The sequence below is a fragment of the Flectobacillus rivi genome (assembly GCF_030056655.1).
GTDB classification, from domain to species: Bacteria; Bacteroidota; Bacteroidia; order Cytophagales; family Spirosomataceae; genus Flectobacillus; species Flectobacillus rivi.
In genome coordinates, this window is sequence record NZ_JASHIE010000009.1 from 346,028 (window position 1) to 399,469 (window position 53,442).

Below are 53,442 nucleotides of genomic sequence, written 5' to 3' on the forward strand. Positions count from 1 at the left end.
CTTCTTTTGTAAGGTAATGAGAAAATAAAAGTTGTGCCTTTTCCTTCTACACTTGTTGCATGAATATCGCCTCCTTGAAGCTCGATAAGCTCTTTGGTAATGGCCAAGCCCAAGCCTGTTCCTTTATGCTTATGTCCTTGCTGATTGATTTGTTTGAATTTTTGGAAAATCAGTTCTAGCTTTTCTGGAGAAATCCCAATACCTGTATCTGCAATTTGGAATTCCAATAATACTTCATCTTTGGCAACTTCTTTTATTTGACGAACTGTGATATTGATTTCGCCTTTTTCGGTAAATTTCTCTGCGTTGCCTATGATGTTCAATAAAATCTGATTGAGTAATAAATCATCGCCGATATAAGCACCATGAATTTTTGAGTCAATCATGACATTTACTTCAAGCGGACGATTTCCAATTTTGATTTCAAATACCTTCTGAACCGTCTTTAATAAACCTACGAGATCAAACTCCTTATGGTTTACTTCAATTTTACCTGCTTCGATTTTTGCCATATCCAACAAGTCAGAAATGAGACTATGCAAGAAGTCTGCTGAACTTCTCAAAATCTCAAGGTATTCTACTTGTTGATTGGTAGGATGGGTATCAAACAACAGGTGAGCCATACCAATGATTGCATTCAAAGGCGTACGAATTTCGTGGCTCATGTTGGCTAAGAATTGCTTTTCAGCTTGACGAGCATCTTCGGCAATTTGTTTTGCCAAACTCAATTCTTGTTCTAGCGTTTTGCGCTCAGTTAGGTCATAGTGAATCCCGATAGAACCTACAGTGACTCCATGTTCGTCAATAATCGGGGCACCACTAATGAGTGTCCATAGGATTTCTCCATCTTTTTTAAGGATAGGCAATTCATAAGAACTACTTCCTCCAATTTTTCGAAGATTTTGCTGTTCTTCAATAACTGTGATAAATTCTTTAGGAAGAAATAGCTCCATCGCATTTTTTCCCAAGAGTTCGGCTTCTGTATATCCTACCATTTTACAAAACTTATCATAAGCTCGTATAATGGTTTGATCGTTATCTACTTCTAGCAATCCCAATTCCATATTATTCATAATGCCGCGATACTTTTCCTCGCTTTTACGAATCGTTTCTTGGGTATTGAAATTTTCGGTAACATCATTATATCTCCAAAGATGCCCTGTATAGTGTTCATCAATGAATATTGGAATATAGTCACGCTCCAATATTCGTCCGTCGGCTGTTCGAACCTTTTCGTTGACTACCAGCTTTTGTTCTTCGACTAAGGTATTGACACGACTAGCAAACTCTTCAGGCTCACTAAAATAATTTTTGAGGTCCTGTAGTGCACTTTCGCAGTCAATGCCAATTAGTGATTCTGGAGAAGTATTGAAGCCGAGAGTATCACAGAGAAACTGGTTTACTAAAATGATATGTCTACTTTCGTCTTCAACTAAGATACCTGACTGCATATTTGAAATCAGGGTTGAAAGACGAATTTGGGTACTTTTAAGAATCTCTTCTGTTGATTTACGGTCGGTAATATCACGAGCAACAGCTACCAGTTCGTTGATTTCACCATTTTCTAAAATTGATCTTACCGTCTGACCAATCCAGATGATATGTCCATCTTTATGAAATACTGGAAACTCATTATAGGTACTTTCTTTTTTCGTTGCTACCATCTCGTAATAAAAATTGACGAGTGATTCTCGATATTCAGGAAGTACCAATTCTGTAAAATGTCGCCCTACGATTTCGTTATCTAGATACCCCAGTCTCTGTTCAATGATAGGGTTGACAAAGGTGAAATATCCGTCAGGTGAAATTTTATATATAATGTCTTGAACAGATTCAATAAGTTGTTTGTAGCGGATTTCACTTTTACTGAGTTCAGAAACTTTTTCGTTGATTTGAGCTTCTAAGCGCTGATTAAGTCGAATCAGATTTTGATTAGACTCAAATAACTCCATAGCCTTTTCGTCCAAGATTGTTTCAGCTTGAATACGAGCGGCTCTTTCACGCTCAAGTTTCGTTTTTAGTAGCTCTATTTCGTTAGTATTCATTTATTTAGCTATAATTTCAAAACGCACTATGCAGCCTTCTTTCGTTAAATTGTGAGATTTGAATATCTGCTTTGGGGTTGTGATGATCTAAGCAATTTAGGAACAGTCCAAGTGCAAAGTCTCCCATTCTGCGGTTTGAATGATAAATTAGCACGAAATGCTCATCAGTAATCTTTTGAGTATCAAAACGAGGTAATTAAGTATCAGGGGTTAGTGTCCTGAACAAAGCGATGATTTTAGCCAGAACGAGCTTCAGCTTTTTCGAGAAAATTTGTAAAAACTATACCTTTCATAAGTGGATGAAATATAATGAGGTTACAATATGGTTAAGTAATCTGTTAGATTCGGGTTCAATATCAAGCAAGAATTGAATGACGATGGTCTTATTCTAAATTAGAGTCTACTTCTTCTTGACGGTTTATTTTCTGCTGGGTTTATCAGAAAGATAAACCTATGATATCTTTAGCAATTTATATTAAGCAACACCAATCTCTTTTCCTGAACTTTGTCTAAGCAAAATTTAGTTATATTTTCTCAAGATTATATCAGTGTGATGAGGTATTTGTGTATGGATGACTGTTTTTTATGGGTTTCAAATTAAGGATTTTGGCGTCAGCCTTACATTACCTTACTCTCAGAGATTATTGACTAATGAAGATTTCCCCTTTACTTTCTCGTATGAAGAGTGCATAGAGAAGATGGTTCTGGTTGAAAAATCAGAAAATATATGTTGATTCAAGGGTTTCAATAATTTGGCAATAGTCTTTGAGAAAATCATTAGCAAAAATCGTGCATCTTCTTGTAATCTTTAATTATTTCTATGTTTTTACTCACAATTTTATTGAATTTTGACAATGAAAGTATTCAAATTAAATGTATATACAAATATTATGACAAAATACTTTTTGTACCAGAAAAGAGAGGTACAGACAAAAATAGTAAAGATGTGAAAACATCAAGCGTTAATATTCCTAGAAGTGTTGCGATTTTACATAACATCTATAAAATAATATTTTCAAAAAAATCAAATAAATAGATGTTTCTTACAGCAGAAATGTTCAATGGTTTTATGGATGGGTATGAGTGCTAAATTACAAGATTTTAAAATAATTTTTACGCTTTTTGATAATTTTCTTAAACCATGTACAAAATTTTTCGTATATCCTGAAAAAATGAAAAAGAATGCAAAATATATTATTGCCTATGCATTGCTATTAGTCACCCTCGCAGTGAATGTTTCGATGCCATTATTTAGGGTTTATGCCCAAAATGAAGGCTTAAATAATGGACAAACGGCCTTGGTGTTGGCTTCTTATATTGTGGGAATGCTGCCTTGTTACATTTTTTTGGGAGGTATTTCAGATAGGATAGGTCGCAAAAAAATCATGCTATTGAGTGTGTTATTTTCTCTGGCTTCTACAACAGTGATAACGTTTCATCCAGCGGTATATACTTTGATAATAGCTCGTTTTTGTCAGGGAATCGCACTTGGCTTGAGCATGGGTACAGGAACAGCCTATTTAACAGAAATACTGACGCTTAATCAAGAAGAACATCCAGCCACGCAAGCGGCCAATATAGCGTCTTTTTCTACGGCGATCGGTTTTAGTGGAGGAGCACTTACCACCACCTTGCTTATTATCCATGAGTTTACGTTGGTGCCGCTGAGTTATCCCGTTTTGATTGGGTTAACTATTATAGGTGTATTATTGATGTTGTTTTTACCAGATTTGCCGCCCCAAGGAGGAAAGGTGATGCGTTTGCCTTATTTTCCAGAAAATGCACTTCCTGTCAATATTGGGATAGGTGTTTGCTGGGCGGTGACAGGTATTGTCATTGCTATTATTCCTGGACAGTTGGCGTTGATTGGCTTGACTACATACGCTGGTTTTTGTTTGGTTTTAATTAATTGGACTGGTGCATTTTTGCAACCATTTATCCGAAACTTTAATCCCAAAAAAGCTGTACAAATTGGCTATCTATTGATTCCTTTGGGTTTTGGATTAGTGATTTTAGGGTGTTATCTATCTGTCTTACTGATTATTTTGATAGGGGCTTCTATTATTGGAATGGCAGCCTATGGGTTTTCCTATTTGGGAGGATTAGCTATTATTGCTAATATTGGTGGCGAACAACGAGCACGAGCCGTTTCGGGATTTATGTTTGTTGGATACATCGGATTTGGCATTCCTGCTATTTTCCTTGGCTATTTATCTGATGCCTTGGGTATTGTTCGTGCTCTTGTGATTTTTGAAGTAATCATCATTTTAATTGGGCTATATTTTGTCAGAAAAGTAAAGTACAATCAATTGTAGATTTGGGATTTCTGATTTCGGAAATATTGAAGAATTTTGTAAAATGTTCTACCTCCGCAATCCAATATCCGCCATAGCAGATTTTTGCCAACCTTTGTAAACTATCAATTCATTACGTGCTAGAGGCTATTTCAATACAAAGTGCTGTTTGGCTTGAGTTTTTCTGAAAAGTACGATTCCAAACTGAAATAAGTCGATGCTTATACCAACACTGGGATGTTGTTTGATTTGTTCCCACGCTTCGGTCATTTCTTTAGACCAATAAATATCATCGAAAATCATAATCGAATTTTCATGAACTTTTGGCAAACAAATTTCAAAATAGGAAAGGGTAGGAGCTTTGCGATGGTTGGCATCGACAAAGATAAAATCAAGTGAGGAGAGTTTACTGACAACTTCTTGAAGCGTATGGTCGATGTTCCCTTTGATGATTGAAACATTATTAACGCCCAATTTTGCCAGATTTTCTTGAGCAATTGCAGCTGTTTGAGGACATCCCTCAAAGCTGTACACTTTGGCATTTTGACCACTCAATGCCATGTAGGCAGTGGTTAGTCCTAGCGAAGTCCCCAAATCTAAAATGGTAGATGACTGAAAATAGGTAACTAATCGAGCCAAAAGCTGTGCATATTTAGGAGGTTTTTGAGCAGTATTATTTAAGTCTGATATTTTTCGTTGATTGCCAGAATGAATTTTTGAGCCTGCACCCAATTCTGTAATTTCTATAGTTCTGGAATCTGACTTTAGGGCTTCACGAAGTGATTCAATCGATAGGATATGTTCGGGATTGTTTTGAATGCGCTTTGGTGCGTTGGCATCGGGAGGCTCAACACGGACTAATTGCAAATAACGACCATCGCGTGATTTGATGGCACGGTAATATAAGTCAAATACAAATGGCGAATGAACCGAATGTTCATCACCTGCTTTTAGAAGGTATTTTAGATAAGATAGAATCAAAATAATCAAGAATTAATTCAAACGATAAGGCACAGTCATCGTAAAGTCAGGAACGGCAACATTAAACTTTTTCCCATCAAATACACGCTCCATGGTATAACTACCTTTCATTTTGCCAATAGAGGTATTGAAATTACAACCACTCGAATACTCATGCGAATGCCCTGGTTCGATGATAGGTTGTTGACCCACTACGCCCTCGCCCGACACTTGTCGCTCTAGCCCATTGGCATCGACAATAATCCAATGGCGATGAAGTAGCTTGACAGTATATTCGCTTTCGTTTTCGATTTTTATACGATAAGAAAAAACAAAATGGGCATGAGATGGATTAGAGTATTGTGGTTGATACTCTGTTTCTACAGTTACTTTAATGCCATGTGTAATTGCCGAGACCATGTTTTTTACAATTTGGGTATGATGAATTTACAAGTGGTGCAAAATTCTTTATGTTTTAACAGCGTAAAAATAAATATAATTCCGATTTTGCTACTGTATTAACAAATACAAAGTTAGGTTTGAAAATGTGAAAATGTGTAGTTTTGTTAAAAAAGCATAGATCAATTTTTAGAATAATTAAATACTTTCTGTAAAACACCAAGAACGTATGGATGTAAAAATAGAGTCTTCATGGAAGACCAGACTAGCGGGCGAGTTCGAAAAGCCGTATTTTACTCAATTAGTATCATTTGTAAAAGAAGAATACCAATCTCAAAAGATATATCCTCCTGGAAAACTCATTTTCAACGCTTTTGATAAATGTCCTTTCGACCAAACAAAGGTAGTTATTTTGGGGCAGGATCCTTATCATGGCCTTAATCAAGCGATGGGATTATCTTTCTCAGTCAACGATGGAATTGCTTTTCCTCCTTCTTTAATCAATATTTTCAAAGAAATTAAAGACGATTTAGGTACAGATATGCCTGCCTCTGGAAATTTGGAGCGCTGGGCAACTCAAGGTGTATTATTATTGAATGCCACTTTGACTGTAAGAGCTAATAGCGCTGGCTCACATCAAAAAAAAGGTTGGGAACAGTTTACCGATGCCGTAATCAAATGTTTGTCCGATGAAAAAGAAGGTGTGGTATTTTTGCTTTGGGGAAAATATGCCCAAGATAAAGGTGCTGTGATAGATACTAAAAAGCATTTGGTGTTGAAATGCAAGCACCCTTCACCAATGTCGGCTAATCAAGGCGGATGGTTTGGTAACAAACATTTTTCACAGACCAATGCTTATTTGCTCAACAGAGGACAACAACCCATTGTGTGGTAACAAATGTTCATGCAGAATTGTGAGTGTATTCGCAATTCATAACTCTCGCTTATACAGTTTATTATGAAAAAAATCTTGCGTGTTTTAATTCTTTTATGTTGTTCGTTTGGTACTCTGGCTCAGCAGTCTGTAGTATCTCTCGAACTCACCAATACAGGAAAAGATACCTTATACCTTTCGTATGATCCACTGTTTCTTGGAGCAAAAGTGCGGAAAGACTTTTTTGTGGCAGCCTCTGGTATATCTGATGCCATTCAATTTGGGATAGCAGACGAAGGAATTGTAGATTTGAATTTTAGAGGAAAAGTGTTTCATCTGTATTTGGAAAGGGGAAATCAAGTAAAGATTAAAATTGATGGTAAAGATTGGCCAAAATCGCTTCAGATAGAGGGCTCATTAAATGCTGAAAATACTTTTTTACAGCAATTCAATGAAAAATTTGCTGATAATTTCAATGCTACAAAAGTATTTGCTCAAATGGCTGAAATCCCGATAGATTCATGGGAAATGACATTATTTGATGCTAAAAAAGCGCAATCCGATTTTTATAAAAAAGCCACAGGATTGGAGAAGTTTTCACCAAAATTTAAGCAATATATTGAAAACCAAATCCGCTGGAATTATTGGAACTACTTGTTGGCATATCCTATTGTCAAAGGCAATACAAATACTGCTCTTACCAAAGTAATGGCCTTGCCAAATACTTTGGTGGCCGATTTGGATACCAAAAAACTGCAAGACGAAGCCTTACTTTCGGACTCATATCGAAGCTTTTTGAGCTATTATGTGACCTATTTTAACTCAAAAGCACACGATTTTGAAAAGTACAAAGATCAAAGTAAGTCAATGACCGATAAGCATAGTTTTGCTAGAGAACATTTGCCATTGCTAAGTTATCAGTATTATTTGGCGTATTTGCTTTATAATAATTGTGACAAAGTGTTGCCTTCTGTAGCTCGTAATACCTTTGCTGCTTTGTCTGTCTCCTCTACTGCCGATGCTTGGTCAAAAGTAATTAAAGATAAGTGTGGGGTTATTTTAGGAGCAAAAGACGCCGAAATAGCGAAAGTACTAGAAGCAAAGGATGGTTCATTCAGGGCTGTAAATCTAAAAGGAGATAGTGTTGCGTTGTCGAGTCTGAAAGGTAAAATTTTGTATATTGATTTTTGGGCAACGTGGTGTAAACCATGTATTGAGGAGTTTCCTTATTCCAAAAAACTCATGCAATCTATACCGAGCAAATTCAAAAAAGATATTGAGTTTTTGTATATCTCGGTAGATGATACAGAAGAATTGTGGAAAAAGGGTGTTGAAAAACATGCTTTAATGGAAGGACTTAATTTGTTTTCAAAAGGAGGATGGTACTCTGAAGCCGCCAAACGCTTTAAATTGCAAGCGATTCCTAGGTATTTGATTATCAATAAAAAGGGGGAAATTGTTTACGAAAACGCCAAACGTCCTAGCGACCCACGAACTTTGGGAGAGTTGATACAATTACTAGAAGAGAAATAAATTCCAGAATTGAGTGATTGGTGAGTGCGTGAAAGAGTTATTCTAAATACGCCAATAGAGCCGCAATCCCTTGCATCTAGAGATGTGTCAAACCGAATGTTAAAATTAAGATGATTCTATAAATTTCATTAAAAAAGCGCTCGAAAACTGTTTTTCGAGCGCTTTTTTAATACCACTATGCTATGTTTGACTCCGCTTAAGACGCAAAGCATTGCGTCTCTACAAGTGAAACTAATCACTCATTCGCTAAATTACTCAATCACTAAATATGGAATTAAGCATCCATTTCTTGGAGCAAACTAGCAAAGAATACATATTTACCTTTGTAGCGAGCATCTACTTTAGCGATAAATTCGTCAAAATGGATTGCTTCATAAATATCATAATGTTGCTTAGTTTCGAAAGCATACTGAAATGAATAAGTAGCGCCACCATTGTGTACTTCAGTCAATAATTTTAAGATTTTGAAATTGGTTGGTAAGCCTGTCGCCATGATTTCGGGAATATGTTGAGATTTCATCCATGACAAAAACTCTACCTCGGCTTGTGTATCGATATTGAAAGTTACATTTTGCAAATACATGATTCTTCTGACCTTTTACAAAGATTGACTATTGATAAAAACAAAATCCATTATCGTGGAGGATAATGGATTTTGCAAAATTACAGTAAAAAATCTTATTGGTTTGCCATTTTACGGATTTCATCAAATTTCGTACAATTGGTAACACAATCACCGCTACTATTGAGGATAAACTTACCTCCCGATGTATCTATAAGCTCGAACTGCTTGGTAGCTGGCAAAATATTAATTTCATTAAAGGAACATGGAGCAATTTTAGCATTGAATTTATTGATAATTCCAAGCTTTCCATTGCCTTTTGACACGACAGCCAAACCATTATTGAAAGGCCGTATTTCGTCATAGTCGAAGGCTATTTGGACTTTTCCCTTTTTGTCGATAAAACCATATTTACCATTATCAAATTTTACACCGTATAAACCTTCTGTCGAATACAACATTTCTTTGTAGGCTGGTTTTGCAACTACACGACCCGAAGTATCAATAAGCCCCCATTTGCCTTCTTTCAATACTGGGAATAACTGGTTGGCATCAAATTTACGAATAGACTTGTATCCTTGTGCAGTGATACGACGAGCGTTGGCACGTTCTACCAAGTTAAACTCCATTTCTTCATCACCATCTTTGTTGGGTGTAAAAGTTTTTACTACCACATAGTTTCCATTGAAAATAGTATCTGTTGTGGCATATCTGATGCCAATAGGAGCTACTTCGTTTGTTTTTCCAATTACTACTGTTCCATTTTTATCATAAACCATATCTACTTTACAGTTACCAGATGGAATGCTACAGTTTTTGGCATTTTCACGTACAACTACCAACCCAAATTTATTGAAATTGGCAACTTCGTCATAAGCCAATGGAATTACTTCTGTTCCATCATGTTTGATATAACCACAACGAACAGCATTGCTTACATCTTTACAAGCTGAAATCAAACCGTATTGGTTGAAACTTCCCAAACTACGATAAACAGGGTCAATCACTACTTTGAGGTCAGTATTGATAAAACCAAAATACTTCCCGTCCTTGATAGGAGCTAGTCCAAAGCGGTTAAATTCTCCTATTGAAAGATACGATTTACTAGTGCGAAGGTCTTTGAAATCTACTAATTTAAAGCCTGTTTCATCTTTGGCTAAACCCAAATTTACAGTAGCAATACTTGGGTCAACGGGCATAGGAATGATACTTTCAAAAATAGGTTTTAGACGAATATTACCTTCGGTATCCATCAAACCCATTTTCTTATTTTGTTCAATAATCATCCATTTGCCTTGCTCGGTAGTTGCGCTAAGGTTATCGTAAATAGGGTCAATTTTGACTGTACCATCGTATTTGATAAGTCCAAAGAACTTACCAATCCTAACTCTTAGTAGTTCACGATTGAAGGCTAAAATTTCATCGTAGTATTCAGATAATACTTTTTTAGATTGGTCGTAAGAGTTGTCGATAAGGGCAAATTTGCCATTTTTGAATTTCGCAACACTAATACCATATTTGAGAGCTTTTGCTTCTACAACATTTTCGAGGGCTTCACTTTCATTGCCATATACATCTATGAAATACCATTCAAATTTTTTAACGAGTGCTTTTCCGTCGTTAAAATTCTCTGCTTTTTCAAATTGACATGGAATCACTTCGTCGCCACAGTAATTCAAGTATCCAAACACTTGGTCTTTCTTGATACGAGCAAAACCTTGATGGTAGTTTTCTACCAATCCGTAGCGAGAGTTTCCTTTGAACGATTCGAGCGGGAATCCTACAATTTCTTCTCCGTCGAGGTCATTCATTTTTACAAAATTCCCATCATTTTTTGCAGAAAAGCACTGTGCCGAAACCACCGCAGAATGGCGACTTTTGATTTCGCTTTTTTGTTCAATCTGAAAAATATCTCTGATGTTGTCTGTTTCGATGCTACGAATATCCGCTTTATATTTTTTGTCTAACTTGGCAATAAGACTGGCGAATGTTTCGGTTGGCGTGGATTTGTCTGCGGAGCTAGACACGGAAGAGAGTTCTACAACTAAAGGATTTCGGTTATTTTTTTCCAATACTTCTAATTTTGAACGAAGTATATTCACCGTTTGCTTACGAGCCGTACCGACTGACTCTAGTCGTTCGGTTACGCGCATATCACCAATAAAGGTATTGGTTGAGTCTTTTTTGGCTGCCGAAATGGCTTGTTGAGCAAAATTGTAGTGGCAATAACTGAGTAATAGCGTTAGGAGTAATTTTTTTTTCATCTTAATTAGGGCTTCTATACTTAAGGGTCGGGTTTTCGATAGTGATGTTGTGTTTAAGGGGCAATTAAAATAATGGGTAAAGCACTTTTGTATTAAGTATTGCGCAAAAAAACTTGATTTTGAGCGTTATCCTCTTACAAATGTAAGTAAATGACGTTTATGGGACAAGTCTTATACGTTTCTAAAAAACACCTTTAAAGATAATACAAATGCTTGAGAAACCATTTGTATTACCCAAAGATGTTTTAGTAATAACATGTCAATATTCTTTTGTGACCAAGCCTATCTTAGGATTCATTCAAAGCATTCCATAAAATTTCGACAGGGTGTAATGCGGTTCTGCCTGTACCATCCTTGATTTGATGACGACAACTAGTACCAGGCGCCGCAATGATTACATCTTCTGGTTGTTGACGCACTGTTGGGAAAAGTACTAACTCGCCAATTTTCATGGAAGTTTCATAATGTTCTTCCTCATAACCAAACGAACCTGCCATTCCGCAACAACCCGAAGGAATGAGTTGCACTTCGAAGTTTTTAGGTAACGAAAGAAGTTTTTTGGTAGGAATTAGCGAAGATAAAGCCTTTTGATGGCAGTGACCATGCAATTTTATTAAGCGTTTTTCTTTCGTAAACCAATCTGGCGAAATATGTTTTTTATCTATTTCTTGTGCCAAAAACTCATCAATTAAGTACGTGTTGTCTGCCACAAGCTCCGCCTCTGCACGATATTCAGCAGGTACCAAATCGAGATATTCATCACGTAATGTTAGAATCGCTGATGGCTCTATTCCAATGATAGGACTTTGGTCTTCGAGGGCTTTTGCCAACAGTTTTACATTTTGAATCGCGATTTTTTGTGCCTCCCTAACCATACCTTTTGACAAATAGGTACGTCCACTTTCGATATGTTCTGGAATATGAACTTCGTAGCCCAGTGCTGTCAACAATTTGATAGTCACTTTGCCTAATTCGACATCATTATAATTGGTGAACTCGTCACAGAATAGATATACTTTTCCTTGTTTTCGAACCTTACTTGGTTTTCCGTTAAAAGGCTTGATGCTATTTTTCTGGCGTTTGGCTTGTGTTTTCAAGCGATTCAATTGCCAGTTACGCAGGGTTATATTGCCGAGCGTAGGCAAACTTCTTTCTTGGGCAAACCCTAAGGTTTTTTTGATGAATTTACTTGTTACAGCGTTCTGAGCAAAGAAATTATATACTCTTGGAAATGCCATCCCCAATGCCTGTGATTTGGTAAAACTACCAATCATTTTGGTTCTGAAAGAAATACCATTGACATCATAATAGTGCTGAAGAAATTCAGCTTTCATCTTGGCAATATCTACTTGTGATGGGCACTCTGCTTTACAGCCTTTACAAGACAAACACAAATCCATTACTTCCTTGATTTCTGGATGATTAAATGGATTTTCTTGGGTAGAATTAGTTAAAAATTGACGTAGAATATTGGCTCTTGCACGCGTGGTATCTTTTTCTTGTCGAGTTGCCATATAACTTGGGCACATGGTACCACCAGTAACTTCGGTTTTACGGCAATCGCCTGAGCCTGAACATTTTTCAGCTAATCGTAAAATGCTTTCCTGTTTACTGAAATCGAAAATAGTATTTACCTTGTTAGGAACTTTTCCTACGTCATATCGCAAGAATTCGTTCATTGGAGGAGTATCTACAATTTTATTGGCGTTAAAAATCTTTTTCTCATCAAAAATTCCTTTAATCTCCCTGAACAAATCATAGACTTCTTTGCCCATCATAAAAGGAATAAACTCACCACGTAAACGACCGTCGCCGTGCTCGCCACTCAAAGAACCATCGTATTTTTTGACCAAAGCTGCGGTTTCGGCCAATACGGTTCTAAATAATTGCTTTCCTTCCTCAGTTTTGAGGTTAATCATTGGCTCTACGTGCAATTCGCCTGCGCCTGCGTGAGCGTAATAGGAAGCATTCAATCCATGTTTTTCTAACAAGGTATGAAGTTCTTCAATATAAGCAGGCAAGTGTTCTGGAGCTACGGCACAGTCCTCGATAAGATTGACTGGTTGGGTATCTCCCGGTAGATTTCGAATCAATCCAAGTCCAGCTTTGCGGACGTCCCAAGCGGGTTTGGTATCAGCGCCTCTGATGATTGGATGAGCATATCCCAAATTAGCCTCTTTCAAATCTTTAATCATGGCATCACACAGTTTGGAAAGCTGTTCCTGCGTATCTGCCATAAATTCAACCATCAAGATAGCTTGAGGGTCGCCTTCAATAAAAAATCTATTTTTATGGTATTCGTGGTGTCCTTTGGTAAAATCTAGAATGTATTTATCTACCAATTCTGAAGCCATTGGTCGGTGTTTCAGTGCAATCAAGTTGGCATGAAGCGATTCGCCAATCGAGTTACAATGAATACATACTAATGCCGATTCGGTAGGAGGTAGGGGAAGAAGATTGATTTTAGCCTCCGTCACAAATGCCAGTGTCCCTTCAGAGCCAGAGAGTAATTGACAAAAGTTAAATGGTTTTGTGGATTGAGGTTGAAAAATCTCGTTGTCACTCAGCATATCCAAAGCATATCCTGTATTGCGTCGTGTTAGATTTTTGTTGGGGAAAGCTTTTTCAATAGACTCCTGAATAAAAGGATTATTGAGGGCACGATGGACTTCACGATAAATATGCCCTTCTAAGGTTTTGAGCCTTGCTTTTTCGTAAAAACTTGGTCTATCCAGAGCTTTAAATTCGGCTTCTGTACCATCGCTCAATAACACTTTTGCCTCGAGCAAATGCGTACGGGTATCGCCCCACACAATTGAATGAAGCCCACAAGAGTTATTACCTATCATACCTCCAATCATAGCACGACTAGACGTGGAGGTTTCTGGACCAAAAAGTAAACCGTAGGGCTTGAGATAGGCGTTAAGGTCGTCCCGGATTACGCCAGGTTGCACACGCACCCAACGTTCCTCCACATTGACTTCCAAAACTTGATTGAGATATTTCGAAATATCCACGATAATACCTTTCCCAACTACCTGTCCAGCCAGCGATGTTCCAGCCGACCGAGGAATCAGCGTCACGTGATATTCGTTGGCAAAACGAATCAAAGTTTGAATATCGCTTGCATTTTTGGGCACCGCCACTGCGATAGGTTTTTCTTGATAAACAGAGGCATCGGTCGAATAGATCAACTTCTGAGCTTGGTGCTCTGCCGAATTATCATAGTACAACTCGCCTGCAAAATTGACTTGCAAGTCTTGGAAATTAGAAATCGTAAGCTTTTTTGACATGCCTTTGAGCCATTAGGATTAGAATAACTAATCTTTCATGTCATTTGAACAATTATGAAAGAATCGGTTAGTGAGTAGGTAAAACCGTCCGTAAATTTAGGATTTGATGTTACAATAATGAACAAAGTTTTCAACTTTATTTCCAGTCTTAAACTTATATTGCCACTCATGCTGTCAGAAAGTGCTATTGGTCATTTCTTGATTTGATTTCGAAGTACACTCTCGTAATTTTAAATTACCATTTATGAGAAAACTCTAAAGGGTGTCTTCGTACGTTTATTCATCTTGTAGCATATATGAAGTTTCTTCGACAAATTTTTGAAAGCTTTCGCTTCGCATGGCAAGCTTTACGCACAAATCTTCTACGTACAACCCTGTCATTGTTGGGTGTAACTGTGGGTATATTTTCTATTGTAGCCGTATTTACTGTGGTAGATTCAATGAATATGAACATCAGGAGCCAAATTGATTCATTTGGAAAAGGTGTAGTTTACGTAGGAAAATGGCCTTGGATTATGAGTAATAGCTATCCTTGGTGGAAGTATATCAATCGTCCTAATATGAAGTATGCCGAATACCAGTATTTGAAGGATAACTTAGAAAATGCGCAAGCAATTTCTATTATGGATGGGCGTATGACAACCCTAAAACGCAAAAGCAATAGTATGGAAGTGCGATTGGCAGGTGTGAGTTATGACTATAATGCTATTTCGGATGTGCCAGTGGGCGAAGGGCGATATTTCATGCCAAGTGAAACAGATAACTCTGCTTTCTCTATTATTTTGGGTGCAAAGGTAAAAGCGGCTTTATTCCCGAACCAAAGCGATGTGATTGGAGAGGAAATCAAAGTGAATGGGATCAAGTTTAGAGTAATCGGAACGATGAATCTCAAAGGAGAAGACTTGATTAGCTTGGGCGGTTCGCCCGACGATAGAGCGTATATTCCATATACTACCTATGCCAATGTTTTCCAAAAAGATCAGCCTGAGCCAGATATTGCTATCAAAGCTTTTGATTGGGATGCTGGGCAAGAAACACTCGAAGGTGAGGTTACTGGTTTGATGCGTGGACGAAGAGGATTAAAACCTGCACAAGAGGAAAATTTTTCTATTAATAGGCTCGATGGTGCAGTGAAATTCTTCGATTCAATTTTTGCTCAACTCAACGTTGGCGGCTTTTTTATTGCCTTATTCTCCTTGCTAGTGGGAGGTTTCGGAATTGCCAATATTATGTTTGTGTCGGTAAAAGAGCGTACTAATATCATCGGTATTCAAAAATCGCTAGGAGCTAAAAACTATTTTATTTTGTTTCAATTCCTTTTTGAGTCGGTCTTGTTGAGTTTGATTGGGGGCTTTGTAGGCATTGGTATAGTATGGCTAATCTCCCTTTTACCGTTAGGCTCATTGACCTTGATTTTGAGCTTTAAAAATATTTTCTGGGGATTGTTTACCTCAACAGTCATTGGTGTTTTATCAGGAATTATTCCTGCATGGTCGGCTGCCAGAATGGACCCTGTTACCGCGATTCGTTCAAAATAGTGTCCTTTTGAATTTATCTCGTCTGATGTATTGTAAAGCTTCTTAAAGTTTCGCAAATTTGAAAAGACTATAATAATAGTCTTTTCACAGAATAAGAAATCAATAAGAAGTACAGTTGATGCTTTTAAAATGATAGTGTCAGCTTCATAAACAGCAAGATAATTTTCACCCAAAACGTCCAAACAAGTATGGCATTCAACGAACAATTCGACGCCGCAAAAAAAGCCACTAGTGCATTTTTTAGAAAATTAATTATCAGTATCATCAGTATCGCACTTTTAGCGGTTGTTGGGTCTTTTTTACTTACAAAAATCTCATATTCTGAAGGAGAGCGAGCAGGGGTAGTGTCAAAATTCTCTAAAAAAGGGGTGATGTTCAAAACTTTTGAAGGAGAACTCAATGTAGGTGCGCAAGGACAAGTGGGGAATATGGTGAATAATATGTGGGCTTTTACGGTAGATAATAACGACGAAAAAATTGTTCAACAGTTAGAAGATGCCATGCTTACAGGCAAGCGTGTTCGTTTGCATTATGAACAACGATATATGAAGTTTTCTTGGATGGGAGATACGGAATATTTTGTCACACGTTTAGATTTCGCTCCAGACGGAAGATAGTTTTTTACGATTTGATCTTTTTTCAATAGAAATTAAAAGGCGACCTCAAATTTGAGGTCGCCTTTTATTATGTTCTACTAGCCGATAATTAAGTAAGAGAAATGAGTTTTGTAATAATCACCCATTTCTCATATTACACAACTACAAACTAAGTGTTGAAAGTACGTTGTTCATATTACGAACTGCATCCGCTGATTTGCTAAATAATGCTTGCTCTTCTTCATTGAGGTTGTAATCAATGATTTTTTCCCAACCTGTTTTACCAAGAACAACCGGTACACCCAAACAAATATCAGATTGACCATATTCGCCTTCAAGGAATACCGAGCAAGGAATTACACGTTTTTCATCACGGATGATTGATTCTACTACCGCTGCCGATGCTGCACCAGGCGCATACCAAGCCGAAGTACCTAATAAACCCGTAAGTGTTGCTCCACCTACCATGGTATCTGCCGCTACTTTATCAAGTGTTGCCCCATCCAAGTAGTTGGCTACTGGCGTACCGTTCCAAGTAGCAAGGCGCTTCAATGGAATCATGGTAGTATCACCGTGACCACCAATTACTGTAGCATGAAGGTCGTTTGGAGAAACATTCATGGCCAATGACAAATAGCACTTGAAGCGAGCCGAGTCCAAAGCACCACCCATACCAATGATACGGTTTTTAGGAAGCCCCGACGCTTTCAATGCCAAATAGGTCATTGTATCCATAGGATTTGAAACGATTACAAAAATGGCATCTGGTGAGTATTGCAAGATATTGTCCACTACCGATTTAACAATGCCAGCGTTCACTCCAATGAGTTCTTCGCGAGTCATACCTGGTTTACGTGGAAGCCCCGACGTAATAACTACTACGTCTGAATTAGCAGTTTTTGAGTAATCATTCGTAACACCAGTTAAAGTTGTGTCCCAGCCCAATAGCGCAGCTGTTTGGAACATATCTAAGGCTTTTCCTTCTGCAAACCCTTGCTTAATATCCAGCAACACGACTTCGTCTGCTAATTCTTTACGAGCAATGTTATCGGCAGTAGTAGCACCCACGGCCCCTGCACCCACGACAGTTATTTTAGACATGATGATTTTTGATTAATTGTTTTGTTAAATAGAATGATTCAATCAATGCTTTCATAATGGAGAACAACGCCTTGAATTTTGCTCAAACATGTACGTTTTTGCATTGTTAGTCTTTGTAGCAAGACCCTACAAATGTAAAGCATTTAGGCATTCTGAAAACATGGATTTCTAAAATTATGTAAATTTTTTATAGGAAAGTTGCTAAACGGTATATTTGCCTTCTCAATAACTTTATTTGTATGTTTGAATAGAAAAAGATAAACAATCTTTTGATTATCAATTGATTTATCTCATCATTTATGAATAATTTAAACGGTTTATATATCAAAAACGCCGCTTGTAGCGTTTTATGTTTTACCGCAATATTAAATTTACTAACTTTCGGTAAATTTTGAGGGTAACAATTTTTGAAAATTAGCTATACTATGTTAAGCGAAATATAGATAAAATAGTGCCCATGTTCTGTTAAATTATTAAAAAATATGGCACAAGACGATTTAGCTTCGAGAGTATTAAATTCAATATTTTTTAAGAGTGCAACCAAAAAAGCTAGCAAATATGCCATGGGAAGTTTGGCCCTTTTAGAGTTATTAAGAGAGGTGCTTTCTAAAGCAAAAGATGTTGCTGATAAAGAAAATAAAGGGGTTGGTCAGGTCTTAACGGACAAGCTAACAACTTTGTCGAGAATGGTAAAAGCATACGTATCGGGACAATACCGTATAGTACCGTGGCCAACAATTCTCAAAATTGTAGCAGTTTTGATTTACTTTGTGTCGCCAATAGATGTAATTCCAGATATTTTGCCCATAATTGGCTTGACGGATGACCTTGCTATTGTGTTATGGCTTTTTAGAGCCTTGCACGAAGACATCGAGAACTTTGAAGCTTGGGAAAGAAATCAACTTTTTCAAGACTTTAGTATCGAATAAGTAAACCAAAATTCTTCGGACGCTAATTGCCAAAATATCGGTAATGAAAAGTCCATAATCCAAAATCATTAAGTATATTTACAAAAATTTTTAACTCAATACAGAAATGGAACTGACTTCAATCTTATTATTCTTGAACGGTTTAGGTGGCGGCGAATTATTGTTGATTGGCTTAGCTATGTTGTTATTCTTTGGTGGAAAAAAATTGCCTGAATTAATGAAGGGATTGGGTAAAGGTATCAAAGAATTCAAAGACGCACAAAAAGACGTTCAGGAGCAGATTACAAAAGGTTTGGACGATACAAAATAGTATTGGCTCGTATTTGATTTGTATAACTGAGTGATAAAACTTAGTGCCAATCGTAACATAATCAAATTGCCGAAAATAGTGTGTAACACATTGTTTTCCTGTACTTATTACCTTACATAATTGCATAGTTAGGTTTGCATTGCAATCCTGACTATGCTCTTGTTTTTTTATAGTCATTACCATTTTATTTACTTTCTGTTACCTTGAAAAATTATACATCACTACAGAGTATTCAAGCTGATTTATATGCAGGAGATATTACCTGCCGCCAACTTGTAGAATTTTATCTTCAAAATATTACTGAAAAAAATACCCAATTAAATGCCTTCCTGAAAGTGTTTGATCAAGAAGCATTGGCAAAAGCTGATGAAATTGATCAAAAAATCAAAGCTGGAACTGCTGGTAAATTGGCAGGTATGGTGATTGGTATTAAAGACCTGTTGTGCTATAAAGATCACCCTTCAGCAGCAGGAAGTAGAATTCTTGAAGGTTTTGAATCTCAATTTAATGCTACTGCCGTTCAAAGGGTAATCGATGCTGATGCCATCATTATTGGTTCACAAAACTGTGATGAGTTTGGAATGGGCTCGACCAACGAAAACTCAGCCTATGGTGCTTGTCTCAACGCAGTTGGCGAAAGCCGTGTAGCGGGTGGATCTTCGGGTGGTTCGGCTGTGGCAGTACAAGCAGATATGTGCTTAGCTTCTTTGGGTACAGATACAGGTGGTTCTGTACGTATGCCAGCAGGTTTTTGTGGTTTGGTGGGTTTAAAACCAACCTATACAAGGGTGTCAAGATGGGGTCTCATTGCATATGCTTCATCATTTGACTGTATTGGTCCTATTACTAAATCGGTGGAAGACGCAGCAATATTATTAGAGATAATTGCAGGAAAAGACGAACAAGATAGTACTGTTTCAACCTTAGATGTTCCTCAATATTCTGCTTTTGATACGACCCATAAAACTTTGAAAATTGGGTATTTGAAAGAAGCTGTTGAAAGTACAGGTCTTCAACCAGAAGTACGCGAGGCTACTTGGGCAAAACTTGAAGCGTTGAAAGCTGCTGGTCATGTGGTAGAGGCGGTAGAGTTTCCATTAATCAAGTATTTTCTTCCAACTTACTATATTTTAACAACGGCTGAAGCTAGCTCAAACCTATCTCGTTTTGATGGAGTAAAGTATGGTCACCGTTCCAATCAAGCAACAGATTTGATGTCGATGTACAAAAAATCAAGAGCTGAAGGATTTGGTAAGGAAGTAAAGCGCCGTATTATGTTAGGAACTTTTGTATTGAGTGCATCTTATTATGATGCCTATTATACCAAAGCACAAAAAGTGAGAAGATTGATTAAGGATTATACAGACCAATTATTGTCTGAATATGACTTTTTGGTTTGTCCTACAACACCGACTACTGCCTACAAAATAGGAGAAAAGACATCAGATCCTATCCAAATGTATCTGGGTGACTTGTTTACGGTTCAAGCCAATGTAGTAGGTTTGCCAGCTATTTCTATTCCTAATGGTGTCGATAATGATGGTATGCCGATTGGGTTTCAAATTATGGCAGGGGCATTTCAAGAGGAGGCTTTGTTGAATTTTGCGAAGAGCTTATATTAGTCTTTAGGTATCAGTATTTCACTGATTGAAAATACATAAGTAAGAATAAACTTTTGAGGTCTAACATGAGTCTAAACCTAGATTGATGTTAGACTTTTTGTTTGGTAGAATACTTTAGTCTACACAATTTTTTTATACCCTATAGATACGCACAGAGGATGAGTTTCGAAAATCCCTTAAAATAGAAGTATTCTTAATGTTTCTTGTAATAATTCAATACTTTGTTTTTGTCGTACAATAAAATTGTGGTTTACTTAGTTAAAAATCAGTAACTTTGTTTAAAGTCCAAATATTGACATTACCATAAAGAACGGATAAACACACTGCCCATAAGAATTTAGAAAAGATAAAGTGTTTCAAAAGCTTCTCATTTTGCCTACGGGATTGAGCACGCATAACACGCCAGAGATATTATATTCCTTAAATCCTTATTAGAGAATTAAATGACATTGACTACATTTCGCTCGATTTTGGCAGGTTCACTGTTAATGGTTGCCTTGAGCAGTCAAGCACAGGTATCAGCAGCCTCATCGACTACCGAAAATCAAGGAACAGTGGACACGCTTTCGGTTAAGCCAGTGTATCCGCAAACCGCAACACCTCCAGCCGTTGCAGAACCTACATGGTTAATTGACCCTAATATTGTTAAGCCTCGTTTAGAAGCGCTTCAAAGAGAAATCCCATTGACTTACAATAGTACTACTCATCAGTTTGTGGAGTATTTTGCTTTTCGTAAACCCTCGTTTACGAAAACAATGCTCGAACGAAAAGATATGTATTTCCCTTTGTATGAAAAATACCTCAAAAAATACGGCTTGCCTGACGAATTAAAGTATCTTTCTTTGATTGAATCTGGGCTGAATCCAAGAGCCATGTCTCGTGTAGGTGCGGGTGGGCTTTGGCAATTTATGCCTAAAACAGCTAGAATAGATTTTGGATTAAAAATTGATGATTACGTAGACGAGCGATTTGACCCAGAAAAGGCTACAGAAGCAGCATGCCGCTATATGCGTCAGTTGTACAATATTTTTGGAGATTGGCATTTAGTTTTGGCAGCTTATAACACAGGCCCTGGCAATGTTCGTCGTGCGATTCGTCGTTGTAATGGAGGACAAACTTTTTGGGATATTTATAACTGTTTGCCTAAAGAAACAAGAGGATATGTGCCACAATACATAGGTATTTTGTACATGATGAATCATGCAGACTCTCATGATATTGTGCCTGAAAATTATGAGTTAGCGATCGAACACGATACGATTCAGATTAACTCTTATTTGGATTTAGATAAATTGGCTACAATGGCTAATATCAATTTGGAAAGCATCCAAAAGCTTAATCCTCATATCCTGACTCATATTTTACCAAATAATACTCGTAATTTCTCACTAAAACTCCCTAAAAGTGAATTGGCATATTTCAGGTCAAATCGTTTAATGATTATGGATTCTGCTTCAAAAATGCCAACTAATATGCTTGTTCCTGCTGGGGTAGAATTAGCAGGTCAACAACAATCGCGTGAAGATTCAGTACCTATTGTGGTAGTAAACAAACCTACTGAACAACTGGTAGAGGACGATGTAGAGGAGGTAATCAAACGTAAACCTAAAAAAATCACATACAAGGTTCATAAGGGCGATAATCTTTTTGCTATTGCTGATAAATTCAATGTTGAAGTGTATGACTTAAAGGTTTGGAATAAACTGCGTAAGTCTGGTATTCAAACAGGACAAACATTGGTGATTTTCAAGGAATCAGCAGTTACAAGCTCAGAGAAATATGCTCGCTCGAATGTAAGAGAAAAAGAAGATATTCGTAAAGGAAAAATAAAATTCCATACTGTTGAACAAGGAGATACCCTTTGGAATATTTCACAACGCTATGGAGGTATTTCTGTAGAAAAATTGAAAAAAATGAATGGAATTAAAGGTAACGTTGTTAAAGCTGGTATGAAGCTTCGTGTATCTTAAGTTACTTACACTGATATTAAATCATTTAAAAGTCCGCATAAAGGCAATTTGGCTTATGCGGACTTTTTCTGTATTTTTGAAAGATACAATTCTCAAGGAAAGTTATCATCCAAGTTGTTTTTTGCCACAAAAAATGCTAGCCATAATACAATAAACTGGTATGATTTTGTATAGTAATATTACAAGTTTGGTGTGAGCACAAGCAAAACTTGAGTTGTATATTTTCTAAAACCTGCATTAAATACCTCTTTCTGATTTGCTAGGAGTATTTCTTCGGCCATATATCAAACTTTATTATTCAAACAAAAAGAATTATGATTGCCTATATAGATGGTAAACTTGCGCATAAAGATCCAGCCTTTGTTATTATCGACGTCCAAGGAGTAGGATACGAAATCAAAATATCACTACAAACTTACAGCGCTCTCCAAGACGGAACAGAACGTTGTAAGCTCTATACATATCTCAATATCCGTGAGGATGCCCATGTGCTTTATGGGTTTAAGGAGTTTGACGAAAAAACCTTGTTTTTAGATCTCATCAGCGTTTCGGGTATTGGACCCAATACAGCCTTAATTATGCTTTCGTCATTGTCATCTGGCGAAATCCGTCAGGCTTTGGTAAATGAGGACGTCAAAACGATTCAGAGCATTAAAGGTATTGGTGCAAAAACTGCCCAACGTGCTATTATCGAACTGAAAGATAAGTTGAAGAAAGAAATACTAATAGGAGGTACCCCAACATCATTATTGGCTCCTTCTGGCAATAAAGTGCGTGGTGAGGCACTCGCAGCACTAGTAACATTGGGTATTCCTAAAAATGTGGCAGAAAAGAGTTTGGATGCCATTATCAAGAAAGAAGGCGACAGCCTATCGGTCGAGCAACTTATCAAGCTTGCCTTACGATAATTTAATAGACAATTCAGCCTCAATTATAGCATGGGCTTCCAAAAAAAGCCCATGTTCCAAAATATAAGAGCTTGTTGGACGTTTTGGCTTTGTTGTGCCATTTTGAATTCACCAAGATTTTGACTTTTAAGCAATCAACTGTGCAAAGGAAAAAGTTTTACATACTTTCTGGAAGTTTAGTTTTATCGGTATTTGCTTCACTCGCGTGGGAGTTCCCTCTGCGTAGTCCTGAGTCTCTTTGGACAAGCAAGCCGTTTTTAGGCGTTTCTGTACCCGCCGATACGGTACAAAAATCTGGGCGTCGTCCCAAATATAAAATCAAAGATCGTTATACCAACCGTTTCTCTGATCGTTCGCCTTCTTCTCCATTTATCATAAAGGATACCAAATCTACCTCAACGGAATTCAAATTGGATTCGGCTGGGCGTATAACGGTTTATGAAAAACTGACAGGCTCAGATGCCAATTACAGGCCATCACAGCAAATGACTTTTGAGGAGTATCAGAAGGTACAACAAAATCGTTTTGTGCGAGACTATTGGAAAAAATACGCTGCCTCTCAAGATGGAAAAGATGAAACCCGAGGGCGGGGTATTTTACCAAAAATAGAGCTCCCTCCAGCCATTGACCGTATTTTTGGTGGGTCTGAAATTGACTTTAAACCTAACGGAAATATCTTACTCGACATTGGCTACATCGGACAGTTTATCGATAACCCAGCCATCCCAGTTCAACAACGATATATCGGAAACCTGAACTTTAACGAGCAAGCGCAAATTAACTTTCAAGGAAAAATTGGTAATAAGTTTAATCTCAATACCAACTTTGATACCAAGGCAAGTTTCAATTTTCAAAATCAACTCAAACTCAACTGGCGTTCAAATGAAGAAGATATACTCCAAAACATCGAAGTAGGAAATACCTCTTGGACTCTTAATAGCCAACTCATTCCTGGGGTTCAAAACCTATTTGGTTTGAAAACCTTAATGCGTTTTGGTAAAGTGGATGTCACTTTAGTCGCGGCACAACAGCGCTCTAAACAAGATTGTATTACCTTAAAAGGTGGTTCTCAGGGTAAAACTTTCGAAATCCGTGCTGATAACTATGATGAAAATAGACACTTTTTCTTATCTACGTTTTTCCGTAACAAATACGAAAGTTCGCTAAAAAATGTTTCGGTGATGTCTTCGGGCGTTTCAACGAACTCTCTCAATAATACTACATCGTCCACTGATTTATCACAAAGTTCACGTAGTACTACGAGTACCGAAACTGCCTATATTTCTTCTGGTATTACGATTACTCGTTTGGAAGTATATGTCACAAACCGTTCTCAAAATACTGAAACTCTACGCAATATCGTAGGTTTCTCGGACCTAGGCGAAGGTGCACCAACTAACCCATATAATCCCAACAATGGGGTTGCAGCTGCTTCAGGTGCTAATGGAGGTACGCCTGTGAATAACAAAAACAATACGCTTTACAACAAGTACTTAGACCCTAATTCGTCAAATGCTGAAATTCGTAAGGCTGATCAGACTACAAGCTTGCTTGTAGCTGACGGTTTGGATAAAGGTACCGACTTTGATGTATTGCGTGGAGCCAAAAAGCTTACAGAAAGAGAATATCGTTTTAGTCCTGAATTGGGTTATATCTCCTTGGTCACGCCACTTCGTAATGATGAAGTGCTTGCGGTGTCCTATGAATATACCATGAATGGACAAAAATACAAGGTAGGGGAGTTAACGGAAGATTACCAAAACCGCCAAGACAATGAAGTGTTGGTGTTAAAACTTTTGAAATCATCCACTATCCGTAACGTATTGAATCACCCAATGTGGAATTTGATGATGAAGAACGTTTATTCATTAAATGGTTCTCAGATTTCCAAAACAGGTTTTCAATTACGTGTTATTTACAAAGACGATAATACAGGTATCGACAATCCAAGTTTGTTGGAAGGTCGAAACGTGAAAGATATTCCATTGGTTCAAGTTTTAGGACTTGATAAAATGAACCAAAACGGTGACCGTCAGACTGACGGTAATTTCGACTTTATTGAAGGCGTTACAGTAGATAGCAGAAATGGTAAAATCATTTTTCCTGTCCTTGAACCTTTTGGAGGTACACTTAGAAAGAAGTTCGAAGCGGATGAGTCTCAATTGGTAGATAAGTATGTATTCGATAAACTTTATACTTCGACGCTTGCCGATGCGCAACAAATTGCAAGTAAGAATAAGTTTTTCTTGAAAGGTAGTTATCAGTCGTCGCTTGGTGGTGATGTAAATTTACCTTTAGGGGTAGATGGTAACTCCGTACAAGTGACTGCAGGGGGTGTTGCCCTTACACCTGGTGTAGACTACATTGTTGAACCACAAGTAGGTCGTGTAAAAATCCTAAATTCTGGCATTTCCAATTCAGGACGTGAAATTAGGATTTGTTATGAAAAGCCAGATCTATTCAATAATCAAATACGTACACTTTTAGGAACACACATCGATTATACTTTAGGGAAGGATATTCACTTAGGGGGTACTTTACAGCATCTATCAGAAACCCCTCCAAGCTTTTTGACAAGGGTACAAATTGGTAATGAACCCATCAATAATACCATGTTTGGCTTGGATGCAGCCATTCAGAAAAAGTCTTTGCTTTTGACTCGTCTGGTGGATGCTCTACCATTAATTTCGACCAAAGAAACCTCTGCTATTGATTTTCAAGGTGAATTTGCTCGTCTTATTCCGGGTGTGAATAGTGCTGTAAATAGCAATGCGTTTATTGACGATTTTGAATCTGCGAGAAATATATTTAGCCTTAATACTCAAGCGAATTCTTGGAGACCGGGGTCGGTTCCTAAAACGATTGTACCAATTACGTCTCCTAACACAGTAGAAAGTAATTTTAACAGAGCTAAGATTTCGGCTTATACAGTCGATTATAGTTTGTACGGAACAAGTAGTTTAGAAACAGGAAGTGTTGGCATCAACTCGCAAGACGTGGCAAACTATGCTTATGAACGTGTAGTTTCGTCTCAAGCCTTATTCCCTAACCGTTCGGTGGCGAATAACATCAACGTTCCTGTGGGAATTTTGGACGTTTCGTATTTCCCTGGAGAGAGAGGGATGTATAATTACAACCCTAAGTTAGATCAGTTTATAGCTAATCCAAAGAAAAACTTTGGGGCAATTACACGCGCAATTAGTTCAGATACAGACTTTGACAATGCCAATATCGAAACATTAGAGTTTTGGATGATGGATCCATTTGCGGAGGTTGATGCAGGTGCAACAGCCAATTCTGGTAATAGAACAGGTATTGTACGTGCCACTGGAGATTTCGATAAAGATAAAGAGGCCAGTTTGATTCGTAACCGTACAGGTGGAAAGTTAGTATTCAACCTTGGTGATATTTCTGAAGACTTTATACCAGATGGACGTTACAATTTTGAAAATGGTATTCCTACAGGGCAAAAAATTACCCAAGGTTCCCTAGCCAACGTAGACTCAACTGTTTGGGGGCTTGCGCCAACTCGACAATTTGTAACCAATGCGTTTGACTTACAAAATGGTCGTGAACAACAAGATGTTGGTTTGGACGGTTTGCCAAACAACCCAACAAGTTTTGATAATGTTTGGAATGAAAAAGCAAAATTCGCTGATTATGTTCGCACGATTCAAGGGTTGAATATTGATGCAAATATGAAATCTGAAATCGAGGAAGATCCTTCTGGCGATGATTTTATTCACTATCTAAACGAACGATATAGCAGTACTTCCAGCCTTGTAAAGCGTTATAAGAGTTATATGGGTTTGGAAAATAACTCACCACCCTCTTCAACAAGTACCGCATCAGGTTATACAGAAGCAAGTAATCAACAACCAGATAGAGAGGATTTGAACAATGATAATACTATTACTGACACAGATGCCTATTACGAGTATGAGCTCGATATGAAAAAGGAGAAAATGGCAGTAGGACAAAATTATATTGTTGACCAAATCACTGAAGGAGGCGTAAGTTGGTATTTGTTTAGAATTCCTATCAAGAACTATTCGAATAAAGTAGGTAATATCAACGGATTCAAGTCTATGCGCTTTATCCGAATGTTTACTACTGATTGGGAAGCTCCCGTAGTATTTCGTTTTGCTTCTTTTCAACTATCAGGTTATCAGTATCGTACTTATACTGGAGATTTGACACCAAGAGGTTTACAGGAAGTTCCAGAGCCTTATGATGCTAATTTTAAGGTTTCAACTGTAAATATTGACGAAAATGGACCTGCCAACAAAGCTGGCAAAACGGTGCCATACTCAGTTCCTCCAGGGTTTCAGCGTGACCGTGATGTAACAACGGTGAATAACGTTGCTTTGAACGAACAGTCTATGTCGCTTTGTGTAGATGGATTGCGTGATGGAGATTCGCGTGCGGTATTTAAGAATACAGTTTTTGATTTCTTGAATTACAAAAATCTAAAAATGTTTATTCATGCTGAAACAGATGATGCAAACACAAGAACAGGAGATGTTTCAGCATTTGTAAGAATTGGTACAGATCAAACAGATAACTATTATGAGGTTGAAACGCGTGGTTTGACGATTACTCCTAAAGGAAAAAGCTCTTACCTAGATACAGAAGTTTGGCCTGCGGAAAATGAAATAGATATTCCATTTGATGCTTTACGGGCAGCAAAACTCAAACGTGATAAGGCACAAGTAGCCTTGACTACGCCATATCTTATGGATAGTGTTGTGGGAAATAATGGACAATTGTATCGAGTACGTGTGGTGGGTCGCCCAGACTTGAGTGCAGTGGTGTCTCTGATGATTGGGGTGAGAAATCCAAAGTCTTCGGATGAACTACCTAAATCATTTTGTATTTGGGTCGACGAATTACGTTCTAATGGATTTGATCAAACTTCTGGTAACGCGGCAGTAGGTAAACTAGGGCTAAAGTTGGCAGATTTTGCCAATGTTACCTTGAATGCCTCATACAAAGGATATGGTTTTGGAGGTGTACAATCTAAAATTTCTGAACGCTCACGAGAGACTTCCTATGCCTATGGAATCGCAGCTACGATTAATTTGGATAAATTATTTCCAGATAAATGGGGTTTAAGAATTCCTTTGTATATCAGTTATGACAAAAGTAATTCGACACCACATTTTAATCCACTTGATCCTGATATTCCTTTGGAGCAATCGCTTAATAATATCACAGATCCAGCGAAGAGAGCTATGCTTCAGAAAATCGTAGAAGATAATTCTGAGCGTCGAGCAATTAACCTTACCAATGTTCGTAAGATAAAAGTAGGAGGAGGGAAAGCACATTTATGGGATATTGAAAATATTGCCATTTCATACTCGTTTGCAGAACTGACTAGAAGTAATACCCTCATAGATGCATATAAACAAGTTTCTCACAGAGGTGGTATCATGTATGCTTATGCGGGAACAAGTAAACCGATAGAGCCATTTAAAGGCATAAAGTCTGATTATCCTTTGTTGAGATGGATTAAAGAAATCAACTTTTCTCCGTTGCCTAACTCTATTACGGTGAGGGCAGATATGGATCGTAATTTTGTGAAAACTCAATTGCGAAATGCCGATTTAACTACCGATGGTGTAGCACCAATGTTTGAGAAATATTGGATGTTTACAAGACAATATAATCTAGGTTGGAATTTGACCAAATCCGTTATTGTAAACTACGCTGCCAATGCACGTGCTATTATCGACGAACCTCAAGGTGACATAGATACGCAAGCCAAAAAGGATTCTGTTTGGAGAAGCATCAAAAGCTTGGGACGTACCAAAAACTTTGACCAAAACTTTAGTGCTGTCTGGAGATTACCTCTCAATAAGTCACCACTGACCGATTGGATGTCGGCTGAGTATAGTCATAAATTTGGCTATCAGTATTTAGCGAGTTCGTACGATAGCCGTGACTCGTTGGATGTTCCTTTAGGAAATTTAATTAAAAATACTCGTGAAAGAGGTATCAATGGCAAGATTGACTTTGTAGCATTATACAATCGTGTGCGCGCATTACGTCTGGCGAACCAACCAAGGGTAGAACGTAAAAACGTGGCAAGAAGCCCAGGTGATGATGAAGATATTATCAAACCTCAGCCAACTTTCGTACGAAGTGTTACCCGTTTGATGATGGCTATTCGAGGTATCAATGTAAGATATACCATTAATGAATCTACGACGTTGCCAGGGTTTATGCCAGGCTCTGGAATTTTGGGGATGAGTGCTGCTGATGGTTCGGCACCAGGTTTTGGCTTTGTAACAGGTAGCCAAGACTATGATGTTTTAACAAGAGCAGCCGCCAATGGTTGGTTATCGAAAAGTATTGTTCAAAACGTGCCTTTTGTCCAAACCAAAACACAAAATTTCACTTATGGTAGTTCGATAGAACCATTTAGAGACTTTAGAATACAGCTGGAAGGAAAATGGAGTAGGACAGATAATTACCAAGAGTTTTACCGTCCAACAGAAATGGGAGGCGCTTACAAACATCAAAGTCCAGTACGTTCGGGTAATTATCAGATGACCTTCCTGTCATTTTTGACGGCATTTGATAGCAATGCACCAAATGAGTCTTCAGGTATTTTTAACAGATTCAAGTCATATAGAAATATCATTAAACAGAGATTAGAAGCCTCGAGAGTTATTACTGGAAATGAAGCCTACGATATAAACTCGCAGGATGTATTGATTCCCGCTTTCTTTGCAGCGTATAGCGGTATTTCTCCAAACAAAGTGAGCTTCTCTCCATTTGTGAATATTCCATTGCCAAACTGGCAATTAGACTACAACGGTTTGAGTAATGTTGGTTGGTTCAAAGAGCGTTTCTCGAATATCTCGATTACGCACCGATATAGTTCGACCTACTCGGTAGGTAACTTTGTTTCGTCTTTGGAATATGATAATCCATTTGAGCTGAAAATAGATAATATGCTATATCCGCTTTCTAGTAAAGTAAACGAGCAAGGTTATTTGATTCCTGTTTATGTAATGAGTACGATTAAATTTGAAGAGAAATTTGGACCATTCGTAGGATTTAACGCTACTACTAAAAACAAAATCTCACTTCGTTTGGAATATGCTCAGGATAGAAGTGTAGGCTTAAATTTATCCAACTCGCAAGTAGCCGAGCTAAGTAACAAAGATTTTACCTTTGGTATGGGCTTTACAAAGGCGAATATGCTAGTGCCATTTAAGGTTAACGGACGAAAAGTACGATTGCCGAATGATATGAAGTTCCAGATGAACTTGACGGTTAGAGATACAAGAACCATTCAAAGAAAGCTAGATGCTGAAACTGTGGTGACGAATGGATATGTTAATTTTCAATTTAGACCACAAGTAAGTTATAATGTCAACAAGCGATTGAATGTAAATATGTATGTCGACAAGATGTTTAATAATCCGTGGGTATCTACCTTGTATTATCGCTCAACGATAGCAGCTGGTTTCCAAGTAAGATTTAGTTTATCTGACTAAGCAGTATCTACATCATCTGTTGCAGATATTGAATTAAGGATATGTTACCTATTTTTTGAACTGTATTTTGTGAAAAATGAAGGTCTGTTTTTACATTTCCGAAATCAGAAATTCTAAATCTGTAATAGTTTGAAAATCTTTCTATAGTCCTATTAAGGAGTTGCTAATCAGAAAGATATTCTAGATAAGTTCACTTTTGATTTATAGCATTAGTTTGAGTGAAACTAAATCATTGTTTGAAAGATTGTCATTTTGATGTTTTTCCAGTAAATTGCATCACAATTCTTCAACAAAATTATCAAATTACAAACTGTAAACGCATAAGAGATGAATTTCCCAGCAGAACTTCGCTATACGAAAGAGCATGAATGGATTAAGGTAGATGGAGACGTTGCCATCGTTGGTATTACTGATTTCGCGCAAGGCGAATTGGGCGATATCGTTTATGTTGAAATCGAGACGGTAGGTCAAACTTTAGCTGAAAATGATATTTTCGGAACAGTTGAGGCCGTAAAAACTGTATCTGATTTGTTCTTGCCAATCGCTGGAGAAATCCTTGAAGTAAACCAAACTGTAATCGACTCACCAGAGACAATCAACTCTGACGCTTACGGTGAAGGTTGGTTAGTAAAAATCAAACCATCAAATTTGGCTGACGTAGAAGCTTTGATGGATGTTGATACTTACAAACAACACATTGGACTTTAATTTAGATTACTATTTTGTATAAAGCCCTGTTTTTCAGGGCTTTTTTTTGACCATATCTCGAAGTACGATTCGAGTAAATAGCACAATGAAAATTCTGATTCGTTCCGCAAAAATTATCCAAAAAGGGGCTGACCTCAATGGACAGGTCAGAGATATTTTTATCGAAAACGGTGTGATTCGCCAAATAGGCGAGCAGTTGTCTGCCGAAGCTGATGAAATTATTGAAGGTGAAAATCTATGTGTTTCTTTGGGCTGGTTCGATATGCGTGTACACGCAAAAGACCCAGGCTATGAGCACAAAGAAAGCTTGTATTCACTAGAAAAAGCAGCCCTTGCGGGTGGTTTCTCTGAAATCGCATTGTTGCCTAATACCAAGCCAACGGTTCAGACTCGTGAGAGTGTTCACTATCTTCGTAAATCTGGCGATATTATCAAGTTTCATCCATTAGCAGCGGTTACGCTTAAATGTGAAGGTAAGGATTTTACCGAAATGATTGACTTGCATCACGCTGGAGCAGTAGCATTTACTGATGGAGAACACCCTATTCAAAATCCAGATATTTTCCTTAAAACACTTCAATATCTTTCGCCAATCGGAAGCCTTTTAATTAATCGTCCAGAAGATACTGATTTGACACACTTTGGGCAAATGCATGAAGGTTCTGTAAGTACGCTTATTGGAATGAAAGGAATGCCAAGAATGGCAGAGGAAATCATGGTAATGCGCGATTTAAAACTATTGGAATATGTAGTTGATACGCCATTTGCTGAAGTAAATACAACTTTGCCATTACTACATTTTGCTTGTATTTCTAGTGCAGAATCTGTAGAATTGATTCGTCAAGCTAAAGCGAAAGGATTACCGATTTCTGCGGATGTTGCCGTACATCAACTTTGTTTTACAGAAGATGATTTGATGGGTTTTGATACTAATTTTAAAGTAAATCCACCATTAAGAACTCAAAAAGATGTAGCAGCTTTATGGGCTGGATTGGCGGATGGTACCATCGATGCCATCGTCTCAGACCATAATCCTCAAGATGATGAGTCAAAGAATCTTGAATTTGATATGGCTGATTTTGGAATTATTGGTTTAGAAACGCTTTTTGGTGTTGCCAATACCTACAATGTTGGGCTATCGCTAGAAGACTTGATTGATAAGATAACGATTCAACCTCGTAAGATTTTACGCTTAACCGTGCCTCAAATTGCAGAAGGTACGAAGGCTAACCTGACCGTATTTGAACCAGAGAAAGAGTGGACCTATTCTACTATCCTCTCAAATTCTAAAAATACGCCATTCTTAGGTAAAACATTCAAAGGCAAAGCTTTGGTAGTGATTGCATAAAATCTAAAAGTTTATGTTTAATAATACATTTTGGAAAAAAAGCCTCAAGTTTGGTGCCTTAGCAGGTATTGCCTGTTTGGGGTATAGTGTTATTCTTGATTTAATAGGAATCACCCCGATTTCGGGTAAGTTATTCCCAAGTAATATATTTATTTTGATAGCTTCGGTTTTGGCTGTAAAAAGCTATCGAAGAAATAACCCAGATGAGACGCTTCATTTTTGGGAGGGTTTGTCTTTATGTTTTGTGGTAGCTTTATCAGCTTCAATTATTGTTGGAGGAGGTTTGTATTTGTTTTACTCAACACAGCATGGACAAGCGTTATTAGCGAAGTTTGTGGTAGAAGCCGTGAAAGAATACACCACTGCCAGACAGCAGATTATTAAGGAAACGAATCTAGAATATTTCAATAATTTGATTGCTGGTATCAAAGCTATTGACCCAGTGTCTATTGCATTTACGGAGCTAAAACAGCGCCCTCTTATCGCTATTTTACCATCCATCATGATTTCTTTGTATTATCGTAGACAGTATGTTAAATAGCATCAGCAAAACGCTAGTTTGCTATTAAACCAAAGTCTAAACTTTAACAAATCAATCATGGAAAATCAAACAACTACCACAAAAGTTGCGCTTAAATGGGGTATTATCATCGGTATTTTCAGTGTAGTTTTTAGTACACTAATAATGGTACTGGGGCTAGTGGCCAATCAAGGCGTAGGTTTCGTTGCTTATATAATTATCGGCATTGGAGTATTTATGGCTATGAATGCCTACAAGAAAGAAAATAATGGCTTTATGAGTTACGGGCAGGGACTTGGTATTGGAACCTTAATGTCAGCAGTAAGTGGACTCCTTTCAAGTGCTTATAGCTTTGTGTATATGAAGTTCATCGATCCTTCTGTAATGGATCAAATCTTTAAGAAAGCTGAGGCTGACATGGAAAAGAAAGGCTTATCGGCTGAGCAGATTGACCAAGCGATGGAAATGTCCAAAGTATTTATGAGTCCAGGTGCCATGTTTGTGTGGGGAGTAGTGGGAAGTATATTGTTGGGATTTGTCTTTTCTTTGATTATTGCTGCATTTGTAAAGAAAGATAAACCAATATTTGATTAAATTGTATCTAGAACATAGGCAAAGACAATTTGCTTATAGAGATAAAAACGAATTTGCTAGTGGAGAAATACTTCTTCACTAGCAAATTCGTTTATTAGGAGTGTTCAGTTGAAACAGACTGCAAAAACATTAAATCAACTATGTTTCAAATTTTTCAAAAAGAAGTTAATTCCTTTCTTAATTCGCTCATTGGTTATATCGTAATTGGCGTATTCTTGACAGCAACAGGTCTATTTGTTTGGTTTTTTAAGGACAATGTACTTGATTATGGTTTTGCTGATTTAACCTCCTTTTTTCAGGTTGCACCATTTATTTTCTTGTTTTTGATACCTGCCATAACCATGCGAGCTTTTGCAGAGGAATTTAAAACAGGAACTATTGAGTTACTTTTTACCAAACCACTTGGCGCTTGGGAAATTGTTCTTGGAAAATATTTAGCAAGTTGCTTTTTGATTTTGTTAGCCTTGCTTCCAACGCTCTTGTATTATTATTCTATTTATCAATTAGGGAATCCGCAAGGAAATATTGATTCGGCTGCTGTAATTACCTCTTACATTGGCTTGTACTTTTTAGGGTGTGTATTTGCAGCTTTAGGCGTATTTTCCTCTTCCTTGACAGATAATCAAGTCGTAGCGTTTGTGATTGGATTTGTGATGTGCTTGATTTTATATTATGGTGTAGGAAAATTGGCAGAATTATCATTCATGGGATCGTTTGGTTACATTCTTGAGCAGATTGGCTTGGATTATCAATTCGAAGCCTTGAGTAGAGGTTTAATTGATTCTCGCAATATTCTTTATTTTATATCCGTTATTGCCATTGCCTTGTGGGGAACTACGTTGAAGGTTACGCAGAAATAAGCAGTTTGATATAAATGCCTAATTAAGTGGATTTTGATTGAGTCAACGGGAGATTATTCAGGCACAATACTTTTTCCAAATAGGGTGCGCCTTAAGTCGAACCCTATTCGGAAAAAGTACTCATATGTTAGTCATGTATTGGCTATCTATCAAAAAAGGCGGCCGAAAAACTTATTTCGACCGCCTTTTTTGATACTATATTTTGGAATGGTACCTATTGAGGAAATGTAGATTTTAATAAATCACTCATCCACTCAATCACAATTCACTCAATAAAGAAGTTCACATCTATTTTACAATTACGCCATTGGCTACGAAGGTAATAGCCTTTTCAGGTTCAGTGATTTTCTCAATATCTTCTTGGCTTTTACCAGCATCTTGAGCGTAGTGCTTCAATTGACCAACAGAAGTGGTTTTTACTTGAGCTAAACCTTCAAATACCACAGTTTTTCCATCAATATCCTTTGGTACAAAGAAACCATAATCTTTGAAAGTTACACGCATACTAGAACCATCTTCTAGCTTAACTTTCATCCAGCAACCTTTTACTTTACATACCGACTCTACTACACCTGTTACTTTCGCTTTGACTTGTTCTTTTCCATCCATTTTTTTAGCTAAATCTGTGGTAGAGATAGCGCCTTTTTCAGAAATTTTTTCACCAAAGTTACTTTGGGCCTTTGCTCCAATCTGGATTCCTAATACGATAGCGAAAACGATAGCTATTTTTTTCATAATCAAAAAAAGTTGATTTGTTGAGAATATTTAATGATTACAAAAATAAGAATTGCTTAGGTAATCCTTTGATTTTGAAGGAATTTTTGAATAAAACTCTATAGAATCTTATCAAAAGGTTATTTATAATCTTGAATATTGAAAATGTTGGAACAAAATTCATATTCATTAGGCTGGTTTGAGCAAATGAAGAGCATTCGATCTTGAGAATACTTTTGAACGTTTTCAAGATACCAATTGGTAGCCTTTGCATCTAGATTAGAAGAAGGTTCGTCGAGCATCAATATAGGTGTGTCTGACCAAAACGTCAAGCCTAGTTTTACCCTTTGCTTCATGCCAGAAGAGAAATGCTTTATCGCTTTTTGGCGTGCTTTGGGTAATTCAATAAATTCGATAAAATCTTTGATGGAATACTGCTGAATTAGCGGCTTGAATTGAATATGAAATTGAAGAAGCTCCTCTAGTGTAAACTCTTCAATGAGTTCAAGATAAGGAGCTGCGATGCTGATTTCCTTATAAATTTGCTCAATTTCGAGGGGTTGTTGGTTTTTAAATGCTAGAATTTTTCCTTCTGAAGCGGGAATAAAACCTGAAAGAATCTGCAAAAAAGTTGATTTTCCACTACCATTTGAACCTGTAAAAGTATAGGATTGTCCTTGTTGAAAACGAAGATTTACAGACTTAAAAATCCATTCATTTCTGAATTTTTTCCCTAGATTTTCGGTGATGATTTCCATAAAAAAAGAAGTAAGACAGCTCATGCTGTCTTACCTATTTGAATTGAATCTAAAATCGCAAAATTAGCTGATTAAAGTGGCCCTTTGATGATACCACGCTCGGCTGTACGGATAAACTCTACTATTTCGTCACGCTCAGGTGTTGCTGCAATATCTTGTTCAATATTGGCTAATGCTTCCGAAGTATTGAATCCTTTAAGGAAAATATAGCGATAAACATCTTGAATCAAATTGACTTGCTCATCATTAAAGCCATTGCGACGTAATCCAATAGAATTAACACCTACATAAGATAAAGGCTCACGTGCCGATTTGGTAAATGGTGGCACATCTTTGCGAATGAGCGAGCCTCCAGAAATCATAACATGCTTACCAATTTTTACAAACTGGTGAATAGCACAAGCACCTCCGATACGGGCTGATTCGCCGATATGTACGTGCCCAGCTACTTGTACACTATTGGCTATCACGCAGTTATCTTCTACCAAACAATCATGAGCAATGTGTACATAAGCCATTAAGAGGCAATTTTTGCCAACTTCGGTTTTGAATTTATCTTTCGTACCACGGTTGATAGTAACACATTCACGAATAGTCGTGTTGTCTCCAATAATGGTTAGTGTTTCTTCTCCGTCAAACTTAAGGTCTTGTGGAATAGCAGAAATAACCGCCCCTGGAAAGATTCGACAGTTTTTGCCAATTCTTGCCCCAGGAAAGATAGTAACGTTGGGTCCAATCCAAGTTCCTTCACCAATTTCTACATCTTGATAAATTGTTGAAAAAGGCTCAACAACTACATTTTCTGCGATTTTGGCGTTTGGATGAATATATGCTAACGGTTGTGTCATGGTATTGTTTTCAGAATAATTACTTCGCTTTTGATATATGTGTTTATTAATAATTTTGACACTGCCACTATGTGGCTAAATCGATAGGCTCAGTAATTACGGTAATCTTTGCATTGAGACTTGAAAAGAATTAGTCAAAAGTAATAAATCTTTTCTGTATAAAATTGTACTATGACGGTTTATCATAGTCAAATCCTGATAATTAGCGTAGAAAAAGTACATAAAAATATACTATGGGCTAAAAACTCAAATCAAGACTTTCTACAGATAAATTCTCAATTGCTAATTGCTATAGTTTTTATTAGCTCTTACGAACCAAGCTAGCAGTCATATCTGCCTCACAAACAACTTGTCCTGCGACGTAAGCTGTACCGTGCATTTTGGCAATACCTCTACGAATTGGTGAAGAAAGAGTACATTTGAAAATTACCGTGTCACCAGGAGTTACATTTTTACGGAAACGACAGTTTTCGATTGCTACTAAATATGGCCAGTAATTTTCAGGGTCTGGAACTGAGCTAAGTACAAGAATACCACCTGTTTGAGCCATAGCTTCTACCTGCATTACACCTGGCATAACTGGGTTGTTAGGGAAGTGTCCCATGAAATAATTTTCATTCATGGTTACTTGCTTGATACCTACTACGCTTTCGTCATCCAAATACATGATTTTATCAACCATCTGGAATGGGTAACGATGTGGCAATAGCTGATAAATACGCTCGTGAGTAAGAATTGGTGTTTGCTTAGGATCGTATTTCGGTACTTGATTTTTGTCAGCTTCCAACATCAATTTCTTGATTTTTTTAGCCAAAGCAACGTTTGCTGCATGACCCGGACGAGCTGCCAAAATTTGTGCCTTGATTGGACGACCTACAAGTGCCAAGTCACCAACCATATCCAATAACTTATGGCGTGCCATTTCGTTTTTGTAGTGAAGACTTACGTTGTTAAGCACACCAATTTCTTTTGAAACACTTACTTTTGGTTTACCTAAAACCATCGCTAAATGCTCTAATTCTTCCTCAGAGTAATCACGGTCAGCAATGACAACAGCATTTGACAAATCACCACCTTTGATAAGACCTGCATTGTAAAGCGCTTCGAGCTCATGTACAAAACAGAAGGTACGGCATTTTGCAAAATCCTCATTGAACTGCGTAATATGCGTCAAATTCGCATGTTGGCTACTCAAAAATTTTGAGTTATAGTCAACCATTACCGTTAAGCGGTAATCGCTATGAGGTAATGCTGCTAACTCAACACCTCTTTCAAGGTCTTTATATCTAACTTCTTCCGTTAATTCAAAGAATTTACGATTTGCATCTTGTTCTTCAAGACCAGCATCGAGGATTGCTTCTACAAACTTGATAGAACTTCCGTCCATAATAGGAGGTTCTGGTCCATCTAACTGAATCAACACATTGTCTACCTGACAGCCCACCATAGCAGCTAATACGTGCTCAACTGTGTTGATACGTGCGCCATTATGTTCGATAGTTGTACCTCTAGAAATATCAACAACATGGTCTACATCTGCATCTGCAATAGGTTGACCCGGTAAATCAACTCTTTGAAACTTGTAACCATGGTTTGGTGGAGCTGGTAAAAAAGTCATTGTTGACACAACGCCAGTGTGCAAACCAACGCCTGACAGCGTAACAGACTTTTTGATAGTGTGTTGTTTATTGTTCATTTCTCTATATGTGTGAGCAAAGTGCTCATTTGGGAGTTTTGGGATAAACTCTAAATTTTATTTCAATTTGTTTTCAACTTCTCTAAGACGTTGTTCGATAGCTGGCAACTTACGATACAAAACATGAGAACGGAGGTTTTCTGCATTTTCTACGGCAGGAGAGCCACTCAATACAGTTCCTTCTTTTTTGATATTTTTAGAAATACCACTTTGTGCCGTAATAATCGTGCGATTAGCAACCTGTAGGTGACCAGCTAAACCAACCTGCCCGCCAATCATACAGTTTTCGCCAACTTTACTTGAGCCAGAGATACCTGTTTGAGCTGCTATTACGGTGTTTTTACCAACTTCTACATTGTGAGCAATTTGGACCAAATTATCAATTTTAGCACCTACTCTAATCACTGTGCTACCCATAGTGGCACGGTCGATACAAGTATTGGCACCGATACTTACATGGTCTTCTAAGACTACATTACCAAGTTGAGGAATTGTTTGGTAAGTCCCATCACTTTGGGGAGCAAACCCAAAGCCATCTGCACCGATTACTGCGTTGGCATGTACAGTACAGTGATTACCAATAATACAGCCTTCATAAATTTTAACTCCAGCATAAATGGTAGAGTTATCTCCAACTTTCACATTGTCACCAATATAAGCATGAGGATAAATTTTTACATTTTCACCAATCGTTACATTGTTACCGATATACGCAAAAGCACCCACATAATGATTACCTCCAAGTGTTGAACCCTCAGAGATAAAGCTTGGTTGTTCGATACCCTTTTTGCTTCCAGCTATCAGTTTTTGATACTCTTGAAGGAGTGTTGTAAACGCTGTATAAGCATTCTCTACTAGGATTAGGGTAGGGGAGTATGCTTTTTTAGGTTCAAATGATTTATCTACAATTACAGCAGAAGCCTTGGTAGTATAAAGATACTGTTCATATTTGAGGTTCGCTAGAAAAGAGATGGTTCCTTCAGTTCCTTCTTCTATTTTTGCTAATTGGCTTACTTTTAGTGACTTGTCACCTTTTATTTCGCCATTTAGCATAAAAGCAATTTGTTCAACGGTAAATTCCATGTAATCAATTATGAGTGGTAAGTCGTTTACCTATGCTTGTGGTTTTAGACAAAAATTTATGAAACCTATTTACTGCATTAATGGTTTTGGACTATTTAGTTTGCAAATATACATTCTTTGCCCAACATATATAATATTTTTTGACGATGTTGCTCAAGGCTTTGATTGTGGGTAAGTCAGAGGCTTCAGCTATATCCTTGACTTTTTTATCTTTGGTCAAAATATTAATACTTTGTTTTTCAGAAAGGTAAGCCGCATTGGTAATATGACCTTGTACCATTAGATAAGGGATGTCCTCTGGATATACATTTTCTTGACTTAATAAATCGATTTGAATTTTTTCAAGAAAAGAATCTGAAATAGGTTCATCTAGCAAAATGATTTTATAGAGTTTTCGGTCTAAAAGCATTTGACTAATACTCGACAGGAGTTTGTCAGGATGCTTTGCCCAGACTTTTATACAACCCCAAACATCAGTATCGTCCATTTCGGTAAATGCTTGAATATAGGTTGGATTAGATTTGAAATCTTCAAGTGATACCGCTTCTTGTAGGAATAGACCAAAAGATGGAGTGACAAATACATTTTCTCCTTGCTTGATCAGTTCTTTGGCTCTTTTGATAATTTGAATTAGCATGGTTTCGGCACAAATGCAAGTTTTGTGTAGATACACCTGCCAGTACATTAATCGCCTTGCCGTTAGGAAATTCTCTATAGAGTAAATGCCTTTTTGTTCAACCACCAGTTCATTGTCCACAATATCTAGCATCTTCAAAATACGGTCAGCTCCAATAAAGCCCTCTCGTACCCCTGTAAAAAAACTATCACGATTGAGATAATCCATACGGTCGACATCTAGCTGACTCGAAATTAGTTGATGAAAAAACCTACGAGAATAGGTGTCATTAAACATTTGAATAGCCATGTCGAGTGCACCTCCGAATTGTCTGTTGAGCTCATGCATCAGTAAGAGCGAAATCTCTTCGTGCGGGACATGATTTAATATTGTATGTTCCAAAACATGAGAAAAAGGTCCATGCCCAATATCATGTAATAAAATTGCCATTTGAGCTGATTCAAACTCTTCTTCAGAAATATCGTGCCCTTTGTATTTGAGAGCATTGAGCGCTTCTTGCATGAGGTGCATTGCGCCAAGTGCATGATGAAATCGCGTGTGTAAAGCACCAGGGTACACATAATCGGCAGTACCAAGTTGCTTTATACGTCGTAGGCGTTGATAATAAGGATGTTCGATGAGATCGAAAATAAGTGGAGAGGTAATATTGATAAAACCATAAACGGGGTCATTTACAATTTTGCGTTTGTTCATAATATTGTGAAGCTTATTGAGGATTAAAATCAAAAAATATTCTTAAGTTCTTACTCGCTGAGTATGAATTTATTATCAATTATTGAATACAAAAGTAGGAGATAATTTGCTGAATTCTTCTTGCTACCGCTTGCAATATTATGAGTATTTCATTAATTTTGCAGTATTACAAAAGAGCAGTAACATGCGTATTTGTAGGGACTTGTAGCTCAGCTGGTTAGAGCACCTGACTCATAATCAGGGGGTCCATGGTTCGAGCCCATGCTGGTCCACATTGATTAATAGGCACTTATAATTTCTTATAAGTGCTTTTTTATTTTATGGCAAGAAAATAAAAAAACCTGTCTTTCACGAAAAAGACAGGTTTTTTTATTGGAATATAATCTTCTAAATGAACTGAATGAGCTCGTTAATATTTTTTTTATAGGAAAAGCCTATGGGAAGTACTACATCATTTATAAAGATACTTTTATGATCATAGCCAGTTACTTTGCTCACATTTACGATGTAAGATTTATGTATTCTTCTGAAAATCTTACTCGGTAGTACTTCCTCTAAAGTTGCAATAGATTCATTGACAACCGTTGATTTATTTTCAGTGTAAATTTTTGAATAGATTCCGAAAGCGTTAATGAAGTCAATATCTTCAAAGTCAAATTTCATGGCTTGTCTACCAATTTTTATAAAAGCATAATTTTTTTCTATCATGCTATTCGATGTTTGGTGCCTATTTAGGGCTTTATCGATAGATTTTATTAATCTTTCTTCATTTACTGGCTTTTTTATGAAATCCACAATTGAATTTATTTCGTAAGTATCGATAGCGAATTCCACGTTGGAACTTGTAACAATAATTGGTGGTAGTTTGGGAAACTCATTTACTAAATCTAAACCTGAATTGTCATGTAGTTTTATATCTAAAAAGATGAGATCATACTTATCATTACTTAAAAAGGAGCGTGCTTGATTGTAGTTTCGTGCTACGCTAATATCAAATATAGAAAGCTTCTCCAATTGCATATTTAGATTTACAATGGCGATTTCTGAGTCTTCAATAATTAAACATTTTTTCTTGATCATAGCTTGAGTTGTGATTTGTGTAGTGACTGTGGTTATTGGAAAAAGTCACCAATTTAGTGTTAGGATTAGAATGTTCTACAATTTTGTTTCCTGAAGAGATACGAGTCATTACTAGGTAGTCATATTTTCGAAAATCATGCTATAGCAATAGAAAGTTTAAAGAATAATAATCCACTGTAGCTTTATTTTATTGAGAGTTTAGATACAAATTAAAAGTTATATCTTTTCGATATTAAAATATTGGCGAATATAAATTCTGTATTACTTTATATTAGATGTAATAAAATTAAAATCAAGGCTTTTAAATATAGGTCATTAATAATAAAGCCACAAGATTCATACCTAAATTTTAATCACTTCCGATTTCCTTTCCACTGCTTAATCAATATTTATTTTAAGTAATTCTTTATTTTTTTTCTAAGGGGTTTATCAATTATACATTTTTGGTATCTTTTTTGCTAATGTTTAAGCATTTACTTAGCCAAAGTATAAGAAATATACCACTATATATTAACAAGTATTTTCGCCATAGTGTTACGTCTAGGTTTTTATTTAGCCATAAGTAGTCTTCTATAATTAATTATGATTCTTCTGGCTAGTACAGCAACCTTTTAATTGTGATTACTCAAATTTTCTCTAAGCTTTATCATATATAATAATTGTCCTTACATATTTATGTAGTGACTTTTATATGTTTCTGGCGTTTTGAGTATGCTAGTTAAAATTATGATATAGTTTATCCGTCCTAATAGTTGAAATTTTAATTTATCCGCCATGATAAAAACACTACTTCTGCCATTTATGCACTTTTTCAAGAATACGTATTTCTTGACGCTATATACATTTTGCTGCGCAATTCAATTCCATCTTCTTCTCAAAGATTGAGTTCTCGAATTATTTTCTGATTGACAGCACCTCCTACGGGGAGGTATAAGATATTGTTTTCTTTCGCCAAGAAAGCAATTGCATTGAACCCTTTTATTCAATTTAACCCCTAAGTAATTAGATGAATTCAACAATTACATTTTCCCACGCCATGCGGAAATTGTTTGGAGCATCGAATGTATTCTCTGAATACCTTAGCTATTTGGGAAGCATCCTTATTAATAGGATAGCAGCTCTAGTAGGTTTTCAGTTTGCATTGGTATTCCTTGTTTCGCCTGTTCTAGGACAAAACTGTACAGATTTGTTCCTACTCAACAGCTACGACGGAAAGGTTTATTCTATTTCAGCTCTTGATGGGTCTAAGACGCTAGTCACGACCATGACAGCAGGAAAGAGTAACTTGGCCGTTGGTCCTGATGCTTCGAGCCTTAGTTCTACAGTATTTGTTTCTTCTGAAACAGCGGCTAGTTCTACGGTCTACAAAAACAACACCAGTACCGGTATAACGCTTCCACTTGCTTTGGGGGGCTTAACCACCAATCCCCTTACTACAGGAGCAAATGCTGGATATGTTTATGGAATGACTTCTGATAGACATTTGGTAAAAGTGTATCCTTCGCCATCATCGGATTTGGGCACAGTTACGGGTGATGCTACTTGGACTGGAGGTACCATTTCGAATGATGCGTTTTTTGATAATGTGGGTAAAATGTATGTACCCGTTAAAAATGGGACTGCTAGTTATTTGTATTCGATCAATTTGTCTACAAAAGTAGCATCTCAGGTCGTTCAATTAAGTGGTACAATTCCTGCAAATTTTCAAGGTATTGCCTTTTTTAACGATAAGATTTATGCTGCTGAGCTTTATACAAACTCCGTGTTGATTACAAATTATGTGTATGCAAGGATATATGAGATTAATCCGAATACAGGACAAAGCTCAGTTAAGACCAACGTTCAATTAGCAACTATTATCGGTACCGTTCCTTCTATTAACTTGGACTTGGCTACTTGTGATGTTTTTGTACCCATAGCAGCACCAGGTTGTAATGAATTGTTTGGTATTGCAACTGTAACAGGAGCTAATCCTCTTACTTATTCAGCTTACAGAATAGATTTGAGTAGCCTTTCAACTACTATGGTTGCTCAAGGGAATCAAACTAACCAAGGTAATATGGCTTTTGGACCAATACCAGGTAATTTGAATCAAAACCGTTTTGTAACCTCAGTTAATAATTCAAATGGTACGATTTACACTGCTGCGGCACAAAGTACTGTTTCAACGTTTGTAGCAACCACCTATTCAATAGGTAACCCTATTGGTCTTGGAACAGACCCTTCATCAGGTATTGTTTATGGTATTGCATCTAGAATGTTAACTAAGTGGACAGGTACGAGTGGCGGTGCAGATGTTGGTCTTGTAGCTGGAGATGCTGCTTGGAATAATTCTAACAATACCGTATTAAATGATATAGCTGTAGATGCAAGTGGAAACCTGTACTGTGTTTTGTTTGAAGGAACTTCTTTACATTTATATAGACTAAACCCTACATCTTTGACTGCTACCAAGGTTGTAACTGCAACAGGTACTTTTCCAGTTATTGCAGGAGGTAATGGTAATGGTTTAGCTTATCTAGGTGATTTCTTTTATTACAGCCGTCTCAATGGCAATAATACAGATCTTTGGAAAATCAATGCTTCAACCGGGGCATCAACCTATGTTGGTTCAGTTACTGGTTTGAACATTGGAGATTTAGGTTCATGTGCTACTGTAACTAACGTGCCTGCAACCTTCTCATTTAACTGTTCTTCTGGTAGTGCAGGATTAGTTGGCTCACCTCTCTATGCCAATGGTACTACAGGACAAACATCAACCTTACGAGTGCCAATTAATAATGCAGTTAACGGTCAAGCTTCACTTACTGTAACAGTTTCTGGTGCTGGTATTGTTGCAACACCTTCTCCTTTTACAACAACAATTGCGCAAGGGGCAACCTTTGTCGATATTCCTATTACATATGATGGTAGTGGTGCAATAGGTACAAGAACCTTAACGATTACTTCACCTAATGCATCAGGTACATGTTCTATTTCGATTCCTGTATCATCGGATGATGCAGATGGCGATGGAGTAACAGATACTAAGGAAGGGTTAGACGGTACAGATCCAATGAACGCTTGTTCATTTGTGTTAGCTAGCCAGACAAGAACACCATCTTCAAGTTGGAATACTTCTGACTGTGATGGTGATGGTATTAGTAACTCGACTGAAAAAACAAATGGAACTAATCCTTTAGATCCATGTGATCCTGCGTTGGCTGTTCCAGTAATAAGTTCTTCAAGCTTATTAAATGCTTGTCCAGCAACAACGGTGAATTTGAATAGTGCTGTAACAAGTACAGCTCCATCAGGAACTACTTTGGTATGGTTTACAAACAATGCACATACTGGTACGGCTTACGCAACGCCTACGGCCGCTACCAATGGTACTTACTATGCATTCTATTATAATGCAACTACAGGTTGTTATAGTGTTGCATCCAATTCAGTAGATGTATTTATTTCATCTTGTTCTGGAACAGGTGCTACTGGGGGACCTTGTAATACAAAATCTCCTTGGACCAACTCGCTTTATACAAACTTATCAGCGACTAGATCAACTGGAGGTATTTGTTTGCCATTAATTTCAGGCAATAACTCCAACTTAGTAGATGCGGACTTGACAAACAATGTGAGCTTTAGCTTAACTGGTTTGGGATGTAATATCACTATTGCTGTAAAAGATAATGATGTAGCTGATACGTATCCAGCAGGATATTATGCAGGTTTCAAAATTGGATCAGCTAACTTGATTAGTGGTAGTATAGCATCAGGTGTAAGAATCGAAACCTATAATAATGGCGCTTTTGTAGAAGGCAAAGACGTTGTAACTAGTTTGATTGGTATCGAATCTAGTTTGCTAGACGGTTCAGGATTAGCAACCGTAGGTTTTGTAACAACAGCTGCATTTGATGAGGTTCGTATTAAATATACAACATTGGTTGGTGCTCTATTCTCAGGACAGGTTTATTATCCAGTAATTGAGAAATTCTGTGCTCCAACAGCTTTGACTTGTAACACTCAGACAATCCTTTCTAACACAACTTATCCTGTTGTGATTAATGATGCCAATACAGGTATCTCTGGAGTTGCATGTGTAGGTTGTTCGATTAACAATTCTGAAAACTTAATTACTTCAAGCACTTCAGACTTTGCTACTATTACAATGGCAGCAGCACTTGGCAGTACGTCTTCTATTTCTGTAAAAGATGTATTGACTACTTATACTGCGGGTTCATTTGCAGGTTTTAATATCTCAAATACAAGTTTGATTAATGCCAACTTGCTTTCAGGTATTACGATTAAAACGTATAAAGCAGGTGTTTTGCAAGAAACAACTACGACCAATACGTTGCTTTCTGTGAATTCTTCATTATTGACAGGTTCAGGAAACCAATTGGTAGGATTTGTAACTACAAAAGACTTTGATGAAGTACAATTCCAGATAACCAACTTATTGGGTATCATTAGTACTACGAATGTATACAATCTTGTTGTACAAAAATTGTGTGCTGGTCCTGCATTGACTTGTGGTGACACCTACATTGTATCTCCTACTTACCCTGCAGTATTGAATGGAAGCTTGACAGGTATCAGTGGTGCAGCATGTGTGGCTTGTGCGGTAAACAACTCACAAAATGTTGTAGATGCAAGTACTTCTAACTATGCCGATATTGTGCTAACAGCAGGTGTATTGAGTACGGGAGCAATCTCAGTGAAAGATGCTCTATCAACTTATCCAATAGGAACTTTTGCTGGTTACGATGTTGAAAACAGTACATTACTAGGGGTAAGTTTATTAAATAATGCTACCATTACTACTTACCTCAATGGTGTAGCTCAAGAAAGTAATGCTGGAGGCTTAATTTCTTTATCGCCGTTGAGTACTACTCGCCAGATTATTGGATTTAAGACGACAAAAGTCTTCAATGAGGTTCGTTTTGCTATTTCCAACCTAGCAGGAGTAAATGTAGGAACAACTCGTGTTTATGGTACCGTTTTACGTACAGCTACAACTGCTGGTTTTACTGCTCCAACTTTATCAGGAGGAGGCTCTACAGCAGCAATTTCTAATATTTGTCCAGCTACAACAGCTAACCTAAATAGCGCTATCACAAGTACTACTCCAGTAGGTGCTACTTTGGTTTGGTTTACTAACAACGCTCATACAGGCTCAGCTTTGAGTACTCCTGGAGCTGCAGGAGCGGGTACTTACTATGCTTTCTACTATGATGCAACTGCTACTTGTTACAGTCCTGCCTCTGGAGTAGTTACCGTAACAATTAATGTTTGTGATAGTGATGGCGACGGTGACCTTGACAGTACTGACCCTGCACCAAATGACCCATGTGTATGGAGCGTAAATCAAGTGTTGGCTAATACTACTACAGCTTGGCGTAACGCAGACTGTGATGGTGATGGTGTGAAAAACTATGACGAAGCAACTGGCTCGGATGGAAACCCTGCAACTACTGCTGATAATACTGATCCTAAGAGTGCTTGTAGCTTGAATTTGAGTCAAGTAACTCTAGTGGCAACCAGTACAGGAGATTGCGATGGTGATGGTGTAACAAACAAAGATGAAATCAATGGTTTGGATAGAAACCCAGCTACTACAGCAGATAATACAAATCCATTAGATCTATGTAGTTATAATGTTGCAGATCAGGTATTTGCTAATACCACAACTAATTGGAAGAACGCAGACTGCGATAAAGATGGTAACCCAAATGGTACAGATCTAAATCCAAAGGTTCCAACCGCAAACGCTGATATGTTAACAGCTCCGTTTGGAGTATCAAGTAATGTTAATGTATTGACAAACGACGATTTCTTACCTGGTTTAACTACTTCAATTACTAAAACAGGAGGAACCGCTATAGGTACTTATACTTTCAATAATGTTACAGGAGTACTGACTTATAGCCCAGCGCCAACTGAGCCTGGAATGAATGTTACGATCATTTATCAAGTATGTAATACCACAGTAACACCAAATGTATGTGCTTCGGCAACAGTAACAATTAGTGTACCTACTGCTGGTGACTTAGATGGTGATGGTGATCCAGATAATACAGACCCAGCACCAACTGATGGTTGTGTATGGGGAGCCAGTCAAGTGCTTTCTAGTACTACAATAGCATGGAGAAATAGTGACTGTGATGGAGATGGAGTAACCAACTACAAAGAAGTTACAGGAACTGATAACAACCCTGCTACAACTGCTGACAATACCAACCCATTAGATGGCTGTAGCTACAATGCAGTAGATCAGGTGTTGAGTAGTACAAGTCCAGCATGGAAATTATTGGATTGTGATAAAGATGGAAATCTAAATGGTACCGATCCAAATCCTAAAACGCCTACTGCCGTAGCTGACGCCTTTACTGCTAAGTATGGTAGTGCAACAGGATTCAATATCTTAGCCAATGACGATTTCTTGGCAAGCGCTACAATAAGTCTTGCTAAAACAGGAGGAACGGCTAATGGAACAGTAAGCTTTAATCCATTGACTGGTATGCTTACTTACACACCATTGATTACAGAACGTGGTACAACTGTTACCGTAATTTATCAAGTGTGTAATACGTCAGTTACGCCAAATGTATGTGCTACTGCAACTGTAACAATTACAGTTCCTGTAGATACAGATGCAGATGGAATTCCTGATGCAGATGATTTAGATGACGATAATGATGGTATTTTGGATACAGTTGAAAATGCTCAATTGAGTGCAGATACCGATGGTGATGGTATTCCAAACCGCTTAGACTTGGATAGTGATAACGATGGTATCAACGATGTAGATGAAGCCAATGGTATAGATGTAGATGGTGATGGTATGGCAGATGGTTTAGTATCTCCATCAGGTATCCCATCGACGGCAGGTTTAGGATTGACGCCACCTGACACAGACAATGATATGAAGCCTAATCCTTACGATCTAGATAGCAATAATGATGGTATTACAGACTTAGAGGACGGCGGTTTGAATCCTAATTTGGATGCTAATGGTGACGGTATTGTAGACTGTACTACAAATTGCGATCCAGATGGTGATGGTATCTTGACACCAGTCGATGGTTTACCAAATGTATGGAAAGATGCTTTATTGCCAGACTTAACACCGACAACGGATATTAATAGTTTGGAATTCTTAACAGCAGGTACTCCTAGAGATTTTGTGGTAAATGTGTTTGAAATCAATAATGTACCAAATGTAAGTGGTAGTACGATTGGTTTTAGAGTTGCCAAAATCTCAGGCTTTACGATTACGTATTCAAATACTTCAGGTACATCAAATGTATTTGGCGGTACAGCGAATAGTAATAGTGATTGGACTTTTACAGAGAATGCCAACTTTATTACGGTGACAGCTAAGCCGGGTGTCGTGATTCCACAAAATGGGAAGAAGGTCATAGGCTTTACAGTAGCACGTAAGACAGGTGTACCAAGTAATACAAGTCAAAATATTACAGTAACAATTATCTACGGTTCAGCCGGTGAAGAAAAAGTGAATAACAACACTGTTGAAACTAAAATCACTGCTAACTAACACTAACAAAACTAGAAATCATGAGACCTATTAAACAATTAATGCTCGTTACAGCTCTCATTACTGGAGGGCTATGTGAAGTGGAAGCGCAGGATGTTAGTATCAATATTCTAAACCAGCCTGCCGCCGTTTCGAAGGGTTCAACTTTAGGACGTGTTACCGTAGATATCTGTAATAATGATGGAGGTAGTCGCAACGCTGCTATTGGAAAATTACAGCCAGTAATCAGCTTTCCAAACTTAGTTACTGGAACTTCTGTAGTTCCAGTAACAGTAACAGGATGGACAGTTATTTCTAACGATGGTCAAACAATTCGTTTACAAAATACAACTGCAATTGCACCAGGTGAATGTAGTCAAATTGTACTAGGATATACAGGTGTTTCTGTAGGAGGGCCACTTCCTGTAGTAGGTACTTTACAATTTAATGGATTACCAACCTTTGGTAACTTACCAGGAAACGACCTTAGTACAACCTCTATCACAGTATTCTTAGATACAGATGGAGATACTATTGCCGATACCATTGACCTAGATGACGATAACGATGGTATTCTAGATACTGTTGAGGATCTTCAATTCTCTGCCGATTTAGATGGAGATGGTGTTCCTAACAGTTTAGATTTAGATAGTGATAACGATGGTATCAATGATGTAATTGAAGCAGGCGGAGTAGATGCTAATAATGATGGTATCGCTGATGGTACTTCAGGACTAACAGGTATCCCAGCAAGTGCTAATCAGTTGACTGGAACAATTCCTCCAGATTCAGATTTAGATACTCGTGCCAATCCTTATGATTTGGATAGCGACAATGATGGTATTAATGATATTATCGAAAGCGGTAATCCTGCCTTAATCGATGCCAATGGTGATGGTATTGTAGATGGCACAGACCCTGATGGAGATGGTATTGTCGGTGCTGCCGATGGTAGTAGCTCTAGAGGAGATAGCAGTGATCCTACGCCAATCAATACAGATAGCAATGGTCTTCCTGATTATTTAGATATCGATAGTGATGATGACGGATTGAGTGATTTATTAGAAAGTGGTATTGCCAGTGCGGCAACACTTGATGTGAATAAAGATGGAAGAGTTGATGTAATCACAGATTTAGATGGAGATGGTATCGTAACACTTGTTGATGGAAGCGCAACTTACGGGGATGCCAATAATCCAGCTTTACCAGATAGTAATACTAATGGAATTCCTGATTATCGTGAAGCTAATCCAGATATTGATGGCGACGGCGTTACCAATGCTCAAGAGATTACCGATGGTACTGACTATTCAAATGGCTGTAGCTATAATCCTTCAAACCAAGTATTAGCTAACACTAGTACAACTTGGCGTAACTCAGATTGCGATGGTGACGGTGTTACTAACTACAAAGAAGCTACTGGTACGGATAATAACGCAGCTACTACTGCAGATAATACGAATCCGTTAGATGGTTGTAGTTACAATGCTGTTGATCAGGTTCTTTCTAATACAAGTCCATTATGGAAAGTACAAGATTGTGATAAAGATGGAAATCCAAATGGAACAGATCCTCATCCTCAAGTACCTACAGCGGTAGATGATGCACTAGTAGCAAGATATGGCTCTTTGAGTACTGTTAATGTATTACTAAATGATGACTTCTTGTTAGGTCTGACTACTACTATAACCCAAACAGGAGGTACTGCAGCAGGAACCGTTTTAATTGTTCCAACTACAGGTATCTTGAGTTATACTCCTACGCTTGCTGAAAGAGGTACAACCGTTACAGTAACTTATCAAGTATGTAACACTTCAGTTATACCAAGTGTATGTGCTAATGCAACTGTAAATATTACAGTCCCAGCCGATACTGATGCAGATGGCGTACCAGATGTAGACGATTTGGATGATGACAATGATGGTATTTTGGATACAGTTGAAAATGCTCAACTGAGTGCAGATACTGATGGTGATGGTATTCCAAACCGCTTAGACTTAGATAGTGATAACGATGGTATCAACGATGTAGATGAGGCCAGCGGAATTGATCTAGACGGAGATGGTATGGCAGATGGTGTAATCTCTTTATTGGGTATTCCAGCTACAGCAGGATCTGGTTTAATATTAACTGCATTAGATACAGATGGAGATAATAAACCAAATCCTTATGACTTAGATAGCGATAATGATGGATTCTATGACTTAATTGAAGGTGGTTTGAATCCAAGCTTAGATGCAGATAATAATGGTATAGTAGATTGTTCTACGAATTGTGATCCAGATGGCGACGGTATTTTGACACCGGTAGATGGTTTACCAAATGTTTGGAAAGATGCTTTATTACCAGATTTAACACCAACTACTGATATCAATAGCTTGGAGTTCTTAACAGCAGGTACTTCTAGAGACTTTGTGGTAAATGTATTTGAAATTAATAATAAGCCAAACGTGAGTGGTAGCACAATTGTATTCAGAGTTGCTAAAATCTCAGGCTTTACAATTACTTATCCATCTACCTCAGGTACTTCAGATGTCTTTGTTGGCGGAACAGCAAATAGTAATAGTGATTGGACATTTACAGAGAATGCCAACTTTATTACAGTAACAGCTAAAGCAGGAGTAGTAATACCACAAAATGGGAAGAAGGTCATAGGCTTTACAGTAGCACGTAAGACTGATGTACCAAGCAATACAAGTCAAAATATTACAGTCACTATTATTTACGGTTCAGCTGGTGAAGAAAAAGTAAGTAACAACACCGTTGAGACTAAAATCACAGCTAACTAATAAAAGCAAGCATTATGAACATTTTGCGAAAAATAGTAATTCTTCTGGTCTGCTTAGCACTAGTTAGTGTAAAGGTTCAGGCCCAAGATGTAAGTATCAATATTATCAATCAACCATCCACCGTGACTCAAGGTTCAACCTTGGGTCGGGTGACGGTAGATATTTGTAATAATGATGGCGGTAGCCGTAGTGCTGCGGCGAATAGATTGCGTCCCTTGATTACTTTGCCAAGTAACTTAATTGGGAGTACCCTAGTTCCTATTACGACGACCGGTTGGACTGTGTTAACAAACGATGGCCAAACGATTCGTTTAGAAAATACGAGTCCTATACTTCCAGGAGAATGTAGCCAAATCGTATTAGGTTATACAGGGGTAACAATTGGAGGTCCTTCAACTGTGACAGGTACTTTAGGGTTTAATGGCCCTCAAACAATAGGTAATCTTACAGGAAATGATAACAGCACAACGTCTATTACGGTCATAACTGGCGATACGGACGGTGATGGTGATCCAGATGTAACAGATCCTCAACCAACGAATCCATGTTCATGGGGCCCTGGTCAAGTCTTGGCAAATACCAGTACAGCTTGGCGTGATGCAGACTGTGACGGCGATGGCGTAACGAACTATAAGGAAGCAACAGGAACAGATAATGACCCATTGACGACGGCTGATAACACGAATCCAAACGATGCTTGTAGCTACAACAAGGTAGACCAAGTACTTGCGAATGTTGATCCATCTTGGTTGACCAAGGACTGTGATAAGGATGGTAATCCAAACGGAACGGACTTGAATCCACAAATTGCTACGGCAGTGAACGATGCCTTGACAGCTCCTTATGGTTTGACACGTACTGTAGATGTATTATCAAATGATGACTTCTT

The 53,442-nt window shown here is 37.6% G+C and carries 33 protein-coding genes, 1 tRNA gene and 1 pseudogene (1 of these 35 running past the window's edge); 20 read left to right on the forward strand and 15 right to left on the reverse strand.

Annotated features, from left to right (window positions below):
* Positions 1-2,045, reverse strand: the 5' portion of a protein-coding gene (locus tag QM481_RS14195) for a PAS domain S-box protein (RefSeq protein ID WP_283382223.1). It extends 871 nt beyond the left edge of the window; 2,045 of the gene's 2,916 nt are visible here — the first part of the coding sequence; its start codon is at positions 2,043-2,045; the stop codon falls past the left edge of the window.
* A 16-nt stretch (positions 2,046-2,061) separates the two neighbouring features.
* A pseudogene (locus tag QM481_RS24920) lies at positions 2,062-2,229 on the reverse strand (hypothetical protein); the annotation flags it as partial.
* 988 nt (positions 2,230-3,217) lie between these two features.
* Here QM481_RS24920 and QM481_RS14200 point away from each other — a divergent pair.
* Positions 3,218-4,360 (forward strand): MFS transporter, encoded by a 1,143-nt coding sequence (locus QM481_RS14200; protein WP_283382224.1) that lies wholly within the window; start codon positions 3,218-3,220, stop codon positions 4,358-4,360.
* Between the two features lie 126 nt (positions 4,361-4,486).
* Here QM481_RS14200 and QM481_RS14205 read toward each other — a convergent pair whose 3' ends face one another.
* Positions 4,487-5,320, reverse strand: a complete 834-nt coding sequence (locus QM481_RS14205; protein ID WP_283382225.1) for an O-methyltransferase — start codon at positions 5,318-5,320, stop codon at positions 4,487-4,489.
* Positions 5,321-5,332: 12 nt separating this feature from the next.
* A complete protein-coding gene (gene apaG / locus QM481_RS14210; RefSeq protein ID WP_166552156.1) occupies positions 5,333-5,719 on the reverse strand; it encodes a Co2+/Mg2+ efflux facilitator ApaG/CorD in 387 nt (128 codons plus the stop codon).
* Between the two features lie 208 nt (positions 5,720-5,927).
* Here apaG and ung point away from each other — a divergent pair, with 208 nt between their 5' ends.
* Both ung and QM481_RS14220 read left to right on the forward strand, forming a co-directional pair.
* Positions 5,928-6,593 carry a uracil-DNA glycosylase gene (ung, locus tag QM481_RS14215; protein WP_166552155.1) on the forward strand — a complete coding sequence of 222 codons (666 nt, stop codon included), beginning with the start codon at positions 5,928-5,930 and terminating at the stop codon, positions 6,591-6,593.
* 63 nt (positions 6,594-6,656) lie between these two features.
* The gene (locus QM481_RS14220; protein ID WP_283382226.1) at positions 6,657-8,105 is read left to right on the forward strand and encodes a TlpA family protein disulfide reductase; all 1,449 of its coding nucleotides are present in this window, start codon (positions 6,657-6,659) and stop codon (positions 8,103-8,105) included.
* Positions 8,106-8,379: 274 nt separating this feature from the next.
* Here the strand turns inward: QM481_RS14220 and QM481_RS14225 are convergent, their stop codons facing one another.
* The 3 genes from QM481_RS14225 to QM481_RS14235 all read right to left on the reverse strand — a co-directional run bounded on the left by QM481_RS14225 (position 8,380) and on the right by QM481_RS14235 (position 14,224).
* A complete protein-coding gene (locus QM481_RS14225; protein WP_166552153.1) occupies positions 8,380-8,688 on the reverse strand; it encodes a DUF4286 family protein in 309 nt (102 codons plus the stop codon).
* A 95-nt stretch (positions 8,689-8,783) separates the two neighbouring features.
* Positions 8,784-10,931 carry a WG repeat-containing protein gene (locus QM481_RS14230; protein WP_283382227.1) on the reverse strand — a complete coding sequence of 716 codons (2,148 nt, stop codon included), beginning with the start codon at positions 10,929-10,931 and terminating at the stop codon, positions 8,784-8,786.
* Between the two features lie 287 nt (positions 10,932-11,218).
* Positions 11,219-14,224, reverse strand: coding sequence for an FAD-binding and (Fe-S)-binding domain-containing protein (locus tag QM481_RS14235; RefSeq protein WP_283382228.1), 3,006 nt, complete (start codon positions 14,222-14,224; stop codon positions 11,219-11,221).
* A gap of 296 nt (positions 14,225-14,520) precedes the next feature.
* Here QM481_RS14235 and QM481_RS14240 point away from each other — a divergent pair, with 296 nt between their 5' ends.
* Both QM481_RS14240 and QM481_RS14245 read left to right on the forward strand, forming a co-directional pair.
* Positions 14,521-15,762, forward strand: a complete 1,242-nt coding sequence (locus tag QM481_RS14240) for an ABC transporter permease (protein ID WP_166552150.1) — start codon at positions 14,521-14,523, stop codon at positions 15,760-15,762.
* Positions 15,763-15,950: 188 nt separating this feature from the next.
* Positions 15,951-16,379 carry a DUF8785 domain-containing protein gene (locus QM481_RS14245; RefSeq protein WP_166578465.1) on the forward strand — a complete coding sequence of 143 codons (429 nt, stop codon included), beginning with the start codon at positions 15,951-15,953 and terminating at the stop codon, positions 16,377-16,379.
* A 141-nt stretch (positions 16,380-16,520) separates the two neighbouring features.
* On the opposite strand, the gene mdh is transcribed toward QM481_RS14245, so the two are convergent.
* Positions 16,521-17,459, reverse strand: a complete 939-nt coding sequence (mdh, locus tag QM481_RS14250) for a malate dehydrogenase (RefSeq protein ID WP_095166440.1) — start codon at positions 17,457-17,459, stop codon at positions 16,521-16,523.
* A gap of 482 nt (positions 17,460-17,941) precedes the next feature.
* On the opposite strand from mdh, the gene QM481_RS14255 reads away from it, so the two are divergent.
* The 11 genes from QM481_RS14255 (at position 17,942) to gldF (ending at position 34,736) form a co-directional block, all read left to right on the forward strand.
* The gene (locus tag QM481_RS14255) at positions 17,942-18,388 is read left to right on the forward strand and encodes a YkvA family protein (RefSeq protein WP_166552149.1); all 447 of its coding nucleotides are present in this window, start codon (positions 17,942-17,944) and stop codon (positions 18,386-18,388) included.
* A gap of 106 nt (positions 18,389-18,494) precedes the next feature.
* On the forward strand, positions 18,495-18,698 hold the full coding sequence (locus QM481_RS14260) for a Sec-independent protein translocase subunit TatA/TatB (protein WP_095166444.1): 204 nt from the start codon (positions 18,495-18,497) through the stop codon (positions 18,696-18,698).
* 203 nt (positions 18,699-18,901) lie between these two features.
* Positions 18,902-20,320, forward strand: coding sequence for an Asp-tRNA(Asn)/Glu-tRNA(Gln) amidotransferase subunit GatA (gatA, locus tag QM481_RS14265; RefSeq protein ID WP_283382229.1), 1,419 nt, complete (start codon positions 18,902-18,904; stop codon positions 20,318-20,320).
* A gap of 443 nt (positions 20,321-20,763) precedes the next feature.
* A complete protein-coding gene (locus QM481_RS14270; RefSeq protein WP_283382230.1) occupies positions 20,764-22,290 on the forward strand; it encodes a lytic transglycosylase domain-containing protein in 1,527 nt (508 codons plus the stop codon).
* A gap of 314 nt (positions 22,291-22,604) precedes the next feature.
* The gene (ruvA, locus tag QM481_RS14275) at positions 22,605-23,198 is read left to right on the forward strand and encodes a Holliday junction branch migration protein RuvA (protein WP_283382231.1); all 594 of its coding nucleotides are present in this window, start codon (positions 22,605-22,607) and stop codon (positions 23,196-23,198) included.
* A gap of 140 nt (positions 23,199-23,338) precedes the next feature.
* A complete protein-coding gene (gene sov / locus QM481_RS14280; protein WP_283382232.1) occupies positions 23,339-30,706 on the forward strand; it encodes a T9SS outer membrane translocon Sov/SprA in 7,368 nt (2,455 codons plus the stop codon).
* Between the two features lie 327 nt (positions 30,707-31,033).
* Positions 31,034-31,414, forward strand: coding sequence for a glycine cleavage system protein GcvH (gcvH, locus tag QM481_RS14285; RefSeq protein WP_166552144.1), 381 nt, complete (start codon positions 31,034-31,036; stop codon positions 31,412-31,414).
* An 85-nt stretch (positions 31,415-31,499) separates the two neighbouring features.
* Entirely contained in the window at positions 31,500-32,762 is a 1,263-nt protein-coding gene (locus tag QM481_RS14290; protein ID WP_283382233.1) for a dihydroorotase, read from the forward strand.
* A gap of 13 nt (positions 32,763-32,775) precedes the next feature.
* A complete protein-coding gene (locus tag QM481_RS14295) occupies positions 32,776-33,303 on the forward strand; it encodes a DUF4199 domain-containing protein (protein WP_283382234.1) in 528 nt (175 codons plus the stop codon).
* A gap of 57 nt (positions 33,304-33,360) precedes the next feature.
* Positions 33,361-33,876, forward strand: coding sequence for a DUF4199 domain-containing protein (locus QM481_RS14300; protein ID WP_283370655.1), 516 nt, complete (start codon positions 33,361-33,363; stop codon positions 33,874-33,876).
* Between the two features lie 140 nt (positions 33,877-34,016).
* Complete coding sequence (gldF, locus tag QM481_RS14305) at positions 34,017-34,736, forward strand: gliding motility-associated ABC transporter permease subunit GldF (RefSeq protein ID WP_166552140.1); 720 nt, start codon at positions 34,017-34,019, stop codon at positions 34,734-34,736.
* Between the two features lie 288 nt (positions 34,737-35,024).
* Here the strand turns inward: gldF and QM481_RS14310 are convergent, their stop codons facing one another.
* The 6 genes from QM481_RS14310 to QM481_RS14335 all read right to left on the reverse strand — a co-directional run bounded on the left by QM481_RS14310 (position 35,025) and on the right by QM481_RS14335 (position 41,165).
* Positions 35,025-35,471, reverse strand: a complete 447-nt coding sequence (locus tag QM481_RS14310; protein ID WP_166552139.1) for a DUF4920 domain-containing protein — start codon at positions 35,469-35,471, stop codon at positions 35,025-35,027.
* A 119-nt stretch (positions 35,472-35,590) separates the two neighbouring features.
* Complete coding sequence (locus tag QM481_RS14315) at positions 35,591-36,208, reverse strand: ABC transporter ATP-binding protein (protein ID WP_283382235.1); 618 nt, start codon at positions 36,206-36,208, stop codon at positions 35,591-35,593.
* A gap of 71 nt (positions 36,209-36,279) precedes the next feature.
* Entirely contained in the window at positions 36,280-37,056 is a 777-nt protein-coding gene (lpxA, locus tag QM481_RS14320) for an acyl-ACP--UDP-N-acetylglucosamine O-acyltransferase (protein WP_166552137.1), read from the reverse strand.
* Positions 37,057-37,357: 301 nt separating this feature from the next.
* On the reverse strand, positions 37,358-38,752 hold the full coding sequence (locus tag QM481_RS14325) for a bifunctional UDP-3-O-[3-hydroxymyristoyl] N-acetylglucosamine deacetylase/3-hydroxyacyl-ACP dehydratase (RefSeq protein WP_166552136.1): 1,395 nt from the start codon (positions 38,750-38,752) through the stop codon (positions 37,358-37,360).
* 57 nt (positions 38,753-38,809) lie between these two features.
* The gene (gene lpxD / locus QM481_RS14330) at positions 38,810-39,835 is read right to left on the reverse strand and encodes a UDP-3-O-(3-hydroxymyristoyl)glucosamine N-acyltransferase (protein WP_283382236.1); all 1,026 of its coding nucleotides are present in this window, start codon (positions 39,833-39,835) and stop codon (positions 38,810-38,812) included.
* 91 nt (positions 39,836-39,926) lie between these two features.
* Entirely contained in the window at positions 39,927-41,165 is a 1,239-nt protein-coding gene (locus QM481_RS14335) for an HD domain-containing protein (RefSeq protein ID WP_283382237.1), read from the reverse strand.
* A gap of 198 nt (positions 41,166-41,363) precedes the next feature.
* Between QM481_RS14335 and QM481_RS14340 the strand changes: the two genes are divergently transcribed.
* A tRNA-Ile gene (locus QM481_RS14340) sits at positions 41,364-41,437 on the forward strand.
* A gap of 115 nt (positions 41,438-41,552) precedes the next feature.
* Here the strand turns inward: QM481_RS14340 and QM481_RS14345 are convergent.
* Positions 41,553-42,245, reverse strand: a complete 693-nt coding sequence (locus QM481_RS14345) for a LytR/AlgR family response regulator transcription factor (RefSeq protein ID WP_283382238.1) — start codon at positions 42,243-42,245, stop codon at positions 41,553-41,555.
* 1,036 nt (positions 42,246-43,281) lie between these two features.
* Between QM481_RS14345 and QM481_RS14350 the strand changes: the two genes are divergently transcribed.
* From QM481_RS14350 to QM481_RS14360, 3 genes are all read left to right on the forward strand, one after another.
* Positions 43,282-49,785, forward strand: a complete 6,504-nt coding sequence (locus QM481_RS14350; protein WP_283382239.1) for a beta strand repeat-containing protein — start codon at positions 43,282-43,284, stop codon at positions 49,783-49,785.
* A gap of 20 nt (positions 49,786-49,805) precedes the next feature.
* Positions 49,806-52,553 (forward strand): hypothetical protein, encoded by a 2,748-nt coding sequence (locus tag QM481_RS14355; RefSeq protein WP_283382240.1) that lies wholly within the window; start codon positions 49,806-49,808, stop codon positions 52,551-52,553.
* 14 nt (positions 52,554-52,567) lie between these two features.
* A partial coding sequence (locus QM481_RS14360; protein WP_283382241.1) for a hypothetical protein occupies positions 52,568-53,442 on the forward strand: 875 nt, incomplete at its 3' end.

What these genes read in the sequence shown, in the direction of transcription:
- QM481_RS14200 (WP_283382224.1), top strand. Translation starts at nt 3,218, where the DNA reads ATGAAAAAGAATGCAAAATATATTATTGCCTATGCATTGCTATTAGTC.
- apaG (WP_166552156.1), bottom strand. Translation starts at nt 5,719, where the DNA reads ATGGTCTCGGCAATTACACATGGCATTAAAGTAACTGTAGAAACAGAG.
- ung (WP_166552155.1), top strand. Translation starts at nt 5,928, where the DNA reads ATGGATGTAAAAATAGAGTCTTCATGGAAGACCAGACTAGCGGGCGAG.
- QM481_RS14220 (WP_283382226.1), top strand. Translation starts at nt 6,657, where the DNA reads ATGAAAAAAATCTTGCGTGTTTTAATTCTTTTATGTTGTTCGTTTGGT.
- QM481_RS14225 (WP_166552153.1), bottom strand. Translation starts at nt 8,688, where the DNA reads ATGTATTTGCAAAATGTAACTTTCAATATCGATACACAAGCCGAGGTA.
- QM481_RS14230 (WP_283382227.1), bottom strand. Translation starts at nt 10,931, where the DNA reads ATGAAAAAAAAATTACTCCTAACGCTATTACTCAGTTATTGCCACTAC.
- QM481_RS14235 (WP_283382228.1), bottom strand. Translation starts at nt 14,224, where the DNA reads ATGTCAAAAAAGCTTACGATTTCTAATTTCCAAGACTTGCAAGTCAAT.
- QM481_RS14240 (WP_166552150.1), top strand. Translation starts at nt 14,521, where the DNA reads ATGAAGTTTCTTCGACAAATTTTTGAAAGCTTTCGCTTCGCATGGCAA.
- QM481_RS14245 (WP_166578465.1), top strand. Translation starts at nt 15,951, where the DNA reads ATGGCATTCAACGAACAATTCGACGCCGCAAAAAAAGCCACTAGTGCA.
- mdh (WP_095166440.1), bottom strand. Translation starts at nt 17,459, where the DNA reads ATGTCTAAAATAACTGTCGTGGGTGCAGGGGCCGTGGGTGCTACTACT.
- QM481_RS14255 (WP_166552149.1), top strand. Translation starts at nt 17,942, where the DNA reads ATGGCACAAGACGATTTAGCTTCGAGAGTATTAAATTCAATATTTTTT.
- QM481_RS14260 (WP_095166444.1), top strand. Translation starts at nt 18,495, where the DNA reads ATGGAACTGACTTCAATCTTATTATTCTTGAACGGTTTAGGTGGCGGC.
- QM481_RS14270 (WP_283382230.1), top strand. Translation starts at nt 20,764, where the DNA reads ATGACATTGACTACATTTCGCTCGATTTTGGCAGGTTCACTGTTAATG.
- ruvA (WP_283382231.1), top strand. Translation starts at nt 22,605, where the DNA reads ATGATTGCCTATATAGATGGTAAACTTGCGCATAAAGATCCAGCCTTT.
- gcvH (WP_166552144.1), top strand. Translation starts at nt 31,034, where the DNA reads ATGAATTTCCCAGCAGAACTTCGCTATACGAAAGAGCATGAATGGATT.
- QM481_RS14290 (WP_283382233.1), top strand. Translation starts at nt 31,500, where the DNA reads ATGAAAATTCTGATTCGTTCCGCAAAAATTATCCAAAAAGGGGCTGAC.
- QM481_RS14295 (WP_283382234.1), top strand. Translation starts at nt 32,776, where the DNA reads ATGTTTAATAATACATTTTGGAAAAAAAGCCTCAAGTTTGGTGCCTTA.
- QM481_RS14300 (WP_283370655.1), top strand. Translation starts at nt 33,361, where the DNA reads ATGGAAAATCAAACAACTACCACAAAAGTTGCGCTTAAATGGGGTATT.
- gldF (WP_166552140.1), top strand. Translation starts at nt 34,017, where the DNA reads ATGTTTCAAATTTTTCAAAAAGAAGTTAATTCCTTTCTTAATTCGCTC.
- QM481_RS14310 (WP_166552139.1), bottom strand. Translation starts at nt 35,471, where the DNA reads ATGAAAAAAATAGCTATCGTTTTCGCTATCGTATTAGGAATCCAGATT.
- QM481_RS14315 (WP_283382235.1), bottom strand. Translation starts at nt 36,208, where the DNA reads ATGGAAATCATCACCGAAAATCTAGGGAAAAAATTCAGAAATGAATGG.
- lpxA (WP_166552137.1), bottom strand. Translation starts at nt 37,056, where the DNA reads ATGACACAACCGTTAGCATATATTCATCCAAACGCCAAAATCGCAGAA.
- QM481_RS14325 (WP_166552136.1), bottom strand. Translation starts at nt 38,752, where the DNA reads ATGAACAATAAACAACACACTATCAAAAAGTCTGTTACGCTGTCAGGC.
- lpxD (WP_283382236.1), bottom strand. Translation starts at nt 39,835, where the DNA reads ATGGAATTTACCGTTGAACAAATTGCTTTTATGCTAAATGGCGAAATA.
- QM481_RS14335 (WP_283382237.1), bottom strand. Translation starts at nt 41,165, where the DNA reads ATGAACAAACGCAAAATTGTAAATGACCCCGTTTATGGTTTTATCAAT.
- QM481_RS14345 (WP_283382238.1), bottom strand. Translation starts at nt 42,245, where the DNA reads ATGATCAAGAAAAAATGTTTAATTATTGAAGACTCAGAAATCGCCATT.
- QM481_RS14350 (WP_283382239.1), top strand. Translation starts at nt 43,282, where the DNA reads ATGCGGAAATTGTTTGGAGCATCGAATGTATTCTCTGAATACCTTAGC.
- QM481_RS14355 (WP_283382240.1), top strand. Translation starts at nt 49,806, where the DNA reads ATGAGACCTATTAAACAATTAATGCTCGTTACAGCTCTCATTACTGGA.